This window comes from Selenomonas sp. oral taxon 149 str. 67H29BP (genome assembly GCF_000146365.1).
Lineage (GTDB): Bacteria > Bacillota > Negativicutes > Selenomonadales > Selenomonadaceae > Centipeda > Centipeda felix.
The window spans coordinates 2,322,429-2,379,935 of sequence record NZ_GL397087.1; the positions used below are offsets into that span (position 1 = coordinate 2,322,429).

Here is a 57,507-nt window from a genome sequence, read left to right on the forward strand (position 1 = left end):
ATGCCATTGCGATAGCAAAGACGCCTGTGCTCGATGGCCTGATGAAGGAGTTCCGTCATACGGAAATCCAGGCATCTGGTGAGTACGTCGGTCTGCCGGACGGTCAGATGGGCAACTCTGAGGTCGGCCACACGAATATCGGCGCAGGGCGCATCGTCTATCAGCAGCTTACGCGCATCACGCGTGACATCAAGAACGGTGACTTTTTCAAGAACAAGGCGCTGCTCACCATCGTGCGCGGGGTCAAGGAGCACGGTGGTGCGCTGCATGTCATGGGGCTGGTCTCCCCGGGCGGCGTGCACAGCCACGATGATCATCTTTTCGCCGTGCTCGAACTCGCTAAGCGCGAGGGACTGACCGAGGTCTGGATTCATGCCTTCCTCGACGGGCGCGACGTGCCGCCCAAGAGCGCACAGGAGTATCTCGAGGCGGTCGAGAAAAAGGCGGCAGAGATCGGCGTCGGCAAGATCGCTACGGTCAGCGGGCGTTACTACGCTATGGATCGCGACAAGCGCTGGGAGCGTGAACAGCTCGCCTATGAGGCGATTGCCCGCGCCAAGGCAAAGACGGTGGCGAAAACCGCTGTGGCAGGACTGCTCGCATCGTACGCGGATACGAGCGAGAAGCCCGAGGGCGTGACGGATGAGTTCGTCGTGCCGTTCGTGGTCGAGGGCTATCACGGCATGAAGAACGGCGACGGCGCGATTTTCTACAATTTCCGTCCCGACCGTGCACGTCAGCTGACGCATGCCTTTGTCGATGCAAAGTTCGACAGCTTTGCGCGCGACGAATCGCTGAAAATTCCCTTTGCGACGTTCTCGGAGTACGAGGCGGGGATGAACGCACTCGTGGCGTTCCCGCCCGAGGAGATCGACAACACCTTTGGCCAGTATGTGCAGGATCTCGGTTATACCCAGCTGCGCATCGCGGAGACGGAGAAGTACGCGCACGTTACATTCTTCTTCAACGGCGGCGTCGAGCAGCCGTACAAGGGCGAGGACCGCATTCTCGTGCATTCCCCGAAGGTGGCGACCTATGATCTGCAGCCTGAGATGAGCGCGATCGAGGTCACGGACAAGGTCGTCGAGGCGATCAAGTCCCGCAAGTATGACTTCATCATCCTCAACTATGCCAACTGCGACATGGTCGGACATACGGGGGTTGTCCCGGCAGTTGTCAAGGCAGTCGAGACGGTGGATACCTGCGTTGGGCGTTTCGTTGATGCCATCCGCGAGGTCGGCGGTGAGGTCTGTATTACTGCGGATCATGGAAATGCAGACAAGATGTGGGACTACGACAACAATCAGCCGTTTACGAAGCACACGACGAACCCCGTACCGTTCATCGTCGTTTCTGACCGCGTGAAGGACATCCACAAGGGCGCGCTCTGTGATATTGCACCGACTCTCCTCACACTCGCAGGTCTTGCGATTCCGAAGGAGATGACGGGCAAACCGCTCATAACGCTGAAGTAAGATCGTTTTGTTTGAAAGGACGGGTGCGTATGCACCTGTCTTTTTCGTTTGAAAGAGAGCGGGCGGAATGGTATACTAAATCTATTCATTTCATGATCGGAGGTCTTTATGCTGCGATTTTTGGTGCTTCTGCGTGCTATGCGGCGCAATATTGCCCTGCTGCTCTACGCGATGCTGCAGCGCGATACGCCGCGCGCCGTGAAGGTTCTCTTTCCGCTTTCACTGCTTTATCTCATCAGCCCGATTGATATTATCCCGGATACGATTCCTCTATTCGGTGCGGTGGATGATATGGTGATTCTCCCTGCGGCGACGTCGCTGCTGATCCGCATGCTGCCCGCGCATACGCGCATGGAGGGTGAACGCCGTGTGGAGCGCTACGGCACGTGGCTGCTTGTAGGGGCCTCTGTGCTCATGCTCCTGTGGATTGTCATCTTTGTTTGGGCACTCGTGAAGGTGCTTTCGTGAGGCTCTATATTGCGGAGAAGCCGAGCGTCGGCCGCGCGCTTGCCGCATGTCTTCCTGCGCCGCACCGCAAAGGCTCCGGATGGATTGAGACGGGCGGCGGCGTGGTGACGTGGCTCTTTGGTCACGTGCTGCGTCAGGCTGAGCCCGAGGAGTATAACCCCGCGCTGAAACGCTGGCGCACGGAGGATCTGCCGATCCTGCCGAAGGAGTGGCATCTCGTTGTCAATGAGAGCGCGGCGCAGCAGTTCGCGGTGGTGAAAGGGCTGATCGCGCGTGCCGATGAGATCGTGCATGCCGGCGACCCTGATCGAGAGGGCCAGCTCTTGGTGGATGAGGTGCTGGACTTCCTCGGCAATACAAAGCCCGTGCGCCGTATTCTCATCAATGCACTTGACGATAAGAGCATTCACGATGCGCTGAATGATCTGCACGACAACGAGGATTTCCTTCCGCTGAAGCTCTCGGCACTCGCACGGGCGCGTGCGGACTGGCTCATCGGGATGAATCTCTCACGCGCCTATACGCTCGCGGCGCGGCGGGCGGGGCATGCGCGGCTCGTCCTGCCCATCGGGAGGGTCAAGACGCCAACGCTGGCACTCGTGGTGCGGCGGGAGCGCGAGATCGAGCACTTTACGCCCGCGACCTACTATCTTGTCGATGCACTGTTCCGCACAGAGGCAGGGGAGCCCTTTCGTGCGCGGTGGAAACCGTCGGAGGAGCGCACGCCGCTCGATCCTGAGGGGCGCCTCGTGGATCGGGCAGCAGCAGATGCTGCTGCGGCGTCATTCGGCGAGCCGCCCGCAGACGGCGTGGTGACAAAGTATGAGCGCAAGAAAAAGGAGGAGCCGCCGCCGCTGCCCTTTTCGCTCTCGGCACTGCAGGTGCTCGCAGGCAAACGCTACGGCTATGAACCGCAGCAGGTGCTCGATACGGCACAGAAGCTGTACGAGGAAAAACTGACCAGCTATCCGCGCTCGGATGCAGAGTATCTGCCCGTGAGTCAGCACAAGGATGCGGCAAAGATTCTCGGCAATCTCGCCGCCCTCTCGGATACGCCGCTTGCGGGGTGGGCACAGGCGGCAGATCCTGCAAAGAAGTCGCGTGCGTGGAACGACGCAAAGATTTCGGCACATCATGCGATCATCCCGACAACCGTGCCCGTGCACCTCGCGCGGCTCACGGCGGTGGAGCGCAATATCTACGAGCTGATCGCGCGTGCCTACATTGCGCAGTTCTGTCCGAACTATGTCTACGATCAGACGAAGGCAGAAGTGACGCATCACGGTGAGACGTTCACGGCGCGCGGACGTACGGAACGCACGGCGGGATGGCGCACGATGTACCGTGCGGGGAAGAATGAGTCCGAGGATGCGGAGAAGGAGGACGAGGAGAGTACGGTACTCCCGCCGATGAAAAAGGGCGACGCGGCGGCGTTCGTCTCGGCAGAGACGAAGGAGCGGCAGACAAAGCCGCCCGCACGGTTTACGCCCGCGACGCTCCTCCAGGGGATGAAGGAGATTCACAAGTACGTCAAGGACGAGGCGGCGAAAAAGATGCTGCGCGATGTGTCCGGCATTGGGACGGAGGCGACGCGTGCGAGCATCATCGAGGATCTCATCCGCCGTAAATTCCTCCATGCTGCGGGAAAGAAGAAGGTGCTGACGCCGACGGCGGAGGCATATCTCCTTATCGATGCACTGCCCGATACGATGACGTATCCCGATGCGACGGCGATCTGGGAGGATCAGCTGCACGCGATGGCGGACGGCGTGGGGATGCCCGAGGAATTCCTCGCGGGGCAGGCGGCATTCGCACGTGATCTCTGCGAAGCGGCACGGACGGCGCAGATCACGGGAGGCGAGGGGATACCATGTCCTGCCTGCGGGCGCGGCGTCATGCTGAAACGCAAGGGAAAGCACGGCGATTTCTGGGGCTGCTCGGCGTTCCCGCAGTGCCGCATGACGGCGGATGATGCGGGCGGCAAGCCGAACTTTGCGGGACGGCGTGTGCCGCGCGGTTCTGCGGACGGGATGGGGGCACATCCCCCTGCCGCCGCGATGACGGCGCGCCGCAGCTACACACCGACGGCAGATGAGCAGGCGGAGATGGATGCGCTGTTTTTTGACCAGTAAGGTGAGCCTCCTGTATCGTCCATGGCGCCCCACCACCGCAAAGATCCCCCTCCAAGGCATTGGGGAACGAGGACTGCCGTGCGAATGCGCGGCGCGATGGAGGCGTTTGAAGGATACGTCTGCTGAAGCTTAGGAGGATACGATGGACTTTACATCACTTGGCGTGCCCGAGCCGCTCGCGGCGGCACTGGCTGCGCGCGGCATCACGGAGCCGACGGAGATCCAGCGGGAGATGATTCCTGCCGCGTGCACAGGCGAGAACCTGATCGGCGAGGCTCCGACGGGGACGGGCAAGACGCTCGCCTACCTCCTGCCCGCACTCATGCGCATTGACCCCGCCGTGCGCGCGGCACAGGTACTCGTTCTCGCACCGACGCATGAGCTTGCGATGCAGATCGCGGGCGCCGCGCGGGATCTTATTCAGGCGGCAGGGCTCTCTGTCGGCGTGCAGGCCCTCATCGGCGGGGCGAATGTACAGCGGCAGATCGACGCGCTGAAGAAAAAGCCGGCGCTCATCGTCGGCTCTGCGCCGCGCATCGTGGAGCTGCACCGCCTCCGCAAACTGAAACTGCAGGAGGTGCGCCTCTGTGTGCTCGATGAGTTCGACCGCCTCCTCGACAAGCAGCACAGTGCGGAGGTGCGTGCCGTCCTGCACCTCCTGCCCCGTGAGCGGCAGATGCTCCTCCTCTCGGCGACAGCGGCTGCGGCGGCTGTGCATGCGGCAGAGGAACTCTGCGCACTGCGCATCATCCGTGCGGCAGTGCAGGAGACGACGTGTGAAAACTACTATCATATTGTGCCGTTTCGTGATAAAATAAAGGCTGTGCAGAAATTGACGCGCCGCCTGCCGATTCGGCGGGGCCTGGTCTTTGTCGGGCGCAGCTTTGACGCAGAAAAAGCGGCAGAGAAGCTGCAGTACGAAGGCATTCGTGTTGCCGCCCTGCTCGGCGGCGAGCGGCGCGATCAGCGGCGCGCCGCTCTCAATGCAATCCGCACGGGGCGTGTACAGCTTCTCATCTCCACCGATCTTGCTGCGCGCGGCCTGGATATCGAGGATGTGGACTATATCGTTCAGGTCGATTTGCCCGAGGACGTGCGCACCTATCGTCACCGTGCAGGACGGACGGCACGCGCGGGCAAGGAGGGCACAGTCATCTCGCTTGTCGATGCGAAGGAAGTGGAGCGGCTGAAAGCCCTCGCTGTCCGCATGAAACTTGATTTGAAAAAGATCAATTGATGTTCCTTCCCAAAGGAGGCCTTGATTCGTGGACATATTGCCCACACTACTCGATTTACTGCTCGTTGTCTTTCTGATTTTCATGAATGGGTTCTTCGTCGCGGCAGAGTTCTGCTGTGTCAAAATCCGTCCGTCACGTCTGGAGACCCTGATCGCCGAGGGTGTCAGCCGTGCAAAGTACGCGAAGCAGCTGACCGATCATCTCGATTCCTCGCTGTCTGTGACACAGCTTGGCATCACGCTTGCTTCACTTGGCCTCGGCTGGGTGGGCGAGCCGGCGATTGCCGTACTGATTCTGCCCGCGACGCAGCACATGGGGCTGCCGGATGAGGTCGGGCACACGGTCGCGCTCGCGATCGCCTTTACCCTCATCACCTCGCTCCACATCGTGCTCGGCGAGCTGACACCGAAGTCGATGGCGATTGCCAACGTGGAGCGCATCCTCCTCGCGATTTCCTTTCCCATGGTACTTTTTGGCCGCGTGATGCGCCCCTTTGTCTGGGTGCTCAACACGGTGGCCAATCATATCAGCCGCAAGCTCGGCTACGAGGCCAAAGGCGAAAACGAGGATGCCCATACGGAGGAGGAGATTCGCCTCCTGATGAAGGAGAGTTATCGTCAGGGGCTCATCAACAGCACGGAGGCGGACTTTGTTGACAAGGTGTTCTCCTTTACGGAACTGAATGCACGTGAAATCATGGTGCCGCGCACGGATATGATCTGTCTCTATCTGGATGACTCGCCCGCGGAGCGCATCAAGACCATCATCGAGGAGCAGCAGACGCGCTATCCGGTCTGCTATGAGGATAAAGATCATATCATCGGCTTTATCCACGTGAAAGATCTCCTGCCGCCGCTCATGCGCGGGGAGCGGCTGAATCTGCGCCGCTACATCCGCAAGGCACTCATCGTACCCGAGAGCATGGACGGCAGTATCCTCCTGCGCACGATGCAGGAGCAGGGCTCGCAGCTGGCTATCGTCGTCGATGAGTACGGCGGAACGGCGGGCATGGTGACCGTCGAGGACATCATCGAGCAGATCGTCGGCGACATCCGCGACGAGTTCGACGTCGAGCGCGAAAGCGTCGAGTGGCGCGGGCTCGATATCTGCTCCATCGACGCAAAGCTGCTGCTCGAGGAGGTCGACGATCTCCTCGGCGTCTGCATCGTGGATGAGGATGTGGACAGTATCGGCGGCTGGCTCTATGACCAGCTCGGCGAGGCACCGCGCGTCGGGCAGATGGCGGCGCATGCGGGCGCACTCCTCTATGTGGAGGAGGTAGACGGCATCCGCATCACGCGCGTACTCGTTCGCCTTTCCCATACGATGCTTGTGGTGCAGGAGCTGCCGGCCGCACATGGAGGAAAATGACAGTGGCGTTTGACCGTGCACAGTATGATGCGATTGTCAATGCCTTTACGATTGACGCAGAGGAACTGCGTGAAGTGGCGGCAGATTTTCGGCAGGATATGCGGCTCGGGCTCATGGGCTCCCCTGACTCCTCCCTGCGGATGCTGCCGTCCTATCTTGGACTGCCGACAGGAGAGGAGCGCGGCGACTATCTCGCACTGGACTTCGGCGGGACCAATGTGCGCGTTGTGCTCTACCGTCTCCTGGGAAATGGGAAGTACGATGTCCTTTCCCAGACGGCAAAACCCCTGAAGGTGGACGGCATCTATGACTTCATCGGTCCAGAGGCGACGGGGAAGGAGATGTTCGATTTCATCGCGGCACTCGTTGATGAGACGGTCGGCGGCGATCACGAGACGCCGTATTTGCTTGGGCATACCTTCTCCTTTCCGTCGCGGCAGACGAACATCAACGATGCACGCCTCGTCATCTGGACAAGGGGGTTCGCGGCGCGCGGCGTGGAGGGCGAGGCGGTCAACGATCTTCTGTGGGAGGCACTCGTGCGGCAGGGGCTGACGAACGTCACGCCGATCGCCGTCGTCAACGATGCTGTCGCTGTTCTGCTCGCCGCTGCCTACGTAAAGTGTGATACCGCCATCGGCGCAGTCTATGCGGCGGGGTATAACACGTGCTATTTGGAACCATATACAGGGACGGCACAGCCGCCGATGATCCTCAATATGGAGTCGGGAGGCTTCCGCAAGCTTGTGCCGAACCGCTTTGACGCAGCACTTGATGCGGCATCGGAAAAGCCCGGCGAGCAGCGCCTTGAGAAGATGGCTGCCGGACGCTGCATGGGCGTGCTTTTTGCCATGGCTCTCGCGGAGCTCTTGGGCGAGGAGGGATGCACGTATGGCTTTACCAGCATCGACCTCAGTCGGATGCTGGCAGATACGGGCGGGGAGACTGCCGCTGCCCTTGTTCGTACGCGGACGGGAGTGGAGCTCTCCGTGCAGGATGCCGTATGCGTGCGTGACCTTGCACATGCCGTCGTTGCCCGTTCTGTGCGGCTCATCGCAGCGACATTCGTCGGAACGCTGTGGCAGATCACGGGAAGCGGAGAAATGCGTCCGCAGCACATTGCCGTGGATGGCTCGATATATGAGAAGATGCCGCTCGTGCAGCAGAACATGATGCGCGCCTTCTCCGAGCTTCTCGGTGAGGACGCAGCAAAGGCAGACACCTTCCTCTCGTGCGGCGGCTCGGGACTCGGTGCGGCACTCGCAGCGGCAATGGCGGCACGCGGATAGGAAAGCCTTTCACTATTTTTGTGTAGCAGAAGTAAAAATTTCTTCTTGCGTATTTTTTCGAGATGTGATAAGATTGAGATAATTAAAGAAGGAGAAAGCCTTCATACAACAAAATAGCGGACTACTGAAGTATGTAGATGAATTCGGTATTATGAGATATGACGAGAGTCTGTCTCCTAATACCGTTTTTTATTTGTAGGATAGCGCTTTATGATATGAAAGGAGGGGACGAGATGAAGGTTACGCTTACGGTGGAGAATGCTTCCGGTCTTCACGCACGCCCAGCAGCGATGATTGCAGAAGAGGCGGGACAGTTTCAAGCAGATGTGAAACTTCATGCGAATGGAAGAACGGCGGCTGCTACGGATGTCTTGCAGATCATGGGGCTTGGCATTACCTGTGGAACTGAGGTCACGGTAGAGGCATCTGGTGAAGAAGAGACAGCAGCGGTTTACACATTGGCCGGAATGCTGGCAGCAAAGAAGATTTATCGGTGAGGGCCGATCAGTTAAGCAAGATATTCTGATTGTGAGGTGACCATCATGGAATTTTTGAATGAAATCTTAGCATTGGGACCAACGGTCATGATGCCCGTGATTTTCTTTATCTTGGGTATTTGTTTCCGATTGTCCGTGGGCAGAGCTTTTGAAGCGGGAATGCTGGTCGGCGTTGGATTTACCGGGATTAACCTGATTGTATCCATGCTTCTAAATAGTCTGGGGCCTGCATCGGAGGATATGGTTGAGCGCTTTGGTGCGAGCCTGACGGTTATTGATGCCGGTTGGGCAACAAGCGCCGCAATCGGATGGTCGTCCCCCCTCATCCCACTGGTTGTGCCGGGGGCAATCATTTTGAATATTGTGCTGTTGGCGTTAAAGCGAACGCAGATCTTGAATATCGATATATTCAATTACTGGCTAATCCTCCTGCCGGGCTCGATGGTTTACTATGAGACGGGGAGTCTGATGCTCGGCACAGCCGCGGCACTTATCCTGTATTTGATCGCGTTTATCATTGGAGATAAAACAGCGCCGGCGATTCAGAAGATGTACAACATCAAAGGGGTCGCGTTTGTTCATGCCACATGCGGTGTCTATGTCCCGATCGGTATAGCGGTTAATGCCATTATTGAACGGATTCCGGGACTCAACAGGATCAACCTCAGTCCAGAGGGAGTCATACAGAAACTTGGCGTCCTTGGAAAACCGATTACACTCGCAACCATTCTTGGTGCAGGAATGGGCATCCTTGCCGGTTGGGGCGTTGGTCAATGTGCCTTCCTGGCGGTTCAAGTGGCTGCCGTTATGATCCTGCTGCCGAAGATGGTGGAGATCACCGTCGAGGGAGTTATGATTGTTCGCGATCAGGCAGAGACGGTACTCAAGAGAATTTTTCCGGGACGGGAGTTCAATATCGGCATGGATACCGCTCTTCTGATCGGAGAGCCGTGCATTATTGCGACAGGCCTCCTTCTTATTCCTGCCACGCTTTTCATCTCGATCATTTTGCCGGGGAACCGCATGCTTCCGTTTGTCGACCTCGCGTCGATCGTGTTTGTCATTTCTATGGTTGCGCCATTCTGTAAGCGCAATATGTTCCGTATCTTTATTACAGGGCTTTTTATCGTGACCATTGCACTTTATGCGGGCAGTAATCTGTCGGGCATTTACGGCGTAGCAGCCGATCAGGCGAATGTGCGCCTGCCGAGCAATGTAACCTCGACGGAACTGGGGAATTTGGTGTCGGCATATAATACACCTGTTGGCTGGGCGCTGGTTAAAGTGGGTGAACTGATCGGAAAGTAAAAGGGGTGGATGTAGATGAAACTCATTGGAATTGGTGATCTCCTGATACCGTCACGGTATATAGAAGAAGGGTTTTCCCGCTATCGTGCCAAGGGGGTCGATGTTGAGGTCGTTGACTGGCCGCTGAAAGACTATGAGGAGCTGCAGAGCATCAATCTGCAGGTCGAGACACAGGGAAGCGAAGTCTATGCGGTGCCGGACGCGCTCATCGCGAAACTGCGTGATGCGGAGATCCTTATTACACAGTTTTGTCCGATCACAAAGAAGGTGATCGACGCCTGTACAAAACTGCGGTTCATCGGTGTTCTGCGCGGCGGCTACGAAAATGTGAATGTGCCCTATGCGGTGCAGAAAGGTATCACAGTCTATCATACGCCGGGACGCAATGCGACAGCTGTTGCTGACTTTACTGTTGGGATGATTCTGGGCGAGTGCCGCAATATTGCCCGTGCCCATGCGAACCTTAAGGAGGGACGCTGGGTTCGCGACTATGCGAATGCTGCATCGGTACCCGATCTGGAGGATAAGACGGTCGGCATTATCGGACTGGGGCAGGTCGGACAGAAGGTTGCCAAGCGCCTGCGTGGCTTTGATGTACGGCTGATCGGCTACGATCCCTATGTGGATGTATTGCCGGATGATGTCACGCGTGTTTCTTTTGACGACCTGCTCGTACAGGCGGACTTCGTGACGATTCATGGACGCCTAACAGAGGAGACGAAGGGGCTGATGAATGCGCGTGCATTCTCCTTGATGAAACCAACGGCGTATTTTATCAACACGGCGCGTGCCGGGCTTGTTGATGAAGCTGCTCTGTACGCGGCACTGAAGGAAAAGCGCATTCAAGGGGCGGCACTTGATGTTTTTGAGCATGAACCGCTTACTGGAGATGATCCGTTGGTCGGTCTCGATAATGTTACCATCACGCCGCATTTGGCAGGTGGGACAGTCGATGCATTCCTGCATTCTCCTGTCTTGCTCTCCCGTGAGATGGAGGGGAGTCTTTCCGGTGATCTGACATCGCGCTGTATTGTACGGCAGAAATGAGGTGCACAATGGAGTTCGGTTTACAGGGAAAAAATGCACTCGTGATCGGTGGTACAAAGGGCCTTGGCCGAGCGGTATGTGAGCTCTTTGCACAGGAGGGAGCGAATGTTATTGCCGTCAGCCGACATGGAGATGAATGCACTGCACTTGCCGCGGATCTGCAGAACAGGTACGGCATACGTTCTGCGGGAATCGCATGTGATCTGAGCAGCAGCCACCGCAATGATGTCGTGCGCAGAGCACTTTCCGCATTCGGTACGCTGGACATTCTCGTCAATGCTGCCGGAATATGGCCGCAGTCCTATGTCCTTGATATGGAGGAAGAGGATTTTCGGCATACCTTGGAGGTCAATCTGATCAGTCCGTTTGTCTTATGTCGTGATTTTGCACGCTGTTTGGTCGATCAAAAAAAGCCGGGAAAGATTGTGAATGTCGTGTCGCAGGCTGCATTTTCCGGATCTACGACGGGACACGCACATTATGCGGCTTCCAAAGGCGGATTGGTGTCCTTTACGATTTCACTTGCACGGGAACTTGCATCACATCGTATCAACGTCAATGCAGTTGCGCCCGGCCTTATGGAGACTCCTATGGTTCATGAGGCGCTGAAGACGCGCAGGGATTATTACTGTCAGCGGATTCCCTTAGGCAGAGTCGCCGAGCCGGAGGAAGTCGCATACAGTATTCTCTTTCTGTGTTCGAACAAAGCAGACTATCTGACAGGAATTACACTCGATGCCACAGGCGGTATGCTGATGCGGTAAATGATTGAAAGGAGGGACTGTCATGGCAAAGTTTTTGATTGGCATTGATGCTGGAAACACGTCGAGTAAGGCGGTTGTTTTTGATGAAGGGGGGAAGATGGTCGCATCATCTTCCACGAAGAGCTCTGAGCGTATGCATCTTGCACCGCGCGGCAGGGGCTTTGAAGAATTTGATGTCGATGAGCTCTGGAGCATGGTTTCCCAATGCATCAAGCGTGCGATCGGGAAGGCTGGGGTTTCTGCAGAGGATATTGCCGGGGTTGGTGTGACGTCGTTCGGCAATGGTGTCGTGTTTCTCGATGAGAGCGGCTGGTCCATTGCCCCTGGATGTTTTTCACAGGATTACCGCGCCAATGACATCATTTCTTTGTATCAGAAGGAAGGCACATACGATAAGATCAACCGTATGGTACATGGAACACTGTTCGCGGGCGAGCCGGGGCCGATTCTGCGCTGGTACAAAGAGCATGAACGTCCTGTCTATGACAGAATCGGCAGCGTGTTGATGTTCAAAGACTACTTGATGTATCGGCTGTCCGGTCGGTTTGCTACAGATCTCAATGTCTTCGGCGGCTCCTTCATGGTTGACATGGACACGATGGAGTACTCGCGAGAGCTGATGGATCTCTATGGTATTCCCGAGATGTTTGACAAGCTGCCGGCGCTCTATTCAAGTCCGGAACAGATCGTCGGTACAGTGACGCAGGAAGCAGCAGAGATGACCGGACTCAAAGAGGGCACTCCGATCGCTGCGGGTATGATGGATATTCTGGCAAGTCTTGTCGGAGCCGGAGCAACGGGCGATGGGGTGATCACATCAATTGCCGGATCATGGTGCATCAATGAGACGCATTCGGATCGTGTGATACCAAATGCATCGAGCAATATGCCCTACATTCACAAGAATGAGTATCTCAACTGTTCCTATACGGGAGCCTCCGCGACCAACTACGAATGGTTTCATCATGTCCTCGGAGATAAGGCGCGGCTGGCGGCTGTCTATGAACAACGCGACTATTATGATGTGCTGAACGAGTGGATTCTGAAGGCAGATCCGAATATGGACACACCGTATTTTCAACCGTTTGTTGCATCACCCAGTATCCATGTGAACGCACGCGCGGGCTTCAGCAACCTCAATATGCATACAAGCTACGGAGAACTGTGTTATGCTGTTGTCGAGGGAATCGCGTTTATTCATAAACATCACATCGATTTCCTGATCTCTGCCGGGTTGCCGGCAAAGCTCATTCGCCTGACCGGCGGCATGGCAAAGAGTTCTGTGTGGACGCAGATCTTTGCCGATACTATGGGACTTCCCGTAGAGGTCGTCGAATGTGACGAAACAGGAGCGCATGGTGTTGCCATTGTTGCCGGTATTGGAGCAGGCATATACAAGAACTATGAAGAGGCGTTTGCGCGTTCGGTCAAGCTGAAGCCTCGCGTTCTCCCCAATGCGGAAAAGGCCGCATTCTATCAAAAAAGATATGCGGAATGGCAGCGCCTGAATCAACATTTGCTGCGGTACTGGGAGGGCGGACAGGATGGATAGAACCTTCACGGTCATTCCGTCGGTACGGGATATACGGCATCTGGACCGAGCACTGAAATCATCCCAGGGCGAGATTTTGCTGAGTACGGTATCGCATATCGGAAATCTTGCCGAACTCACGACGCAATGCCACAAAAATGGACAGGAGGTCATTGTCAATCATGAGTTGATCGGAGGGCTCGGAACGGATGCGATTGCCTTTGAAATGCTGAAAAAAGCCTATAAGGTAGACACGGTCATTGGTTCAAACGCATATCACATCAGCAGGGCGAGGTCTGCCGGGTTAAAGACCATTTGGAAAGTCGCTCTTTTGGATTCCCTGTCGTTGGAAATGGCATTCCGCTCCATTGAAGTAACGAAGCCCGATGCCATTGAACTGAGGCCTGCGGTTTGTGCCTATGACTTCCTTGGTCAATTTCACAAGGTGTTTTCCGGCAGAATTTTTGCGAGTGGTTTTATCGATCGGAGTGAGTTTGCTGAGCGGCTCTGTCAGCGCGGGTTTGATGGGGTCATGACGAGCACGCAGTCCATGTGGGGTTGGTGTTCGACCGACTGAGTCGGTGCATGAGGAGGGGTATCTATGGCTTTAGTAAATATGAACAAGATGCTGACGGATGCGCGCGCAGGAAAGTATGCTGTCGGCGCGTTTGATGTCAGCAATCTCGATATGGCTATGGCAGTGACTGAGGCTGCAGAGGAAAAAAAGTCGCCGGTCATTCTGATGGGGTTGGCTGTCGATCTTGTCGGTGATCGACTTTCCTATTGGCTCGGATATTTGCGTAGAATTGCAGAAGCTGCATCTGTTCCCGTGGCTGTTCATCTGGATCATGCAGTGGATATTCCGTTCATCAAGCGGTGCATTGATGGAGGCTTTTCTTCGGTGATGTTTGATGGCTCTATGCTTCCTCTGGAAGAGAATCTGCGAAAGACAAGCGAGGTTGTTGCGTATGCACATCGGTTTGATGTCAGTGTAGAAGCGGAGCTCGGACATGTGGGGGACGGCATTGTCGGAAACAGCGAAATTGGGGCCGTGAAGAAGGATACCTTTGATAACCCTGATGATTTCCTTACACAGCCGAGTGAACTGGCGGAGTTCGTTGCACGTTCCCAGGTTGACTGCATCGCTGTTGCTGTGGGAACAGCGCATGGACTTTATGTACACAAGCCGCACATCCACTTTGACCGACTGCGGGAACTGAACGAGATCTCACCCGTTCCGATGGTCATGCATGGGGGCTCGGGAACGCCGGATGAGCTGATTCGTAAGTCTGTTGCCAACGGTATATGTAAGCTGAATATCTTCTCTGAGATGCTGACGGCATTTAACGGCACACTCAAGGAGGAGCTGCAGCATGCAGAGCATTTGGCCATATGGCCGCATCAGCTGTATCAGAAGCCGCTTGCTGCCCTGCAGGAGGTCGTGCGTCAGAAGATCGACCTGGTCGGCTCGGCAGGAAAGGCGTAAGGTCCTCATCTTTGAGGGTGTCCCTTCCCATCATACGGGAAGAGGATGGTAAAGCTGTTGGAGGGAATCATTCATGGGAAAAACAAAGATTCTTTGTGTTGCAGATGGCGGTATCACTGTGAAGATGATGGAAGAACTGAGTGCATTGGAGAAGTTTGGCGCTGAAATTACCATTGTCGAAGATAAGGATATGTATGCGATGGGACCGATTACGGATCGTATGACGCTCATTGAACATAAGGGGATCGATGCTGCTCCCACATGTGAGGCTCTGTTGGAAAACTGTGCGGATAAGGATATTCTTGTCGTGCATGTCGCGTCCATCAACAAAGAGGTTATCGAGAAGGCAAAGCATCTTAAGGTGGCAGCTGTTCTACGCGGCGGTTACGAGAATGCAGATGTTCCTCTCTTAACGGAGAAGGGCGTAAAGCTCATCAATGCGCCGTGGCGGAGTGCAAATGCGGTTGCCGATTTCACGGTCGGCATGATGATTGCAGAGAACAAGAATATTGCGCGCAGTCATCATTTGATTATGGAAGGGAAATGGTGCAAGAAATACGACAACCAGAGCTATATCCACGATATGCGTAAGATGACAATCGGTATTATCGGTTATGGCTACATTGGTCAGCGTGTGAGAATGCGGCTGCAGGGCTTTGAGTCCAGAGTTATCGTTCATGATCCGTATGCTGATCCGAAAAAGTTTGCCGATCAGAATGTCGAATTTGTATCGCTGGATGAGCTACTGAAGCAGTCGGATATTGTGACGCTCCATCTGCGTCTGTCGGAGAAAACGGAGCACTTCATCGGCAAGGAAGAGCTTGCCAAAATGAAACCGACAGCGTATCTGGTCAATACAGCACGTGCTGGACTGGTCGATACGAAGGCTCTGGCAGAGGCTTTGCGCGATCATGTCATCGGCGGTGCTGCGATCGATGTCTATGATGTGGAGCCGCTGCCTATGGATCATCCGTATTTGAAGCTTTCCAACATCACATTGACTAGCCATCTTGCCGGAACTTCCTGTGATACGATGATGACCTCCGTGGAAATCGGAATGGAGGATTTAAAGCGGTATCTGACCGGGGAAACAATGCTCAACGTTCGTAACTAAGAACATTTTCATACTGCCGATTGCTGCACGCGTATCGGCAGTATTTTTATATGCGGAAAATCTAGTGGAAAAACAGGGATACGAATACATTTCACTTGCCACTTTCACCCGCTCTGTGCTATCATAACAAAATGTAGCTTACGGAAGCACTGATAAATGCAGCCACGCCATCTTGATGCACTTTTTTCGCCCGCACTTCGGCGGAGAATCTACGCCAATCTGACGGACTGTATTTGATCAGTGATTCCTTACGTATATGCGTTTAGGAAGGGGCTTTTTCTTGCTCACGCTTTTAATGGTACTGGATGCAATCGTTGCGATCATCCTCATCGCGTCTGTGCTCGGGCAGGAGGCAAAGTCTGCCGGCATGGGCGGCTTGGACGGCGGCGAGGATACGGTGTTCTCGGGCAAGGCACGCGGCATGGACGCGCTGCTCGCACGCGTGACCGTCGTGTTCGCGATACTGTTCGGGGTGATTACGATCATTATCGCGCGGTTGTCGAGCTGACCGTATCCGTGCAGGAGCCCTGCTGCCGCTCTGCGGGGCAGGGCTTTATTTTGGGATGCATGGAATCATTTTGTGAAAGGGGGATACGTCATGCATTTACTGGGCGCAGAGCCTTTTTTTCTGCCGGGCGGACGGCATGGTGTCCTCCTCATTCACGGATTCACTGGGCTTCCCGCTGAGCTGCGTCTCATGGGGGAATTCCTTCATGCGCGCGGGTTTACGGTGCTCGCCATACGCCTCGCGGGACACGGAACGACGGCGGAGGATCTCAGCCGTACGGAGCATGAGGACTGGATGGACTCTGTGCGCGACGGCTATGCGATTCTGCGCGGCGCATGTGACGATATCGCCGTCGTGGGACACTCGATGGGGGCGATCTTTGCCCTGCTGCTCTCGGTCGAGGCGAAGGTCACCTGTGTTGTGAGCCTTGGTGCGCCCTTGATCATTGCGCGCGAGCAGGGGATCGAGCATCTGCCGACGCGTGCGGCGAGCATCGGACGCTATGTGCCGAAGGCGCGCCGCAAACTGGAGAACGTTCCGCAGGGGGCGAACAACACCTATCGGCGCATGCCGCTCGTCTCCGTCCATGAGATGATGGATGTGATCGCCGCTGTCCGCAGTGAGCTGGGCAAGGTGCGCGCACCGCTCCTGATCGTCCACGGAGCGCGTGACCATACGGCGGACCCGAAGAGTGCGGCGGAGCTGCGCGCACATGTGGCAAGCGCGGACTGCGAGACCGTGATTCTCCCTGACGCAGGGCATCTGCTCCCGCTCGACGAGGGGGTCAGGGAGCGCGTATTTGAGCGCACGGCAGATTTTTTGGAGAAGGCTGTGCAGGGAAGAAGATCGTAGAAACGAAAAAAGAGGAAAATATGGAACAGGAACAACTGGATACGCTCAAGGAGAGGGTCTACGCCTTTATGCGGGAGGACGCCTATCGCCCGCTGCCTGAGGCGGAGCTGCGTACGGGGCTGGGGCTCCCGGAGAGCGAAGGGAAGGAGCTCTCCGATGCTCTTGCCGCGCTTGAGGCCGAGGGTGCGGTCATCCGCAACCGCAGCGGCCTTTACGGGCTGCCGAGCCGCATGAATCTCGTGGTGGGGCGGCTCTCCATGTCGCCGAAGGGGTTCGGCTTCATCATCCCCGATGTGCGTGAGACGGAGGAGGAGACGGATGTCTTTGTCCCCGGCAGTGCGATGGGGACGGCGATGCACGGTGACCGCGTGGTCGCACGCGTCACGCCGTCCGAGCAGCCGGGACGCGCGCGTGAGGGGGAGATCATCCGCATCCTCGAGCGCGTCAATACGCATATTGTCGGCACGTTCGAGCGCAGCAAGGCGTTCGGCTTTGTCACACCCGACAGCACGAAGATCGGGCGCGATGTCTTTGTGCTGAAAAAGGACTTTGGCGGGGCAAAGACGGGCAGCAAGGTCGTCGTCGAGATCACGAAGTGGCCGGAGCAGCGCAGGAGCGCTGAGGGACGCGTCGTCGAGGTGCTCGGCAAGACGGGTGACCCCGGCGTGGACGTGCTTGCTGTCATGCGCGCCTACGATCTCGATGAGAAGTTCCCGCCCGATGTTGCAGAGGCGGCGGCGCACTGCCCGAAGGATCCGCTTCCCGAGGAGTATGCAGGGCGGCGGGATCGACGTGATTTCCCCATCGTCACGATTGACGGCGAGGATACGAAGGACATCGACGACGGTGTCTACGCCTATGAGAAGGACGGCGGGTTCTTCCTCGGCGTCTACATTGCCGATGTCAGCCACTATGTCCGTGCGGGCGAGCCGCTCGATCGTGAGGCAGCGCGGCGCGGGACGAGCGTCTATCTCGTCGACCGCGTGATTCCGATGCTCCCGAAGGAGCTGTCGAACGGGATCTGCAGCCTGAACGAGGGCGTAGATCGTCTCTCGATGGCGTGCGAGATGGAGATCGGCATGGACGGCGAGGTCAAGAACTATGAGATCGTGCCGTGCGTGATCCATGTTGCGCGTCGCCTAACCTATACGCTCGTCAACCGCGTCCTTGCCGGTGATGAGCCGTTCGTCTCGGACAACGGCGACATCCGCCCGATGCTTGAGACGCTTCGCCGTTTGCGCGAGGTGCTGCGTGCCAAGCGTCATCGGCGCGGCTCGATTGACTTTGAGCTGCCCGAGGTCAAGGTAAAGCTCGATGCCGATGGACATCCTGTCGCGCTCGAAAAGCGTACAGGCTCGATTGGCGAGTCCATCATCGAGGAGTGCATGCTCGCGGCAAATGAGACCGTGGCGCGTCACATGGAGCTGAAGGAAGAGCCGTTCGTCTACCGCGTGCATGAGACGCCCACCTCTGAGAAGATCGAGCGTCTGCAGAGCCTCCTCGCCGCGCTCGGCCTGCGCCTCCATGTCGATGAGGACGGCAAGGTGCGCCCCTCCGACATCCAGCAGGTGCTCGACCGCGTTAAGGGACAGCCCGAGGAGCGCATCATCGGGGCGGTCGCCCTGCGTTCGATGCAGCAGGCGCGCTATTCGACGGCGAGCCTTGGGCACTTTGGCCTTGCGGCGCGCTACTATACGCATTTTACCTCGCCGATCCGACGCTATCCCGACCTCCTCGTGCATCGTCTCCTCCGCGAGACGTTTGCCACGGGACATATCGCGGCGGAGAAACGCGAGCGTCTGCGTGCGCTCCTCCCCGAGGCGGCGGAGCACTCCTCAGCGCGTGAGCGCATTGCCATCGAGGCGGAGCGCGAGACGACCGATATGAAAAAGATCGAGTACATGGCGCAGTTCGTGGGCGAGACCTACGAGGGTGTCATCAGCGGCGTGACGGCGTTCGGCATCTTCGTCGAGCTCGAGAATGGCGTCGAGGGGCTGGTCCACGTTTCGACCATGGTCAACGATTACTATACCTACGTCGAGGATCAGTATGCGATGGTGGGCGAGCGCACGGGCACGCGCTACCGCCTCGGCGATACGGTGACCATCATCATCACGCGCGCCGACGTACAGGCGCGGACGCTCGACTTCGTCCTGAAGGACAACGGCGTCTACGACCCGAACGCGGCCGCTCCTGTGAAACGCGGCGCTGCCCCGCGCCCCGCGAAGAAGGATGCGGGGGCAGAGCAGACGCGCAGCCCGCGCCGCAGAAAGGGCGAGCGCCGCGACGTTCCCGCCGCTGCAGCCGGCGAAAGCCATGGCGAACGGCGCAGGAAAACGCGCGGCGCACATGGTGCGAGCGGCAGCCACGCCCAGAAGGGCGACCGCGCCGCCCATGCGGCGGCGGAGAGCGTGCCGCGCAAGGCACGGACGGACGGCAAGCCGGCCTCGTGGCGCAGTGAGCGCGGCGGAAAGCCAAACGCAGACCGCCCGCCACGCGGCGGGCGCAGTCGCAGTGAGAACAGTCGCAGCGAGAGCCGTCGTGACGATGAGCGCAGTGGACGCGACTATCACCGCGTCAAGGTGACGGGGCTCAACAGTGCGGTCTGGCCCGATCCGCCGGGCTACCGCAGCCGGAGTGAGGAGCCGGAGCGGACGGAGAAGCCGCGCCGTGCGCCGCGCCCCGCACGCCGCATGAACCGCAAGACGGAGGGCGGCACGCGAGGCACCGAATGAGGAACATCAATGGGAAAGAAAAACGATGGCGTACGGATCGCCTGTGAGAACCGCAAGGCGCGGCACGACTACTTCATCCACGAGACCTATGAGGCGGGAATGGAGCTGGTCGGTACGGAGGTCAAGTCCCTGCGCGCCGGCAAGGCAAATCTGCGCGACAGCTACGCCTACATCAAGAACGGGGAAGTATTCCTCGACCACATGCACATCAGCCCCTACGATCAGGGCAATCAGTTCAACCATGACCCGCTGCGCGTGCGCCGTCTGCTCATGCACAAGGCGGAGATTCTGAAGCTCTTTGGCAAGACGCGGGAAAAGGGCATGACGCTCATCCCGCTGAAGGTCTATTTCAAGCACGGACGTGCAAAGCTCGAGCTGGCACTCGCGAGCGGCAAGCATAACTACGACAAGCGTCAGTCGTTGAAGGAAAAGGCGGCAAAACGCGAGGTGGAACAGGCACTAAAATCGCGTCAGCGCGGATAGCAGTATTTTTGGACGGAGGATTTATGCAGGAAAAGGAAGCATCGCCCGCCCTTCGGCGCGGGCTCAAGAACAGGCATCTCCAGATGATCGCCCTCGGCGGCGCAATCGGTACGGGGCTTTTCTACGGCTCTGTCTCGACGATCGCGCTCGCGGGGCCGGCGGTCATGCTCGCATATCTGCTCGGCGGCGTCATGATTTTCTTCATCATGCGGATGCTCGGCGAGATGGCGGTGGATGAACCGGTCTCGGGCTCCTTCAGTCACTATGCGGGAAAGTACTGGGGCGACTTTCCGGGCTTCCTCTCCGGCTGGAACTACTGGTTCAATTACATCATCGTTTCCATGGCGGAGCTGGCGGCGGTCGGCATCTATATGAATTTTTGGCTGCCCGATCTGCCACAGTGGCTCTCTGCGCTCGTCTGTCTCACGGTCATCACCATCCTCAATCTCACGAATGTGCGTGCCTATGGCGAGATGGAGTTCTGGATGGCACTCGTCAAGATCACGGCGATTGTGCTTATGATCGGGCTCGGCGGCTGGCTGCTCGTGACGGGCGCACCGTTCCCCGAGAACATCAGCAACCTCTGGGCGCATGGGGGCTTCCTGCCGAATGGCTGGTGGGGCTTCCTCCTCGCGACGGCGGTCGTCATGTTCTCGTTCGGCGGCATCGAGCTCATCGGCATCACGGCAGGCGAGGCGGAGGATCCCGACCGCACCATCCCGCAGGCGATCAATCAGGTCATCTGGCGTATCCTCATCTTCTACGTCGGTACCATGGCGATCCTCATGGCACTCTGGCCGTGGAACGAGGTCGGCGCGGATGCGAGCCCCTTTGTCCAGATTTTCCGCAACGTCGGCATCCCTGCGGCGGCGCATATCCTGAATTTCGTCGTGCTCACGGCGGCGGTCTCGGTCTACAACTCCGCGATCTACAGCAACAGCCGTATGCTCTACGGACTCGCACAGCGCGGCGATGCACCGCAGGCACTCTGCCAGCTCTCGCACCGCGGGGTGCCCGTGCGCGGCATCCTCATTTCCTCGGGGATGACGCTCATTGTCGTCTTCCTCAACTACTTCTTCCCGGGGGACGCATTTCTCTACCTGATCGCGATTGCGACCTGTGCGGCGGTCATTAGCTGGGCGACCATCGTCGTCACGCATCTGAAATTCCGCAGACAGTGCGCGCGTGAGGGCAAGCCAATCAAATTTCGCACGCCGTTCTATCCATGGATCAACTACCTCTGCCTCATTTTCCTCGCAGGGGTTGTCATCATGATGGCACAGATCCCCGGGATGCAGATTGCCGTGCCGATCCTGCCCGTATGGCTGATCGTGCTCTGGCTCGGCTATCGGTCGAAGCGAAAGAGTGAAAAAGCATAATCGCCTTCCCCGCTATGACGGGGAAGGTGGACCGCGAGCGGTCAACGTCAACCAATCACACGTCGCTAACGCTCGTGTTCTTGGGACGTTTTCGCATACGACCTGTTTCCCAATCAGCTGCGCCCTATGGGCTTGCTTCTTGGACAGGCCAGCAAGCGGTGGAAGGGGCACACAAAAGGCGCTGCACGAAGTCTTTGGCTTCGTGCAGCGCCCTTTTCATATGGTGCAGTGATTGTGTCGCAGCATCTCTATGTTTTTTGGTGCACATCCATTGTCCGTATCTTTGCGCATTGGTCAGGCGTGAGGGCGATCTTGCCGCGGTCGAGGGAGAGTATCCCCGCTGCACGGAGGCGTTCAACGCTGCGGTTGACCGTCTTCAGGCTCGTACCGATGGCATCGGCGATGTCTTGCCGCCGCATGGGGAGACGCACGGCGGCATCGGTCGCAGGCAGCTGCTTTTGCAGGTAGGCGAGGAGACGCGACTGCACCGTTAGGTATTTGATCTGACCGTATTCGTCCGAGATGGGCCAGGATTTTCGTGCGATCATGCAGGCAACGGAAAACGCTGCTGCCGCGTCGTGCTGGAGCCATGCGCCAAACGCGTCGATACTGATGGCGAGCAGATCGCATACCGTCTCTGCCTCACACGTTGCGGCATAGTACGGCGTACCCGCGAGAGCCTCGTACTCACCGAGGAATGTGGGCGGGTCGGCGATGGCGAACACATAGCGGTCACCGCTTGCGAACTCGTTGATGATGCGCACGCGTCCTGCGAGGAGAATGTAGACCGTGTCGGCATGCGTTCCCTTGCAGCGGATGATCTCGTCGGGCTGGAATGTGAGCGGACGTGCCGTGCGCAGGAGGTGCGGCGGCACTTCGGGAAATGACGGCAAAAGCATGGTGATGCTCCTCTTTGTATGGAAATCGCTGGATGTATCATTTCTCCTCTATTTTAACGAAAAAATTTCGTACTGAAAAGTCACATGTCCTTTTTTTTCGCTTGTTTTATTTGATATACTCGAATTAAAGAGGGGGGATGAGATATGAGTTCGGACAACGTGCAGAGCAGGCGCGTGGAAGTAATGGCAGGACTGACATCGTTCTTTGCCATCTCGTACATCATCATCGTCAACCCGCTGATTCTTGCAGACGGCGAAATCCCGGCGGAGCTGAGCGTGTTCGCAACGATATTCGCCTCGGCGGTCGGATGTCTGCTGATGGCACTCTGGGCGGATGCACCGATCATCTTGACCCCCGGTATGGGGATCAATGCGTTCTTCACATATACCGTCGTGACGAACATGGGGTTCCGTTGGCAGGAGGCACTTGCCATCTCGCTCGTCTCGGCACTCATCTTCTTCGCGCTGGCAGTAACGCGCGCGGGCAGGGTTCTGGCAGATGCTGTGCCGAAATCGCTGAAATACGCAGTGACGGCGGGCATCGGGTTATTCCTCGTGGAGATTGGCCTAGAGAAGGCAGAGCTGATCCGTGCCGGCGAGAACTCGATCCTCGCGCTCGGCGATCTGCGGAATCCTTCTGCGTTGCTCGCGCTCCTCGGCCTCGTGCTGAGTTTGCTGTTTTACCAGCGGCGGGTGAAGGGCGGATTTTTCATCGCCATCCTCATCGTGACAATCATTGCCAATGCGCTCGGTCTGGTTCAAGCCAATACGATTGAGATCGATATGACGCGGCTCGGTGAGTACGGTGCGCTGCTCTTTGCGGAGGACTTCTCCTCCGTGCTGACGATTTCGTTCTGGCTTGCGGTATTCTCGATGACAATGATCCTCGTCTTTGAGTCCATCGGCCTGCTCGAAGGACTGCTGCCCGATACGGCAAAGTTCCGCAATGCGTTCCGCGCCTCGTCCCTGACGGCAGTGCTGTCCTCGGTGCTCGGAACGAGCCCGACCGTCGCTGCCGCAGAGAGTGCGGCGGGCATTGTCGAAGGAGGGCGAAGCGGGCTGACGGCACTCATCGGCGGCGCATTGTTCCTGCTCACACTCGTCTTTATTCCGCTGCTCGCCTACGTTCCACAGGCGGCTGTCGCGCCCGTCATCATCATCACGGGTGCACTGATGATGCAGCATCTCGAAAACATCCAGTTTCAGGATTTCTCCGAGTGGTTCCCTGCGTTCCTTATCATTGTGCTCATCCCTCTGACGAACAGCATCTCAACGGGGCTCGCGTTTGGCTTTGCCGCACACCCCATGATGAAAGTGTTCACGGGACGCCGCCATGAGCTCGGAACGCTCTCCTACGTCCTCGGCGTACTGTTTCTCCTGCAGCTCGTCTTTGAGGCAGCACAGTGACATAGACCGCTATGGCGGTTTACGATAAAAATTTTCTATCATGACGAAAGAGAGGTACACATTATGCCAACCCCACACATTGCCGCAGCGAAGGGCGAAATCGCCGAGCGCATTCTCCTGCCGGGCGACCCGCTCCGCGCCAAGTACATTGCCGAGAACTTCCTCGAGGGCGCGAAGGAGTACACGAACATCCGCAATATCCTCGGCTACACCGGCACGTACAAGGGGCATCCCATCTCCGTGCAGGGGACAGGCATGGGGATGCCCTCGATCTCTATCTACGTCAACGAGCTCATCCGTGAGTATGGCTGCAAGACGCTGATTCGTATCGGCAGCTGCGGCGCGTGCCACAAGGATATCCACATCCGCGACGTCCTCATTGCGCAGGCGACGACGACCGACTCCTCCATGCCGCGCAACATCTTCGGCGCTTCGGTCAACTTTGCACCGGTGGCGGATTTTGACCTGCTGCGTCACGCCTATCAGGCAGCGGCGGACAAGGGCATCTCCGTGCGCGTCGGCAACGTGATGTCGCAGGATCGTTTCTACGATGACGAAATGGACATCCAGAAGCTCGCGCGCTACGGCGTCCTCGGCCTCGAGATGGAGGCTGCGGCACTCTACCTCATCGCGGCGAAGTTCGGCGTGCGTGCGCTCGCGCTCTTTACCGTCAGCGACCACCTCGTCAGCGACGAGCCGCCCTCCACGGCGGAGGAACGTCAGACCTCGTTCAGCGAGATGATCGAGATTGCACTGGAGGCGTCCATCGCCTAACGGAGGGAGGAGACAGCAATGGCTGGTATCAAACGCGTATTCATCATTGTGCTCGACAGTTTCGGCATCGGGAATGAGCCGGACGCAGCGGATTTTGGCGACGGGAAATGCAATACGCTCGCGTCGCTGACAACCTCACCGGAGCTGCACGCGCCGAATCTCACGAAACTGGGGCTCTTCAACATCGACGGTGTCGGCTGCGGTACGCCGGCAGACAGCCCCATCGGCGCTTTTGCCCGCCTGCGGGAGCTCTCGCGCGGCAAGGATACGACGATCGGACACTGGGAGATCGCGGGCATCGTCTCCGAGCAGCCCATGCCGACGTATCCGAATGGATTCCCGCCCGAGATCCTCGCGCGTCTCTCGGCGGCATGTGATGGAAAGAAGATCCTCTGCAACAAGCCCTATTCCGGCACACAGGTGATCCATGACTATGGGCGCGAGCAGGAGGAGACAGGCGGTCTCATCGTCTACACGTCGGCAGACAGCGTCCTGCAGATCGCGGCGAACGAGGCCGATGTGCCCGTCGAGCGCCTCTACGACTACTGCCGTGCGGCGCGCGAGATCATGCAGGGCAAGCACGGCGTCGGGCGTATCATAGCACGCCCGTATGTCGGCAGTTATCCGAACTACAAGCGCACCGCGCATCGTCATGACTTCTCCCTCGATCCGACGGGCGATACGATGATGGATGCGCTCGTGCGGAAGGGCTATGATGTCATCGGAGTCGGCAAGATCAGTGACATCTTTGCAGGGCGCGGCATCACGCGCAGCACGGGCGTCAACGAGAGCAACGCCGACGGTATGGAAAAGACGCTCCGCATCCAACAGGAGAACTTCACGGGGCTGTGCTTTGTCAACCTCGTCGATTTCGACATGGCGTATGGACATCGGCGCGACATCCCGGGCTATGCGCGGGCGACGACAGAGTTCGACGTGCAGCTCGGCACGTTCATGGAGAATATGCGCGAGGACGATGTGCTGATGATCACAGCGGATCACGGCTGCGACCCCGGCGCACCCGGAACTGACCACACGCGCGAATATGTGCCGCTTCTCGTCTACGGTGCGCGGATCCGCCCGAACACGAACCTCGGGACGTATCCGACGTTCGCCATGATCGGCGCGACGGTGGCGGATATGTTCGATGCACCGCTGACGACAAAGGGCGAGAGCCTGCTGCCGCGCATTCTTGCCCGCTGAGGAGGATGTACCCATGCGCATGTATGACCTGATTACGAAGAAGAAGCACGGCGGCGAACTGATTGCCGAGGAACTGCGCTGTATGGTCGAGGGCTATGTCGCGGGGGAGATTCCGGACTACCAGATGTCCGCCATGCTGATGGCGATCTGGTTCAGCGGCATGACGGCGGAGGAGACGACCGCACTGACGATTGCCATGGCAGACTCGGGCGACCGTGTCGATCTTTCGGCGATTGCCGGCAAGAAGGTGGACAAGCACTCGACTGGCGGCGTCGGCGACAAGACGACGCTCATCTGCGCTCCGATTGTCGCCGCCTGCGGGGGACGCGTCGCAAAGATGAGCGGGCGCGGTCTCGGTCATACGGGCGGCACTGTGGACAAGCTGGAGGCAATCCCCGGCTATGAGACGGCGATCTCGCGGGAGAAATTCTTCTCCATCGTGAACGAGTGCGGCGTCTCGGTCATCGGACAGTCGGGCAATCTCGCGCCAGCGGATAAGAAGCTCTACGCATTGCGCGACGTGACGGCGACGGTTGACTCCATCCCGCTGATTGCGTCCTCGATTATGAGTAAGAAACTCGCCGCAGGCTCGGACTGTATTCTGCTCGATGTTAAGACGGGCTCGGGCGCGTTTATGAAGACGCTCGACGATGCCATCGCGCTCGCGCAGACGATGGTCGCCATCGGCGAGGGCGCAGGTCGGCGCACGGTTGCGCTGATCACGGATATGGATACGCCCCTCGGTCACGGCATCGGCAACAGCATCGAGGTCGCAGAGTCGACGGACGTGCTGCGCGGCAAGGGACCACGTGATCTGACGGAGGTGTCGCTCCAGCTCGCGGAGAACATGCTTTACCTCGTCGGCAAGGGGACAATCGAGGAATGTCGCCGCATGGCGGAGCAGTCGATTGCGGACGGATCGGCATTCGAGACGTTCTGTACGATGGTACGGCGGCAGGGCGGCGACGATGCCGTGCTGCGCGACGCATCGAAGTTCCCGCAGGCGGCTGTGCAGGTGGAGATTCGCGCGGGGGCGGACGGCTACATCACCGCCATGGATGCGGAGAAAATCGGTGAGACGAGCGTTGTGCTCGGCGCAGGACGTGAGACGAAGGACAGTCCGATCGATTTCGCCGCCGGGCTTATCCTGCATAAGAAGTACGGCGATGCAGTGACGTCGGACGATGTCATCGCAACGCTCTATACCGAGAGCGCGCAGCGCGGCGAAAGCGCGGCGCAGCTCTTCCGTGCGGCGATTACCATTGGAAAAGAGGTGCCGCCCAACCGTCCGCTTGTCTATGCCCGCGTGGAAAAAGACAAGGTCGTACGGTACTAGCCAAAAACTCTTTCGGGGGGAGGATTTCGTATGTTTTTCTTCGTCAACCTGCTCGGCCTTGTGGTGTTCCTCGGAATCGGCGTACTCGCCTCGCGAAACCGCAAGGAGATCCAGTGGCGCTCGGTTGCCTAGCTTCTCACGCTGAACCTCGTGCTCGCGTGGTTCCTGACATTGTTCCAGATTGGCCGCGATATGATTACGGCCGCCGTGAGCGGGTTCACAGAGCTGATCCACATCTCGTACGTCGGTATCGCGTTCGTGTTCCCTGACTGGGTCAACGTACCGCAGATGAACTTTTTTGCGGCAGGGCTCCTGCCGATCCTCTTCGTCGTGCCGCTCTTTGACATCCTCACGTATTTCGGCATTTTGCCGTTCATCATCCGCTGGGTTGGCAAGCTGCTCACGTTCCTCACGCGTGCACCGAAGTTCGAGTCGTTCTTCGCCATCGAGATGATGTTCCTCGGCAACACGGAGGCACTCGCCGTGTCGAAGCTCCAGCTCATGCGGATGAGCAAGGAGCGCGTGCTGACCATCGGTCTCATGTCGATGAGCTGCGTGACGGCGGCACTCATCGCCGTCTATGTCAAGATGATGCCGGCGGAGTACGTCGTCACGGCGATCCCGCTGAACGTGATCAATGCGCTGCTCGTCTCCTCGATTCTCCATCCCGTGAAGGTTGCGCCGGAGGAGGACACGATTGCTGCGCTGAGTGAGGGCGGGGAGCGCGAGCCGTTCTTCTCCTACCTCGCGGAGTCGATTCTCGGTGCAGGGCGTCTCGTCCTTATCATCTGTGCGAACATCATCGCCATCGTGGCACTGCTCAAGTGCGTCAATGTCCTGCTCGGTCTGCTGCATGCGTCGCTCTCGCTCGAGCTCATCCTCGGCGTCGTGCTGTTCCCGTTTGCGTGGCTGCTCGGCCTTGCGCCGGCAGAGGCATTCCAGATTGCCCAGTACATGGGCACAAAGCTCATCACGAACGAATTTGTCGTCATGCTGCAGATTCAGGAGGTGGTTCCGACGTGGCCGGCGCACATGCAGGCTGTGATGACCGTATTCATCACGTCATTCGCCAATCTCGGGACGGTTGGCATCATCCTCGGCTGCTTCAAGGGGCTGGTTGACCCTGAGTGCAATATGATCGTTGCGCGCAACGTCGTTTACATGATGCTGTCCGGACTGCTGGTTTCGCTGCTATCTGCCGCAATCTGTGGATTGTTTGTCTGGTAGGTACGATCCTCTGGGGGCTGCTGTACGAAATCAATGTACAGCATCATCTTTTTATCATTGTTTTCCTTAGGGAAACAATGATAAAATCAGCTGTGCGAATCGGACGGGCTTCATTTTATCCGCGATTGCTAACGACGAACCTCCTATGAATACAATCTATTTATTAGACAAAGATGATATTTTGTGATAGAATATCTCTAAAGTCCCACCTGATTAGCGACACAATAATTACAAACGATTCAGATATAACAACCAGCAAGTATTTTTTCAGAAAGGAGAAAGACGGATGATCTGCAAGGAATGCGGCGCGAAGATCGAGAATCTGACGCGCATCTGTCCGCATTGCGGGGGGCGTGCTCTTGTCGATGATGAGCTTGAGACATGGAGTTTTCTCGCCGATACGGCAGCCCGAAAACGCCATGAGATGCCGGCAACGATCGCGCCGAACGAACCAACTGCGCCGCCGGCAGATACGGCGGAACAGCTGGCAGAACTCGAACGTCTGCGGGACTATTTTGTGAAGTACAGTAATCTCTATCAGGTTGTCGACGACCTGCGCAGCATTGAGTGCGGGGGGTCGCACCCATCCTTTCCGTTCTGGCTGCTCGTCGGCGGACTTGCCGCTGCACTTGTCTATTTCCCTCTCTCTCCTTTTTTGCCGCATTTCGTCTGGACATATTACTTTGTCCTGTGGGCGGCGGTCAGCGCGATTGGCTACCTGCGTGCAGGCCGGCGATACGAGCATCGTGCGGCGGAGTATGCCATGTTGCGCCGACAGGCGGAGAATGATCTGCACGTCATGTATAATCACTGCGAGGGCTGTTTCCTCCCACTCGAGTGGACTCCGCCGCCGCGGATCAACCGCATGATTGCGGCACTGCGCACGGGCGAGGTGCGCTCCGTTCAGGACTATATCGGTATGGATGCACCGATGAGGGCTGCCCGTTCGGCGTGAGGCAGGGCTTATCGGTGAGAGATATGAGCAGATGCGAAAGATTTTCTGACGCAGCTGTAAAAATGTGCTAAGATAACAACGGTCGTATTTTCTATGCTATAGGAAGAAGCGTTATCATGGCAGAAATTCGTATCAAACGCGTTTATGAGGCACCGACAGAGGACGATGGGTTCCGCGTTCTTGTGGATCGTCTCTGGCCCCGCGGCATCTCGAAGGAGCATGCCGCCCTTGCGGACTGGTGGAAGGATATCGCACCGAGCCCCGAACTGCGCAAGTGGTTTGGACACAAGGCAGAAAACTTTGCGGAGTTTACCGAAAAGTATCGGATGGAACTCTCGACAGGCAGTGCCGCACCTGCGCACATGAAAACGGCCGCTGAGCACCTTGCAAAGGGGGAGAACGTCACACTTCTCTACGGAGCGAAGGATCCGAAGCTCAATCAGGCAGTTGTTCTGCGCGACTGGATGAACGGAATGATGGATAAGTGATGCATTGTCACTTTTGATATAGTGATGTCACTTATGTGACGATGTTTGATCAATCATCGGGAAAAGACTGTGATTATTTCAAATCACGGTCTTTTTTTCTTGCGATAAAGAATAAAACACGCTATATTCTATCTATAACAGCAACATATGAGCTGGTTCGTCACATATGTGAAAACTGATAGGAAAGGGGGATGATGATGCAGGCCGTTGATAAACGGATCCTTATCAAGGCGGCAAATCTATACTATACAGAAAGCTTGAAGCAGAGCGAGATTGCACAGCGGCTTGGCGTTGACCGCACGACGGTTAGCAAGTACCTGCGGCGTGCGCTTGTGTCGGGGATCGTTCGCATCACCGTTGAGATGGACAGCAACGAGGAACTCGAGAGTGCCTTGGAGCGCCGCTTCGGCCTGCGTGAGGCGTGCGTCGTCGCACACAGCATTGACCTCGAGCAGGTCAAGAAGCGCATGGGACAGGCGGGGCTCAGCCTGCTGCGCCGAATTGCGGCCGATGGACAGACCATCGGTCTGGCGTGGGGGACGAGCATCCGCGAGCTGACGCGCTGCGCGGCCGAGGAGCAAATTCGTGCGGTGCGTGCGGATTTTGTTCCGCTTGATGGAGGGCCTGAGAGCCTCGACAGCGAACTTCATGTGAATACGCTCTGCTATGAACTCGCAAACGCCTTTGGCGGGCGCAGTCATTATATCTATGCCCCTGCTATTGCGCGCACGGGCGAGATCGCAGAGGCGATTCGGCAGGATATCAATTTCGAGCAGATTTCAAAACTTTGGGAAAAACTCGATATTGGGATTGTCGGCATCGGCGCCCCCGTCAAATCCTCCAACTTGGTTTGGATGGGGAGCTTTGGTCGAGAGGGGATCGAGAGCCTCTTGCGCAGCGGTGCTGTGGGGGAGATCTGCTCCGTGTTTTACGATGCGGACGGCCGCCCCGTGACGAACGAGTTCCATGACCGCATCATCGCGGTGCAGCTTGAGCGCCTCCACAGCCTGCCGTACTGCATCGGCATGGCGGCATCGCGTGAGAAGGTGCCTGCCATTCTCGGCGCACTGCGTGGCCGCTATATCAATGTTCTCATCACGGATGAGGAGACAGCAAAGATTTTACTCAATGAATAATTCGGAGGTGAGAACAATGTTTTGGCTGATCGTTATTGCGGTGAGTATGTGGGTTCTTCAGCTTGTACTGAGCATCCTCCAGTTTCGCCGTTTTGCCGCACATGTGCGTGAACTGCGCCATGAGGGGCGCGTCGCCATCGGTAAGGCAAAGGGGCGTTTTGCCGCAGGGGCGATTGTGCTCTTTGTGATCGATGGGGACTGCAATATCCTGCGTGGGGAGATCATGAAGGGGGTCACCGTCTTCGCGGGGTTCCGACCATTTGACGACTTCAACGGGGTGAATCTCCTCGATCTCGATGAGGAGCATGTCGCCCGCTATGATCGCCAAACGCGCCGCGCCGTGCTTGGCGCGCGTGAGGAATATATGATCTATCAGGAGCAGGGCACGGCATTCGCCGGTTCAGCATAAGACTAATTTTTTCCATGTGAAAGGAGACAAACGCATGGACACACTCATTCTTTTCGCACAGGGATTCATCGGGATGTTCAACAAGGGCGGTGAGACACTCATCAGCTGGGTGACGGGCATTATCCCGACGCTGCTTTGCCTGCTCGTCGCGATGAACGCAATCGTTCTCTTCGTCGGAAATGAGCGCGTGGAGCGATTTGCACATTTCTGTGCAGGCAATCCATTTTCCCGCTATGTCATTCTTCCGTTTATCGGGGTGTTCTTCCTCTGCAACCCGATGGCACTCTCGCTGGGAAAATTCCTCCCGGAATTTTACAAGCCCTCGTATTATGCAGCATCGTCTTCGGCATGCCATACGATGAACGGTATGTTCCCGCATGTCAATCCCGGTGAGATGTTCGTGTTCCTCGGCGTTGCCAACGGCATTACGACGCTCGGACTGCCCTATACGGATCTTGCCGTCCGCTATCTGCTCGTCGGTCTCGTGGTCAACTTCCTGCGCGGCTGGCTGACGGACTTCACGACGGCGTATGTGCAGCGTCAGCAGGGCGTTGAGCTCAGCAAAGAGCCCGCTGTGATGAAGTAAGGAAGAAGGGAGCAATACCATGGCAGAGTATAAAAGTGTTGTCGTCTCAGCAGGTTCGGGCGGCTTTGGCGGCCCGCTCACGCTGACGCCGGACGAGAAGAGAAATAAAATCGTCAATATCACGGGCGGGGTCATCTCGGATGTTGCCCTTCGTCTCGGCGAAATGACGGGCGCAGAGGTTGTGGATGGCTTCAAGACCAGTGTTCCGGAGGAGGAAATCCTCGCCGTGGTCATTGACTGCGGCGGCACGCTGCGCTGCGGCATCTACCCGCAGAAGCGCATCTTTACGGTGAACGTTAAGCAGACGGGACCCTCTGGTCCGCTTGCCCAGTACATCAAGGAGGATATCTACGTCTCGGCGGTCAAGCCGAACAATATCGCATTCAGCGACGGCTCGGCAGCGCCTGCTGCGCCGGCTGCATCCGATGCAGCTGCGGCGGCACCAGCTCCGAAGTACGATACGACGAAGAAAATCACGGAGCAGTCCGGCGGCCTTATGGCAAAGATCGGGCAGATGATGGGCGGCATCGTCGCTACGTTCTATCAGGCGGGACGCGAGTCCGTCAATACCATGATTACGACGATCCTTCCATTCATGGCTTTTGTCTCCATGCTGATTGGCGTTATCCTCGGTTCGGGATTTGGCGACTTCGTGGCGCATTTTATCTCGCCGCTTGCATCCTCTCCGATTGGATTGGTTATCTTAGCTCTTATCTGCTCGTTTCCGCTTCTTTCTCCGTTTCTTGGGCCGGGGGCAGTCATCGCACAGGTGGTCGGTGTGCTGATTGGTGTGGAGATCGGGCTTGGGCATATCCCGCCGAATCTTGCTCTCCCTGCTGTGTTTGCGATCAACGTGCAGTGCGCCTGCGACTTTATTCCTGTCGGCCTCGGTCTTGCCGAGGCAGATGCCAAGACGGTGGAGATCGGTGTGCCCGCTGTCCTTTACTCTCGCTTCATGACAGGCCCGCTCGCCGTTATCATTGCGTGGATCGCCAGTGCGGGGCTGTATGAGAACTGAGATATTTTGCTTTCTTTCGTAAGGGAAAAGGAGAATACGATATGAGCTGGTTGAATCTCGAGGGAAAGACGGCGATTGTTACGGGCGGCGCGTCGGGGATCGGCAAGGCGGTCGCCGAGGAGTTTTTGGCGCAGGGTGCGAATGTTGTCGTCTGCGATATGAACCCGCAGGCACCTGCCTTTGATGAAAAGAATGGAAAGGTGCTTTACGTCGTTACTGATGTGACGAAGCGTGCCAGTGTTGCAGCGATGGTTGCTGCGGCGAAGGAGAAGTTTGGACATATCGATATCCTCGTCAACAATGCAGGCATCAATATTCCGCGTCTCCTGGTTGATCCGAAGGATCCGCATGGTAAGTATGAACTGGACGATGCTGTCTTTGATAAGGTAACGGCAGTTAACTTCAAGGGCGTCTATCTCTGTGCACAGGAAGTCGGGCGAGAGCTTGTCGCACAGGGACACGGCGTTATCATCAACATGAGCTCGGAGAGCGGCATCGAGGGCTCCGAGGGGCAGAGCATCTATGCGGCAACGAAGAATGCGGTCAATTCCTTTACGCGTTCGTGGGCGAAGGAGTTCGGCAAGCTGGGCGTGCGCGTTGTTGCCGTTGCGCCCGGTATCCTTGAGGCGACGGGGCTGCGTACTCTGGCCTATGAGGAGGCTCTCGCCTACACGCGCGGCATCACCGTCGATGACCTGCGCAAGGGATATGCGAGTACCAAGACCACACCGCTCGGACGCAGTGGAAAGCTTAGTGAGGTCGCCGATCTCGTCGCCTTCCTCGCCTCGGAGCGTGCGTCCTATATCCACGGCGTTACGTACAACGTCGCCGGCGGGAAGACGCGGGGCTGACACAAAAAAGTAAGATATGACAAAACGCCGCCAACGGGCTCTATGCTCCGTTGGCGGCGTTTTCGTATACGATACAGTTTGTAGTTTGTTCACTGCTCTGCCGATGTGACGCGTGAGGAGAGCACGACCATGAATATGGCGAGGGCTGCGATGCCCACGGCGAGTCCAATATAGCCGTTTTCGGTCAGTCCGTCGGTGATGTAGCCGATGAGGGAGCAGGAAGCGACGACAGCAACGTAGGGCAGCTGGGTCGATACGTGGTCGAGATGGTGACACTGTGCCCCTGCCGAGGCGAGGATGGTGGTGTCGGAGATGGGTGAGGCGTGGTCGCCGCAGACCGCGCCCGAGAGGATAGCGGCGACAGAGACGACGAGAATGTCGGGCGCCGTCTGTCCGAGGACGGCGATGGCGATTGGGATGAGGATGCCGAATGTGCCCCAGCTCGTGCCCGTCGCGAAGGCAAGCCCTGCTGCAACGAGGAAGAAGAGCGGCGGCAGGAACATGACAACGCCCGCATTGGCGGTGACAATCGTGCCGACGAAGCCGCCGAGGTTGAGGTACTCCTTGCTGCAGATCCCCGAGAGCGTCCATGCAAGGCAGAGGATGAAGATGGCAGGGGTCATTGCCTTGAATCCCCAGCCGAAGCTGTCGCAGAACACGTTGAACGAGACGACGCGGCGCGGCAGGTAGAGCAGCCCCGTAAAGACGAAGGCGATGAACGACCCAAGCACGAGAGATTTTGACGAGTCGCAGTCGGCGAACGACTGTGCAATGCTCTTGCCTTCGTGAATGCCGCCCGTATACAGCATCCCGTAAATGCAGGCGGCGATGAGGACAAGCAGGGGGAGCACGAGATCGATCATTTTGCCGCGTCCTTCGCTCGCTGCACTTGCCGATGCCTCCGCCGTGTCCTGATACTCCTTCGGAATCTCGAACTCCACATTGGACTTCTCGACACTTCTGCGCATCGCTCCGAAGTCACGCCCCGTCCATATAATGTAGAGCATGAAGAAAATTGTCAGCCATGCGTATAGGTTGAATGGGATCGTCTGCAAAAAGAGCATAAAGCCGTCGATGGGCGAGTCCTCCGGCAGGGAGGAGCCGACTGCCGCAGCCCAGCTTGAGACGGGAGCGATGATGCAGATCGGCGCTGCCGTAGCATCGATGATGTAGGCGAGTTTTGTCCGCGCAATCTGAAACTTGTCCGTAACGGGGCGCATGACCGTGCCGACGGTGAGGCAGTTGAAATAGTCATCGATGAAGATGACGATGCCGAGGAGCACCGTGACGAGCGACGCGCTTCGCTTGCCGTGAATCGCCCGTGTCGCCCATTCGCCGTAAGCATTCATTGCGCCGGAGCGTGTGATGGCGGCAACGAGAATGCCGAGGATGACGAGAAAGACAAGAATGTTGACGTTGCCGCCCACCTTGTCTGCCATGACCTGAAACATCGTGAGCGTCGCCTGCAGAAAATTCCCTCCTGCAAAGAGCATTGCCCCCGAGAAGATACCGATGATGAGCGACATATAGACTTCTTTTGTCCAGAGTGCGAGGACGATGGTGATGATTGGCGGCAGAATCGACCATGCGGTTGCTGTCATGAGTTAGATACACTCCCTAAGATAGTATTTAAGAAAGTACGGATAAATTCAGCACCGCCGTCTCAACGCATCTTTTTGCCCGTATTTTGTCAGCAAATCCCGCATAGCTTTGGCTATGCGTCTGGTTTGCCGCCACAACCGGATGAAACAATCTGCACCAATCTGACAGACTTTATTTTATCAGCGACTCCCTTACGAAATTGCTTACCATTATAGCAAAAAATCAGGATTTGGCAAAAGGTTCGGATGAAAAATTACGGCGTTAAATTATTGTGCCAGGAGCACATGCATAAAAAATATATTTTGCCAAGGCAGGAAAAATATATTTATGCGGCGAATTAGTCGTCTTAGAGAGAATTTAGAAGACCATGACGAAAGCTACTGTTAATGGCAGTGGATACTGTTGCTTTTGCGTGCGGTTATGGCAGGGGATGGTTGTTCTGCATTGAAACGGCCGAGCGCAGGGAAAGGGGAGAATATTTTGCAGGAACAAGGGCAAAAGAAGGGAAGGGGTATCGGCTTTCAGCTGAACGCGATCACGCTCGTCGGGATTGTCGTGATGGTGACGATCCTCGTTTCGTTCGTCGGCTACCGCGCGTACGATGAACTCCTCACCGTGGGGACGCAGGCGAAGTACAACGAGCTGGGGGACAAGATCCGTCCGGTCGTCAGCCGCTATGCCTCGGTCAAACAGTCGGGGGAGGGGCTGCGTCAGCGCATCTACACGATGATGCAGGCACCGCCGGAGGCACGCAGCCGTGAGGCACTAAACCAAATGCTTGCAGATCTGATCCAGTCCAACAGTAACCTTGCGGGTGTTGGTGTGGTCTTTGAGCCGAATGCCTTTGACGGCAATGATGCCGCACATACGAGCGACCCGCTCTCGGACAGCACAGGACGCATGATTTCCTACGTGAGCCGTGAGGGCAGCAGCGTAGAGCTCGAGCCGAGCACGGGCTATGAGACGGCTGATTGGTATACGGAGCCAAAGCGTACGTCCAAACTCACGCTGACAAATCCATACTATGATGAGGTCGGCGGCAAGAAGACTCTTGTGGTGTCGCTCGCCATCCCTCTGATTGTAGATGGGCATTTTGTCGGTGCAATCTCACTTGACTTTGACATGGAGCAGATCCAGAAGGATTTCGAGAAGGCGAGTACGCCGGACAACATCTACCTCATGATCGATAATGCGGGACGCCTCGTGGCGCATGGAACGAGTCCCGACTCCGTTATGAAGGATGCATTCCAGCTGATGGGATCGACGGAGCAGGATAAGAAGGAGATCTTCACAGACGGTCCATACAGCTTGATGAATGTGTCGCCGACGACAGGCAAGGAGTCGGTCTACGTCTTCTACGCGCTCCACTACGACGGCATTGATACGCCGTGGGCGATCTTCTCCGTTACAGATAAGGATAAATTTGTCGGTACGGCACGCGAGATGGTGATTTTCTCCATTGTGCTTGCCGTGATCTGTACCGTAGCGCTCGTCGTCGCCCTCGCAATGTTCATCCAGCGGCGCTTGATCGTTCCCATTGGGGATGTGACGGGGATTTTGACACGTTTTTCCGATCTCGATCTGGATCACGAGAAGGGAAAGCATGCCGCGATCTATCTGGATCGTGCCGATGAGATCGGCGCGATGATTCGCTCACTCGGGCGCATGGCGAACAGCCTGCGCGAGATCATCGGCAAGATCAACGGTGTCTCCCAGTCTGTTGCGGCGACGAGTGAGGAGCTGACGGCGACGGCGCAGAACACGGCGCACTCGGCGGAGACGGTGCGCAAGGGCATCCACGACATCGCTGAGAGTGCACGCGTGCAGGTTGCGGACACGCAGGATGCGGTCGATCATACAGACGAGATTCTCCACCTGCTCGATGACAACCGCAAGGTCATGACGGAGATGAACGAGGCGACGGCGAATATCCAAAAGCGCCAGACCGAGGGCGCGGAGATCCTCGCCGACCTCATGAAGAAGTCCGCCGAGACCGCTGATGCCACACAGGAGGTCTCGCGTGTGGTCGAGGAGACGAATGAGCGTGCGGAGCGCATCGAAGAGGCGAGCGCGATGATTCAGTCCATCTCCGAGCAGACGAACCTCCTCGCGCTCAACGCTGCCATCGAGGCGGCGCGTGCGGGCGAGGCGGGACGCGGATTCGCGGTCGTCGCCGAGGAGATCCGCAAGCTCGCGGAGCAGTCGCGCGGCTTTACGGATGAGATCAACGGTATCATCGGCGAGCTCAAGACGAAGTCGCAGCAGGCGGTCGATACGATGGAGGTCTCGAAGAAGCTGGTCGAGGAGAGCAACGTCAACCTCGAGCGTACGCAGCGTCGCTTCGACATGATTGCCGAGGCGGTCGAAGGCGCGAACAGCGTTGTCACGAAGCTGAACGAATCCTCCGAGAAGCTGACGGAGAAGAACAAGGCAATCGCTGCCGTCAGCAATAAGCTGATGGATATGGCAAAGGAGAACGATGCGACGACGGATGAGGCGGAAGCCGCCGTCGACACGCAGACGCAGGCACTCGCGGATATCGCCGAGGCGAGCGAGAGCCTTGCCCAGATCGCGACCGATCTGCAGAATGAGGTTGAGCGCTTCCGCCTCTGATCGTCGGTTACCTAATATATTGACATTGAAAATCCCTGCCGCAGGAATGCGGCAGGGATTTTGCATACGTAGGGGCTTATCGCAGCAGGAAGAACAGCGCGGGATAGACGAGGAAGAAGAAGGCAATGCTTGTCGTGAGAAATCCAGAGATGGTAAAGTCCACGTTGAGATGATAGAGTTTTGCCGCTGTGACAGAGTTGATCGCACCCGGCGTGACGGAGAAGACGAGGATTGCCCCGAGGAGGACGGGATCGTGGACGAAGGGATAGCTGATCGCGAACATAAAGGCGGGCATGACGAGAAAGCGCAGGATGAAGAGGTCGAGGGTGTAGGGCGCGTAGCGACGTGTGCGATGCAGGTTGATGAGCGCACCGACGGGCAGCATACCGAACCATGCACCGAAGTGAATCAGTCCCTCGAATGCCGTGCCCACAGCGGGCGGACGCGCAATGCCTGCCGCGTTGAGAAGGAGCCCCGCCGCCATGCCGAGGATGCTGAGTTGATTCCACGAGAGGAGGATATCGCGCACGCGTAGGCTGACCTTGCCCGTGTCGCCGTGATTTTCATGCTGGAGACAGTAGAACTGCGCCATCGGAAAGACGGCGAGGACGAGTAGGATCGTCTGAAAGATGCCCATGATCTGCGCGTAGCCGAAACCCTGCTCGCCGTAGATGATGTAGGCACAGACTCCGCCGAGGGTGGTGATGTTCGACATCATGGCGTTGCAGAGAAAGGCACCGCGGTCAAGCGGGTTGTGGTATTTGCGGATGAAGAATGCCCAGCCGATGAACCCCGGAAAGAGAACGATGAGGATGCCATAGAAGGGGATGAGGGCAAGGTCCCACGAGATCGGCAGTGTCCAGCAGCTCATGAGGGCAAGGACGGTGTAGATGATGATGACGTTCAGGCGCAGGATACGGCTGATGAGTGCGTCGGAGATCATGCCGCGCCGATAGAGGAGATAGCCGACGATGAGCGGTGCGAGGAGGTCGGTGAAGAGATAGATGATGCGGAAATCAGAACTGTCCATGGGAAAACCTCTTTCTATCGCAATGATTGTTGTGTGCCTTCGTGTGATGTTCCGCGCAAACCATGATTCACATCATCGGAACAGGAAAAAGGTGATGGGGAAGATGACGCAGAGGTAAAGTACGGTGGTGACAAGGAAGACGGCAATCGTATAGTCGACATTGAGGTGATAGAGCCGCGCCGTGAGCGTCGCGTTGATTGCCGCCGGGACGCTTGCAAAGATGACGAGGGAGTTCTGCACAATCGGATCGCTGATCAAAAGACGCGCCGCCGCGAAGGTGACGAGCGGAACGATGAGGAAGCGCAGGAAGATCATGTCGAGCGTCAGGTAGACGAAGTGGCGCGCGCGGTGGATGTTGATGAGAGAGCCGACAGGCAGCATGGCGAACCATGCGGAGATGTGGATGATGTAGGAAAATGCATCGGAGAGGACAGCCGGGCGTACAATGCCGCCCGCGTTCAGCAGAATCCCTGCCGCCATGCCGAGGATGCTGAGCTGATTCCATGAGACGAGCAGCCCGAGAAAGCCCCGCGCCTCAAGCCGTGCGGCGCGTCCGCGTGACTTGTGCAGGAGATAGTAATACTGTGCGATGGGGAAGGCGAGCAGCACGAGCACCAGATTCTGGCACGCGCCGCCGATCTGTGCATAGGCAAAGCCGCGCTCTCCGTAGATGATATAAGCGCAGATGCCGCCGAGCGTGCCGATGTTCGAGAGCAGCGCGGAGATGAGATGTGTACCGCGGTCGATGGAGCTGTGGAACCGCCGTCCGAGGAAACGCCAACTGATAAATCCCGGAAAGAGGATGATAAACGCAAAGAAAAAGGGCAGGACGAGCACGTCCTTGGTCAGCGGCAGTGCCCAGAAGCTGAAGAGGGACAGCAGCGTAAAGAAGACGACGACGTTGATGCGGATGAGCCGATTGACCGCAGTGTCCGTGAGCAGCCGCCGCTGATAGAGCAGATAGCCGACGATGAGCGGCAGGATCAGATCGGTGAGGAGATAGACAAGACGTGCACTGATTTCATCCATGATTTCCCAGACTTTCCAAACAAATATGTGCGTTCATCCTAGCACAAGTTATGGGCATTGTAAATACCAGCCGGTCCTTTGCACATAATAGAGAAAAGAGGGAAAAGTTTGTAAGATTTTCCTGTGGGAGAGAGGAAAAAAAGCAAAGAGCGGCGAATAATTATCTTATATTGTTTAGTGTTTTGTTATGACCCTGCGTCTCGTAAGAGCGGATGGGTTTGTATGGGACACCGCAGCGGTGCTCCCATGGAGGAGGGGACGTTACATGGCAGTGACAGACAAGGGTTTTGGCGCATACGATGTACGCGGTATCTATCCCGATGAGGTGAACGAGGAGCTTGCCTATCGTGTCGGACGCAGTTTCCCCACGCTGTTCGGCGCAAAGAAGGTCGCCATCGGACATGACATTCGTCTCTCCGGTCCTGCGATCCGCGACGCGCTCGCGAAGGGGCTCACGGAGGCGGGCTGCAACGTTGTTGACATCGGCCAGTGCGGCACAGAGATGATCTACTTCACGACGGCGCATCTGGGCCTCGACGGCGGCATTATGATTACGGCGAGCCATAACCCGAAGCAGTACAACGGAATGAAGTTCGTCCGCGCGGAGTCGCGCCCCATCTCCAGCGATACGGGACTCAAGGACATCGCGGCGATGGCGGTCGGCGGCACCTATCCCGACCCCGCACCTTCGGCGGGACATATCGAGAAGAAGGATATATTGGATGAATATGTGAAGCATATTCTCTCCTATGTCGACGTGAGCAAACTGAAGCCCTATAAGATCGTCGTCAACACGGGCAATGGAGCGGCGGGCCCCATCATCAATGCCATGGAGAAGTTCCTGCCGTTCGAGCTGGTCAAAGTCTACAATGAGCCGGACGGCAACTTTCCAAACGGTGTGCCGAACCCTATTCTGCAGGAGAACCGTGAGGCGACGGCAAAGGTCGTGCGCGAGACAGGCGCAGACTTTGGTGTGGCGTGGGACGGCGACTTTGACCGCTGTTTCCTCTTTGATGAAAAGGGCGGCTTCATCGAGGGATACTACATGGTCGGCTTCCTCGCTGAGGCATTTTTGAAAAAGAATAAGGGTGCGAGCATCATCTATGATCCGCGTCTGACATGGAATACGCTTGAAATCGCGGAGCAGCTGGGCGGCAAGGCAGTCATGTGCAAGAGCGGTCACGCATTCATCAAGGATAAGATGCGCGAGGTCAACGCGATCTACGGCGGCGAGATGAGTGCACACCACTACTTCCGTGAGTTCTCCTACTGCGACAGCGGACAGATTCCGTGGCTGCTCGTTGCAGAGCTGATGAGTGCGGCGGGCGGCAAGACGCTGTCGGCGCTCATGCAGGCACGCATGGATCGCTATCCGACCTCGGGGGAGATCAACAGCAAGGTTGCCGATGCCAAGGCGGTCATGGATCGCATCGAGGCAAAGTACGGTGCGGGCGGCACGGTGACGAAGGTGGATGGCCTTTCGATCGAGTTCCCGCAGTGGCGGTTCAACCTGCGCATGTCAAACACAGAGCCTGTGATCCGTCTCAATGTTGAGACGCGCCAGGACAAAGCCCTGCTGAAGGAGAAGACGGATGAACTGCTCGCGGAGATCCGCGCGTAAAGAAAGGGGATTTTTGGGATGAGTCTTGTACTGAAGTCGGGGTTTACGTTTGACTATGACAACCTCTACGGCGAGGGGAAAGTGACGGATGCCGATCTTGCCTTCTATGCAGAAGATCTGAAGAAGGCACATGCCGCAATGAAGGTCATGCGCGAGACGGGCTTTATCCGCGCACATCTCTCGAAGGATGGGGAGCCGGAGAAGGTGCTGTTCTCGCAGACGCCATACATCAAGGAAGGCAATATCAACTCTCCTGCGTCCCTTGCACGGCTGAAAGAGCTTGGAAAGCACGCACAGGAGAATACGGATGTCGTGATTTCCCTTGGCATCGGCGGCTCGTACCTCGGGAACAAGGTGCTGTTTGATGTGCACTGCGGCGAGCTCTGGAACTCGCTCTCGAACGAGCAGCGGGACAACTATCCGCGCATTTACTTCAGCGGCAACAACATCGACCCGCGCCGCACAGGCGACATTATCAACCACATGAAGGATGTTGCGCAGATCAAGAAAACGCATGGCGGACAGCCGCTGCGCATCATGATCCTCGTCATCTCGAAGTCGGGCGGCACGCTCGATACGATGTCGAACTTCATGGTGATGTATGATGCCTTCACGAAGGCGGACAACATCGAGGTCGAGGTGGTCGCGGTCACCGATCCGAATGAGGAGAAGCCAACTCTGCTGAAGAAGCTCGCCATTGAGAAGGGGTGGAAGCAGTTCGCCGTGCCGGATGGCGTAGGCGGACGATTCACTGTCTTTACCGAGGTCGGGCTGACGCTTGCTGCGTGCATTGGCTTTGATATCGAGAGTTTCCTTGCGGGTGCACGCGATATGGATCAGGCGTGTCAGAACGACGACCTCTGGCAGAATCCCGCGATGCTCAATGCGGCACTGAAGTTTGCCGCATCCGAAAAGCACGGCCGCGATATCGAGGTCATGATGCCGTACGGCGACTATCTGAAGTCCGTCTCCGAGTGGTACATTCAGCTGCTTGCCGAATCGCTCGGCAAGCAGTTCAACAAGGAGGGCAAGGAAGTCTGCTACGGTCGTACCCCTGTCGTTGCGGTCGGTACGACGGATATGCACGCGCAGACGCAGCAGCATCAGCAGGGCAAGCTCAATAAAGTCGTGCAGTTTATCCGCATCGACAAGTGGGCGGATGATCTTGTCATTCCGAACGTATTCCCTGAGGTCAGGAAGCTCGCCGATATTGCGGGTGTGACAATGGGGGAGGCCCTCGAGGTTGCACGTCAGTCAAATGCAGATGCACTCGCCTCAAACAAGCGTTACAGCGCAGTGTTTGGACTGCCGGAACTGACGCCATATCATCTCGGTGAGCTGCTCTATATGCTCGCGATGTCCATTGCCTACGAGGGGGAACTGGCGGATGTCGATGCATTTGATCAGCCGGGTGTCGAGGCGTATAAGCGCATCATGGGACCGAAGCTGCAGGAGCTGAAGAAAAAGGGCTAAGCGGCGATGAAAAAATGCTTAGACATGTGGTATGGGAACCGCACGTCTGAGCGTGTGGATGGTTTTTTTGGGGGGGACTGCAGCAGCAGTCCCTCTTTGCTTATCGGAGGTATGCGTGCTCGAACGCTGGAAAGATTATCTCAGTGCGCGGTATCGGCGTCAGCAGGCGGCGGTCGGCGCGGGACTGCTCCTGCTCCTTTCCCTCGGAGCCATGCTCCATGAGGAACCTCCGCCACTTCCTGTGCCGCCCACGGTCAGCCGTTCTGATGTGTCCGTGACAGAGGTGCAGGGGCTTTCTGCTGCGGCAGAGGGCAGAGCTCTGCACAACCCGTTTACCATGGCGCATGCAGCGGAGGGGGAGACGGGTACTATGCCAATCGCGCCAACGCCGCACGAGGAAAAGCCGCCAGCGCAGCCCGCTCTTGCCGCTCCGCCGATGCCGCCGCAGGCGCAGCCCAAGGCAGAGACGCCGCTCGTACTGCGCGGTATTGTGACGGGGGCAGACGGACGGAGGATCGCCATCCTCGCTAGAGGGAAGGACAGCGCGGCGCTTGCTGCGGGCGATACATGGCACGGCTATACCCTTGACGCACTAACCGAGCGAACGGCGACACTGCGCACGGTGCATGGCGTCATTACGCTTACGAGGGAGTAAATAGGATGAAGCGATGGATCATCAGGGCCATGTTCTTTGGACTGCTGCTTTTTGCTGCACCGGTCTCTGCTGCATCCGTGACCGTTGATGTAACGGGCGGCGATGTGCGGTCTGTCCTCCTCGCGGCGGCACGTATGGGGAATCTGCCGCTCATCGTCGATGACAGCGTGACGGGGACGGTAACGGCACATCTCACGGGCGAGGCGGAGGAGGTACTGCACCTCATCGCCGCCGCTCGCGGGATCCACCTTGAGCAGCACGGGGATGTGTGGCTGGCCGTCGGCACAGAGGTGCGCGATGCACAGCGGCGCGTTCATACCTATGTCGTCCGCTATGCTGATCCTGAGGAACTCGCCCATGCAGCAAATTTATCCCTCACGGGTGAAGGAAAACGCGCGATCGTGTCGAAAAATAATAAAGATACGAGCGAAAATGAGGACTCGGATTCCGATACGCCGCAGCGCGTTCTTGTGGATACAGCGACGAATACGCTTCTCTTTTACGGTACGGAGTCGGAGGCTCGTGCCGTACGCGAGATCGTTTTTGCCCTCGACACGGCGCCGCGTCAGGTGTCGCTTGAGGCGCGTGTTGTTGCCGTCTCCAAGCGGGCAGCAAAGGAGCTTGGCATCGACTGGTCATGGTCATCGCTGCCGCAGTACCCGGACGTCTCACGTGATGCGTCAGGCAGCTGGCACGTCAACGGACGCAATGCGGGGATGGACGGCACGAGTGCCCCCGGGATCATACGCTTTGGACGCGGACCCGAGGGCATGCCGTATGAGTTCTACTACACGGCGGCGATCCGCGCACTCGTCTCGGAGGGCAAGGCAAAGATGCTTGCCCGTCCGAACGTGACGACCGTGCAGGGGCGTGAGGCACTGATCAATATCGGTGCGGAGGTGCCCGTGCCGGTCGTGACGACATCGAATAATGTCACGACGACCGGCATCGAGTACCGCGAGGCGGGAATCATCCTACGCTATACGCCGCGTGTCACGGCAGATGGCAACATCGTCGCGCGCGTGCACACGGAGGTCAGTACGCCCGTTTTCGTTGACGATCTGAAGGCGTACCGTTTCCAAAAGCGGAGCGCGGACACCACGGTTCGCCTGAAAAACGGCGAGACGATGGTGATCGGCGGGCTCATTGACAGCGATGAGTCGCGTACGCTCGCGAAGATTCCGTTTCTCGGCGACCTGCCGCTCTTAGGAGCATTCTTCCGTACGGTACGGACGAGCAGAAATGAGACGGAACTGATGATTTTTCTCACAGCACATGTGTTGGACGAGTGATGAAATACGACGGAAAGAGGAGATCAAGGGTGGCAATCAGAATACTCTTAGCAGACGACCACGCGCTCTTGCGGCAGGGGATCAAGCGCGTACTGAATTTTGAAGACGATCTCGAGGTCGTCGGCGAAGCAGAGGACGGGCAGGAAGCACTGGCGCGCACGCTTATGCTCAAACCCGACATCCTCCTGCTTGACATTAATATGCCGGGGCTGACGGGGCTGGACGTAACGAAGCAGCTGAAGCAGGCGCGCTCGCGCGTGAAGATCATCGCACTCACGATCCACGACAGCGATAACTATGTGCTCGAAATGCTGAAGAACGGGGCACTCGGCTACCTGCTCAAGGACGTCGAACCGAATGTGCTCATCAAGGCAATCCACATGGTCAACGAGGGCAATCCCTTCGTCTATCCGAAGCTTGCCGAGCGCCTCTTTGGCACGCCCGCGATCTCGGGCGACGTTGGGCGCATGGCAAAGGAAATCTGGGACGAGAGCCGTGGAGAACGCCTCACCCCGCGTGAAATGGACGTGCTCGGCTGCATTGCAAAAGGCCTATCGAATCAGGACATCGGCAAGGCGCTGGGGCTCTCCGAAAAGACGGTCAAGAACCATCTCACGAGCGTCTTTCACAAGCTGAAGGTGAATGATCGCACGCAGGCACTCGTCTATGTACTGAAGAACAAAATCGTTTCGTTGGAGTAAAGGAAGGCACGCACTCATAGGAGTAGCGTGCCTTTTTCTGTTCGATGGAGAGAAAGGAAATATGTATATCAGACTCAGTGCACGGAGAACCAAGGCATATTATCAGGAAATCATGGAACAGGCGATGGCAGAAACAGATCAGCTGCGGAAGATGTCTCCTGACGTTGCCTTGTATGAGGTGATTTACGCGCAGCTGATGGATCTGAAAACACAGGTGATTGACCGCAGTATCGTGATTCCAAGATCTGTCCTCTACAAACGATATTCCTTGGGCACAATCGCGGTAAAAAATTTCGACGAGGAACATGATCCATACGCGCAGAAACTCTGCGATTGCTATGGCGGAGCTCTTGACTATCATAGGATGCCATGATAAATGAGAAAAACTATCATTGATATTAACCTAATCATCTGATATACTTTTCATAAAGAGGTGATGCTATGTCAGATGTTTTTGAGGGACTCATGATCCCCTTTCTTGGGACGGCACTCGGTGCCGGCTGTGTCTTCTTCCTGAAGGGTACACTCAACCGCAGCGTGCAGCGTGGGCTGACGGGCTTTGCTGCGGGCGTCATGGTGGCGGCATCGGTCTGGAGCCTCCTCATCCCTGCGATGGAGGGCTCTGCCGATCTCGGGCAGTTCGCTTTTGTTCCTGCCGTCGTTGGTTTCTGGGCAGGGACGCTCTTTCTCCTCGTACTCGATCACATTATCCCGCATCTGCATATGAATGCGCAGCAGGCGGAAGGACCGCACAGCCGCCTTTCGCGGACGACGATGCTTGTCCTCGCCGTGACCCTGCACAACATCCCCGAGGGAATGGCGGTCGGCGCAATCTACGCGGGCTGGCTGAGCGGCAGCGAGGGTATTACGCTTGGTGCCGCGCTCGCGCTCTCGCTCGGCATTGCCATCCAGAACTTTCCCGAGGGCGCGATCATCTCGATGCCGCTGCGTGCAGCGGGGATGGGAAAGTGGCGTGCCTTTGCGGGCGGCGTCCTCTCGGGGGCGGTCGAGCCGATCGGCGGCGTGCTGACAGTACTTGCAACGGCACTCATCGTGCCCGTTCTGCCCTATGCGCTTTCCTTTGCGGCGGGCGCGATGATCTACGTCGTGGTGGAGGAACTGATTCCGGAGATGAGCGAGGGAGAGCACTCGAACATCGGCGTGCTCTCGTTTGCGGTGGGCTTTACGCTCATGATGATGCTCGATGTCGCGCTCGGATAAATACGCATAGAAAAAGAGCCGACAGGGTGGTCGGCTCTTTTTCCTGGAAAGGGATGCTCGCAGGTTGGGAATACCTGCGGCTTGAGAAATGGGATGTAAGGATTTTGCCTTACAATAGGAACGCAGGGAAACGTTCCCATAGAGGGATGATCAACGGGGGGGAAAGATGTCGGGGAGGACGTTTCGTATTCCCCGTTGATACTTCGTATTTTATCATATTTTGTTTGAAAATTTTGTAACCCAAGTCACACAATAGAAAAAAATATACACTAATAATGTCGAATACGGGTTGTTTATTCTTGTATCAAGGTTCTTCTGAGTGATTTCGTGCTTTCCTAAAAAGTTTTAAGGAAGTTCCGGCATGAGGTGTTGCCACATTGATTTTTGGCAAGAAAGAACGTATAATAGCACAGAGAAGGATGCGCCTGGGAATTGGCGTATTCGGAAGGGGCGCCCTTTCGTTATGGTGATGAGGAGGAATTTTCATGCGTGATTATTTAAGAATCGCTCAGGTCATCGGTCGTGAGATCATCGATTCACGTGGCAATCCGACAGTAGAGGCGGAGGTCGTTCTCGAGGACGGCACGATTGGCCGTGGTGCTTCTCCCTCGGGTGCATCCACGGGCGAGTTCGAGGCACTGGAGCTGCGTGACGGTGACAAGTCGAAGTTCGGCGGCAAGGGCGTCTCAAAGGCGGTTAACAACGTCAACAAGAAGATCGCTCCTGCACTCCTCGGCCTTGAGGCGAGCGACATCTATGCCGTCGACCAGGCGATGTTCGATGTGGACGGCACGAAAGACAAGTCGAAACTCGGTGCAAACGCGATTCTTGCTGTTTCGATTGCAGCATCAGATGCGGCGGCAAAGTCCGAGGATATTCCGCTCTACCGCTTCTTTGGCGGTCTGCAGGCGAACGTCCTGCCAGTTCCGATGATGAACATTCTGAACGGCGGTGCACATGCGACGAACTCCGTCGATACGCAGGAGTTCATGATTATGCCGGCAGGCGCACCGACGTTCCGCGAGGCACTGCGCTGGTCGACTGAGGTGTTCCATGCGCTGCAGGCACTCCTCAAGAAGGAAGGCAAGACGACGGCAGTCGGCGACGAGGGCGGCTTTGCGCCGGATCTCGATTCCGATGAGGACACGATCGAGCACATCCTGAAGGCGATTGAGAACGCCGGCTACAAGCCCGGACAGGATTTCGTCCTCGCGATGGATGCAGCTTCCTCCGAGTGGAAGGACAAGGAGAAGGGAAAGGGCTTCTATCATCAGCCAAAGTCCGGCAAGAAGTTCACATCCGATGATCTCATCAAGCATTGGGAGTCGCTCATCGCCCAGTTCCCGATCTACTCGATTGAGGACGGTCTCGACGAGGAGGACTGGGACGGCTGGAAGGCGATGACAAAGGCACTCGGGCACAAGGTCCAGCTCGTCGGTGACGATCTCTTCGTCACGAATACGGAGCGCCTGAAGAAGGGCATTGAGCTCGGTGCGGCGAACTCCATCCTCATCAAGCTGAACCAGATCGGCTCGGTCTCCGAGACGCTTGAGGCGATCAAGATGGCGCATAAGGCAGGCTATACGGCGGTTACGTCGCATCGTTCGGGCGAGACCGAGGACACGACGATCGCCGATCTCGCTGTTGCACTCAACACGGCACAGATCAAGACGGGTGCACCGTCCCGTTCCGAGCGCGTTGCGAAGTACAACCAGCTTCTGCGCATCGAGGAACAGCTCGGCGCAAGTGCGGTCTATCCGGGCAAGCGCGCGTTCAACTTCACGAAGTAAGAAGATCCTTTGCGGATACAAAAATCCCCACCCTAGGGTGGGGATTTTTGTATGCGGCTTGCTGTCCCTAGAGTATCTGCACGATGTCCACGGCACTCTTGCGCTCCTTGTGGCGTGGGGAGGGGACACCCTTTTCCGTCGGATAGCCGACGGGAAAGAGCGCGATGAGGTTGTAGCCCTTCATGACGGGGAACAGCTCCTTGAGTTTCGGCGTATTGAACTTGCCAACCCATGTTGCGCGCAGACCTTCGTTGTGGATGGCGAGCATGATATGCGTCGCGACGATGGCGGCGTCCACATCAGCAAAGTTCAGATCATCGTCGGGGCGCACCCACGCCTCGTCCGCCTTGCTGCCAATGACGAGAAAGACGCCGGCGCCAAAGGTGTAGCTCGTCGTCTCAGCGAGCTTTGCACGTGCGTCGGGGCTTTCGATGGCCCAGACCTTAAATGGCTGTTTGTTGACTGCCGTAGGAGAGAGACGTGCCGCCTCAAAAATGCGGTTCATGGATTCGTGCGGAATTTCCCTGTCGGAAAGGGCACGGCAGGAAAAGCGTTCGCGGATGAGTTCGTTAAATTCCATGGTGATCCTCCTTTTCTTCGATGATTTCATTATATCATAGTTATGTCACAAATATGCCTTTCAGCAGAAAATAAGAATGTCATGGTATAGTGCCAATCAAAGGGAGTGATCGGATGCGAAAGAGAATTCTTGCAGCATGCTCCGCCTTGATGATCGGAGGCGGACTACTGCTCTCGCCGATGCGTGCGGAGGCGATTGACGCGTGGGGGATTGCGGCGCAGGCACTCGGCGTGCTCGGCGCGTACCACTCGGCACTCGGTGCGGTGCTCGCGCTCGGCAACGATGTTCACGCGCAGCATGAGAGCGAGCGACAGGATATAGAGGAAAACGGACGCGCACGAAATGCACGCGATATTGCGCTTGTCGATCATGTGATGCAGCGGCTCGTGCAGGACGGAGACTATGTGCTCCGCGTGAACTCCCTTCCCTTTGTCTGGGCGGTGAACGACAGCCCCATCTTCAATGCGGCGTGCTATCCGACGGACTATGTGAGCATCAACCGCGGGCTGATCCGCGGGCTGAACGGCAGCGAGGATGAGCTCGCTGCGGTGCTCGGGCATGAGATGACGCACGGCATCCGCCAGCACAGCGCACACAACTACGCGAAGGCGGCAGCACAGTACTACGGGCTGAGTTTTCTCAACATGGATGCGGGGTTGATGGACTGGAACAAGCTCAACGCACTGGCGGGCTACTCTATTGCTAAAAATATTACACTTCCCACAGAGTACGAGGCCGACGAGGGCGGCTTCCACATCATGACGAGTGCGGGATTCAACCCCGGCGGCGGAGCGGCGGCGATGGCACGCATGGGCTACTATCTGACGTATGTGACCCAGGATCTGCGTGAGTACCAGAACCCAAAGGACAAGGACCTCCCGCAGGACGATTTCTCCGATCATCCTGCGACAGAGCGGCGTGAGGCAAAGCTCGCGGAGATGCTTACGGCATACAGTGCGGGGCACGTGACGGTGACGGATCGGCGGACGGTCTGCATCGACGGCACGCCGCTCCTCACGGCGACGCAGACGGATGAGGACTACGACAACAGTCCCGAGAACGCCTATCTCGCTGCAGGCGCATTGGCCCGTGCCTTCCACGACTATGATACGGCAGCGGACTGGGGGCTCGCTCTGACGCGCGGCGGCGGCGTATCGATGCGCGGCGACGCCCGGATCAATGCGGCACTCTTGCCCCTGGTGGAGAAGGCCAAGGCGGGGGCACAGCTTATCTCTCTCGTTGGGGATGCGTACGTCGGGGAGTCGGCGAGCGGCGCTCGGGAGAGGCTGCGCAGCACGGAGCAGGCGCGTGCCGCCGAACGTGAGGCGGAGCATGCGGCGGTTGAGAGCGCCGATGCGAAGGCGATGGATAAAATACGCGAGAACAGCGACGCCTACAGTGACTATGGCGACGGAACGCGTGCCCTCATTCTGATGGCGCGTGTCTTTGGTGCGGCGCACGACGACAAGCCTGCCCTCAGCTATGTCATTCGTGCACGTGCCTATGCTGTGCTGGGCGACGCTGACCGCGCCCACGCCGACGCCGACCGCGGTGTCGCCGATGCTCCGACGGACGTCCTCACGTGGGTCAACCGCGCGGATGTACGGCGCATGCTCGGTGAGCGTGACGGCGCACTTGCCGACGCATTGAAGGCGATCGAAGTGGATGCAAAGAGCCCCTATGGGTATCTGATCGCCGCAGAGATCTACGATGAGATGGGCAACGGTGATGCGGCAGAGGACTACTACAAAAAACTCTATGCGGTCGAACCGAAGGCGGTCGCCCGCATCCCCGACAGCTATTTGGAAAAAATCGATGCGCGTGCCTACAAGGAACGCAAAAAGGCAGAGAAGAAGGCGAGGGAAGCAGAGGAGGAGCAGAAAAAGGAGAGTGGGATGTAACAAGCGGCTGCTGTACGTATGATTTCTTCGTACAGCAGCCGCTTTGAGATATCCTTATTCCTTTATTCCTTTTTCCCCATGCGCCGCCAGATGGTGTAGCAGAGTGCGGCGACGATGATGACGACAACATCCACGATGCGGTAGGTGAACGCATAGCCGTACGTGACGGCGACGATGCCGAGCCCTGCGGCGGCAAGCCCGACGCTGATGTCGAGGGACCAGAAGTAGGTCGCCGTAGCGACTCCGGCACGCGATGCGGGGACACTGCGCACGGCGAGCGTCTGCAGCGCAGGCGTGACCGCGCCGAACCCTGCGCCGAGGAGCAGGGCGGCGCCGATCAGTCCCGTGAGCCCCGTGATGCTGCCGAGGAGCGCCATGCCCACGGCAAAGAGAAGTACTCCGGGGTAGACCGTATAGTCCGGCCCCATGCGGTCAAAGATGCGTCCAACGAAGGGGCGTGTCACGAGAATCGCTCCCGCATAGCAGGCGTAGAAGAGGCTCGTCTCTGCCGACAGCCCGAGATTGCGCGTATAGAGCGGGATAAAGGTGAGCACGCTGCCGTAGGCGAAGAAGAGAATCCCCGCGATAAGGGCGGGCGCGAGCGCGCGTCGCTCGATAAACGTCTGGACGGAGAGGCGGCGTCGTGCACCCTGCGGCAGAATGACGGCATCGGGCAGACGCATCGTGCTCATCACGATGGAGAGCGCGGCGAGTATGCTGAGTGCAGTGAAGAGCGCCGTGCTAGAAAAATGCTCCATGATGAGCAGGCCAACCATGGGGCCGACGACCATCGCGAGGTTGGTGGAGAGAGCAAAGTAGCCGATGCCCTCACCCTTGCGCGATGGAGGGAGAATCAGCGCCGCGAGTGCCGCCGCTGTCGTTGTCGCCACGGCAAAGATGACGCCGTGGAGGAGGCGCAGGCCGTAGAGCATGGAGATCGCCGAGGCGACGAGGAAGAGTGCCATAACGATGAAGAACAGGACACTGATGACGATCATGAGCCGCCGCTTGTTGACGGCGTCGATGAGAATGCCCGCACAGGGACGCGCAGCGACCGTACCGATCTGGAAGAAGGTCATGGCGAGGCCTGCCTCGACGTCACCGCCTCCGTACTCCTGCATCATGACAATGGGGAGTGCTGCGATCATTGCGTATTGGGTCAGATAGATGAGGAAGCTGACGAGGCTCATGCCGAGAAATTCGTGCGTCCAGAGTGTTTCCCTTACTGCCGGTTCGTTCATGCCATCATCCTCTTTATCCGTGAGATACTATATCTATTGTAATCCTACAGTGCAATACCATATCTGTCCAGAAACGCAGCTTGCTTTTTTCTATTTCTATGGTAGAATGGCGTGAGTTTTGGACGGTGCAGCGAAATGGGGAGCATCATGGGGGATACGAGGAAAAAAGAAATTGGGATGTGCGAGGTTCACGCGGCACGTGCCTTCTTCTTCATCGGAGGCTTTGGCACAGCGACGTGGGCGCCGCTCGTCCCGCTCCTGCGCGAGCGGCTGATGGTGGGGGACGATGTGCTCGGGATGCTGCTGCTCTGCATCGGGGTCGGCTCTCTCCTGACGATGCCGCTCTCGGGTGCACTCGCCATGCGGCTCGGGTGTCGCTGCGTCGTCATGACGGCCTCGATCCTCTTTGCGGCAATTCTTCTGCTCGTCTCATGCGTGGACGCACTTTCGCTCGCCGTGCCGATCGTACTTATCTTCGGTGCGGTGATGGGCTGCATCGACGTCGTGGTCAACATCGTCGCCGTACTGGTGGAAAAGGGCATTGGGCGGCGCATCATGAGCGGAATGCACGCCTTCTGGAGCCTCGGCGGCTTCGCCGGTGCGGGACTTTACGGCGTATGGGTCGGGCTGCTCGGTCTCACGCCATTTCAGTCGACGGCGATTGCGGCGGGGCTCATCCTCCTCTTGACGGTAGTGTTCGGACGTCATCTGATTCCGTACGGTGGGGGCGGCGGCGCACTGCTCGCACTGCCGCGCGGCATCATCGTCTTTGTCGGCATGACGGCGTTCATCGCCTTCCTCAGCGAAGGAGCGGTCATGGATTGGGGCGGCGTCTACCTGACCACCGTGCGCGGCATGGATCTCGCGCTTGCGGGCACGGGCTATTCCGTCTTCTCTGCCGCGATGCTCACGATGCGTTTTCTCGGCGACCGCGTCGTCCAGCGCATCGGCGCGCTTTTCGTTGCCGTCGGTGGTGCACTGCTCGCGTTCGGCGGAATTCTGCTCGTCATGTTTGCACCCGTAGATGCGCTGCTCTACGTCGGCTTCTTTGCCATTGGCATCGGGAGCGCGAACATCGTGCCCGTCTTCTTCTCTCTAATGGGGCGGCAGAACGTCATGCCGGTCAGTGCGGCGGTCTCCGCCGTCAGCACCATGGGATATCTCGGCATCCTCGCTGGACCTGCCGCCATCGGATTCGTCTCCTCACTCACGACGCTGCAGACGGCATTTGCCATGCTCGCCGCGCTCAGTATTCTGCAGGCAGCGATCGGGTTCTATGTGTTCAAACGAATTCCGTGATTTTCTAGGGAGTCGCTGATAAAATGAGGTCTGCCAGATTGGTGTCAAATTTATCCGTGCTTCCCTAGGGCGAGCGCAATCAGCATCATGGTCACCTCGTAGGATTTGCGCAGCGACGGGATGGGGAGAAACTCACAGTTGGAGTGGAAATTGAGCCCCCCCGTAAAGTAATTCGGGGTAAGGATCCCTTTTGTTGAGATAAATGAGCCGTCGGTTCCGCCGCGCATGGCGATCGTGTGCGGCGTGATCCCCAGGCGGTTCATTGCCGTGTAGATATGGTCGATTGCCTGTTTATTTTCATCCGTGACCGCATCTGCGATATTGCCGTAGGTGTCCTCCATCGTGTACTCGACGCGGCAGCGCGGCTCCATACGGCGCAGTTTTTCAACGTTCTCGGCAATCAGGGCTTTGCGTCTCTTATAGCGTGCCTTGTCGTGGTCGCGGATGTTGAGCTCGACCGTTGCGGTCGTCGGATTGGAGCGGATCGTCTGACACCAGATATATCCCTCTGTGCCCTCGGTGCATTCCGGTGTCTCCTTGCGGTCAAAGAGATTGACAAAGTCCACGGCGAGCAGTGTCGGGTTCACCAGAACCCCCTTTGCACTCATCGGATGTGCACTGACGCCGTGGATGGTGATCTCTGCGGAGCCTGCATTGAATGTCTCGTAGACGACTTCTCCGAGAGCACAGCAGTCGATGGTGTATGCGTAATCGGCCGGGAACTTTGAAAAGTCCATGTTCTTTGAGCCCCAGAGCCCGCATTCCTCATCGGGGACAAAGGCGACGCAGATGTCGCCGTGAGGAATCGCAGGATCGTTGACGAGCGTTGCGAGTGCCGTCATGATATTCGCAAGAGCGGCTTTGTTGTCTGCGCCGAGGACACTGGTGCCGTCGGTGACGATCAGTTCCTGTCCGACGTAGGGCGAGAGTTCCGGGTGCTGCGCTGCCCGCATAACGATATTCTTCTCTGCGTTCAGTGTGATGTCGCCGCCGGTGTAATGGAGGCGACGTGGCTTTACGACGGGGCTGAGCGACACATCGACGGTGTCGATATGTGCACAGAAGCCGATTGTTGGGGGCAGCGGCGTGCTAGAGGGGAGATTTGCCGGAAGCTGCGCAGTCAAAACACATTTGTCGCTTAGGTATATATCCTTCAAACCGAGGGATTTCAGCTCACCTTGAAGGAGACGTGCCATATCCCACTGTGTCTCTGTGCTGGGGACTTTTGAGCCGCCGTTCGGGTGGCTCTGTGACGGAACATTCACGTAGCGGAGAAAGCGTTCCACCAAGGCTTCTTCGAGTTCTTTCGTATTCATTGTAATTCCTCCTGGATGATCAGAACATGACGCGTGGATAGACATAGTCCGCCTGGAAACCGAGTGGAATGTTCAGCCACCAGAAGACATAGAGCATAATCGTCAATGAGATGAGAAGCGTGATCGTGTACGGCAGCATCAGAGAGCTGAGTGTTCCGACCCCCGTATTTTTGTAGTATTTCTGACAGTAGACAATGATTAGCGGGTAGAAAGCGAACATCGGCGTACAGACATTGACCGCCGAATCGCTGACGCGAAACGCCGCCTGTGTAAGCTCCGGTGCGATGCCAACGGCCATCAGCATCGGCACGAAGATCGGTGCAAGAATTGCCCACTTTGCAGAGGCTGATGTGATGATGAGATTGAGCATGCCGACGAAAAGAATGATACCGAAGATTGTCACCTGCGGTGGCAGTGCCAGAGACTTGAGGAACTCTGCACCCGAGATTGCAATCAGCGCGCCGATGTTGGAGGCGCCGAAGACATACATGAATTGTGCCGCAAAGAAATAGAATACAATGAGCTGAATCAGCGTCTTGGTGATCTCTTCCATCGACTTGGTAAAGTCCTTGGAGCTGCGGAATTTTCCGCTGATGATCCCATAGACGACACCGGTTGCGGCGGCGAGCAGGAAGATAATTGCCACAATGGACTGCATGACGGGAGCCTTGAAGCTGGCAATGTTGCCGTTCGGGTCACGCAGGATGGAGTCCTCCGGCAGAAGAGCGAGCACCAGACCAATGATCAGGAGGGTGAGGACGGCACTTGCGATGGAGAAGGCACGGTTTTCCTTCGGCGTGACGGAGAGATCCTGTGCGGATACATCGATATCCTTATCGACCGGGCACGCTTTGCGGCACCACGGATCGACGATGCGCTCGGTTACCCACCAGCAGGCACCGATGACGATGAATGTCGAGCCAAAGGCGTAGAAATAGTTGCACAGAACATTGACCTCATAGGTCGGATCGATGATCTGTGCGGCCATCTGGGTGAATCCCTGAATGACAGGATCGATTGCCGAGGGCGTATAGTTGGCCGCGAATGCACCGGCAATGCCGGCAAAGGAGGCTCCGATTCCCGCCAATGGGTGCTTTCCCGTCGCATAAAACATATACGCGGCGATCGGGATGATAATCATGTACCCGGAGTCCGGTGCCAGATGGCTCAGCATACCAACGAGGATGACGATCGGCGTGATGAGGGCCTTCGGCGTGACGGAGAGGATTTTTTTCAGGCCCGTGTTGATGTAGCCCGAGCCGTCGGCAATGCCGATGCCGAGCGTGGCTACGATAACCATGCCGAGCGGCGGGAAGCCCGTGTAGTTCGTCACCATCTTTGTGAGCAGCGTCACGAGAGCGGCCGGGCTCATCATATTGGTGACCTCGATCGGTGCACCGGTCGACGGATGCACGTAGTCAAAGTGCATCTGCGAGAGGATTGCGGATAGGACACAGGTGATCACAAAGGCGCAGATGAAAAGCATGGTAATGTCGGGAATCCGATTGCCCATCTTCTCGATCCATCCAAGAATTCCTCCAACACTTTGCTGCTTTGGTGGTGCACTATCGTGTATTTCGGTTGCCATTCAAATACCTCCTAATATAATTCTGCCGTTTTTCTGTTTTTAGGAAAAGTGTTATTAGACAGAAAAAACTAATAAATATACTATTTCGACGTATATAGGTGAAATCCTCTTGTTAATCATGTGGTAATTATAAATAGGACGCGAATAAAATGACAACGATGTAGTTCCGTGCTTTCTTACATAAGCAACAAAAAAACGCCATTTCGTATGGAATGGCGTTTTTTCTATCCTTACTGTGCCAGCGTGTTGACCTTCTTGGCGAGGCGTGACTTCTTGCGTGCTGCAGCGTTCTTGTGGTAGACGTTGTTTGCAGCAGCCTGGTCGATGGACTTGTATGCTGCGACGAGGAGGGTTTTCGCCTCATCTGCGTTGCCGGCAGCAACAGCATCGTTGACGCTGCGGATGGCACGGCGGACGCGCGTCTTTTCCGCAACATTGCGTGCATGGCGCTTGGCGTCAGATTTTACACTCAGAATGGATGCCTTAATGTTTGGCAAATCGTTCACCTCCTCAATGAAAAATGTACTGCGTCATTCTATCACACGGACAAATAAAATGCAATATTTTTTTCGGGACGCCTAGGAGGCGG

The 57,507-nt window shown here is 57.2% G+C and carries 51 protein-coding genes and 1 pseudogene (1 of these 52 cut by a window edge); 43 read left to right on the plus strand and 9 right to left on the minus strand.

The window, feature by feature from the left end:
* From gpmI to HMPREF9166_RS11055, 19 genes are all read left to right on the plus strand, one after another.
* Window positions 1–1,475, plus strand: the 3' portion of a protein-coding gene (gpmI, locus tag HMPREF9166_RS10965) for a 2,3-bisphosphoglycerate-independent phosphoglycerate mutase (protein WP_009754084.1). The gene continues 82 nt to the left of window position 1, outside the view; 1,475 of the gene's 1,557 nt are visible here — the last part of the coding sequence; the start codon falls outside the window, past its left edge; the stop codon is at window positions 1,473–1,475.
* Between the two features lie 108 nt (window positions 1,476–1,583).
* Entirely contained in the window at window positions 1,584–1,943 is a 360-nt protein-coding gene (locus HMPREF9166_RS10970) for a YkvA family protein (protein WP_006691044.1), read from the plus strand.
* The gene (locus HMPREF9166_RS10975) at window positions 1,940–4,075 is read left to right on the plus strand and encodes a DNA topoisomerase III (RefSeq protein WP_009754085.1); all 2,136 of its coding nucleotides are present in this window, start codon (window positions 1,940–1,942) and stop codon (window positions 4,073–4,075) included. Before HMPREF9166_RS10970 ends, HMPREF9166_RS10975 begins: the two co-directional genes overlap by 4 nt.
* A 142-nt stretch (window positions 4,076–4,217) precedes the next feature.
* Entirely contained in the window at window positions 4,218–5,312 is a 1,095-nt protein-coding gene (locus tag HMPREF9166_RS10980; protein WP_009754086.1) for a DEAD/DEAH box helicase, read from the plus strand.
* A 28-nt stretch (window positions 5,313–5,340) separates the two neighbouring features.
* Window positions 5,341–6,684: a hemolysin family protein gene (locus HMPREF9166_RS10985; RefSeq protein ID WP_009754087.1), complete on the plus strand. Its 1,344-nt coding sequence runs from the start codon at window positions 5,341–5,343 to the stop codon at window positions 6,682–6,684.
* A 2-nt stretch (window positions 6,685–6,686) separates the two neighbouring features.
* The gene (locus HMPREF9166_RS10990) at window positions 6,687–7,973 is read left to right on the plus strand and encodes a hexokinase (protein ID WP_175279243.1); all 1,287 of its coding nucleotides are present in this window, start codon (window positions 6,687–6,689) and stop codon (window positions 7,971–7,973) included.
* Window positions 7,974–8,206: 233 nt separating this feature from the next.
* Entirely contained in the window at window positions 8,207–8,470 is a 264-nt protein-coding gene (locus tag HMPREF9166_RS10995) for an HPr family phosphocarrier protein (protein ID WP_039981417.1), read from the plus strand.
* 45 nt (window positions 8,471–8,515) lie between these two features.
* Entirely contained in the window at window positions 8,516–9,778 is a 1,263-nt protein-coding gene (locus tag HMPREF9166_RS11000; RefSeq protein WP_006691038.1) for a PTS galactitol transporter subunit IIC, read from the plus strand.
* A gap of 15 nt (window positions 9,779–9,793) precedes the next feature.
* Complete coding sequence (locus HMPREF9166_RS11005; RefSeq protein ID WP_009754089.1) at window positions 9,794–10,825, plus strand: 2-hydroxyacid dehydrogenase; 1,032 nt, start codon at window positions 9,794–9,796, stop codon at window positions 10,823–10,825.
* Window positions 10,826–10,833: 8 nt separating this feature from the next.
* Window positions 10,834–11,589 (plus strand): SDR family NAD(P)-dependent oxidoreductase, encoded by a 756-nt coding sequence (locus tag HMPREF9166_RS11010; RefSeq protein WP_009754090.1) that lies wholly within the window; start codon window positions 10,834–10,836, stop codon window positions 11,587–11,589.
* A gap of 22 nt (window positions 11,590–11,611) precedes the next feature.
* Window positions 11,612–13,141 (plus strand): FGGY-family carbohydrate kinase, encoded by a 1,530-nt coding sequence (locus HMPREF9166_RS11015; RefSeq protein ID WP_006691035.1) that lies wholly within the window; start codon window positions 11,612–11,614, stop codon window positions 13,139–13,141.
* Entirely contained in the window at window positions 13,134–13,697 is a 564-nt protein-coding gene (locus HMPREF9166_RS11020) for a glycerol-3-phosphate responsive antiterminator (RefSeq protein ID WP_009754091.1), read from the plus strand. Before HMPREF9166_RS11015 ends, HMPREF9166_RS11020 begins: the two co-directional genes overlap by 8 nt.
* Window positions 13,698–13,721: 24 nt before the next feature.
* The gene (locus HMPREF9166_RS11025) at window positions 13,722–14,606 is read left to right on the plus strand and encodes a class II fructose-bisphosphate aldolase (RefSeq protein ID WP_009754092.1); all 885 of its coding nucleotides are present in this window, start codon (window positions 13,722–13,724) and stop codon (window positions 14,604–14,606) included.
* Window positions 14,607–14,679: 73 nt separating this feature from the next.
* On the plus strand, window positions 14,680–15,720 hold the full coding sequence (locus HMPREF9166_RS11030) for a 2-hydroxyacid dehydrogenase (RefSeq protein WP_009754093.1): 1,041 nt from the start codon (window positions 14,680–14,682) through the stop codon (window positions 15,718–15,720).
* A 295-nt stretch (window positions 15,721–16,015) separates the two neighbouring features.
* Window positions 16,016–16,228: a preprotein translocase subunit SecG gene (gene secG / locus HMPREF9166_RS11035; RefSeq protein ID WP_039981420.1), complete on the plus strand. Its 213-nt coding sequence runs from the start codon at window positions 16,016–16,018 to the stop codon at window positions 16,226–16,228.
* Window positions 16,229–16,318: 90 nt separating this feature from the next.
* Complete coding sequence (locus HMPREF9166_RS11040; protein WP_009754095.1) at window positions 16,319–17,080, plus strand: carboxylesterase; 762 nt, start codon at window positions 16,319–16,321, stop codon at window positions 17,078–17,080.
* A 20-nt stretch (window positions 17,081–17,100) separates the two neighbouring features.
* A complete protein-coding gene (rnr, locus tag HMPREF9166_RS11045) occupies window positions 17,101–19,815 on the plus strand; it encodes a ribonuclease R (RefSeq protein WP_009754096.1) in 2,715 nt (904 codons plus the stop codon).
* 9 nt (window positions 19,816–19,824) lie between these two features.
* A complete protein-coding gene (gene smpB / locus HMPREF9166_RS11050) occupies window positions 19,825–20,298 on the plus strand; it encodes an SsrA-binding protein SmpB (protein WP_009754097.1) in 474 nt (157 codons plus the stop codon).
* Window positions 20,299–20,321: 23 nt separating this feature from the next.
* Window positions 20,322–21,677, plus strand: a complete 1,356-nt coding sequence (locus HMPREF9166_RS11055) for an amino acid permease (RefSeq protein WP_009754098.1) — start codon at window positions 20,322–20,324, stop codon at window positions 21,675–21,677.
* 248 nt (window positions 21,678–21,925) lie between these two features.
* On the opposite strand, the gene HMPREF9166_RS11060 is transcribed toward HMPREF9166_RS11055, so the two are convergent.
* The gene (locus HMPREF9166_RS11060) at window positions 21,926–22,576 is read right to left on the minus strand and encodes a Crp/Fnr family transcriptional regulator (protein WP_009754099.1); all 651 of its coding nucleotides are present in this window, start codon (window positions 22,574–22,576) and stop codon (window positions 21,926–21,928) included.
* 144 nt (window positions 22,577–22,720) lie between these two features.
* On the opposite strand from HMPREF9166_RS11060, the gene HMPREF9166_RS11065 reads away from it, so the two are divergent.
* The 13 genes and pseudogenes from HMPREF9166_RS11065 to HMPREF9166_RS11120 all read left to right on the plus strand — a co-directional run bounded on the left by HMPREF9166_RS11065 (window position 22,721) and on the right by HMPREF9166_RS11120 (window position 33,966).
* Complete coding sequence (locus HMPREF9166_RS11065; RefSeq protein WP_009754100.1) at window positions 22,721–23,983, plus strand: NCS2 family permease; 1,263 nt, start codon at window positions 22,721–22,723, stop codon at window positions 23,981–23,983.
* Window positions 23,984–24,046: 63 nt separating this feature from the next.
* A complete protein-coding gene (gene deoD, locus HMPREF9166_RS11070) occupies window positions 24,047–24,757 on the plus strand; it encodes a purine-nucleoside phosphorylase (protein WP_009754101.1) in 711 nt (236 codons plus the stop codon).
* Window positions 24,758–24,775: 18 nt separating this feature from the next.
* On the plus strand, window positions 24,776–25,960 hold the full coding sequence (locus HMPREF9166_RS11075) for a phosphopentomutase (RefSeq protein WP_009754102.1): 1,185 nt from the start codon (window positions 24,776–24,778) through the stop codon (window positions 25,958–25,960).
* A 13-nt stretch (window positions 25,961–25,973) separates the two neighbouring features.
* Window positions 25,974–27,296, plus strand: a complete 1,323-nt coding sequence (locus tag HMPREF9166_RS11080; RefSeq protein WP_039981423.1) for a pyrimidine-nucleoside phosphorylase — start codon at window positions 25,974–25,976, stop codon at window positions 27,294–27,296.
* Between the two features lie 30 nt (window positions 27,297–27,326).
* Window positions 27,327–27,554, plus strand: a pseudogene (locus HMPREF9166_RS13200) (Na+ dependent nucleoside transporter N-terminal domain-containing protein); the annotation flags it as partial.
* A gap of 333 nt (window positions 27,555–27,887) precedes the next feature.
* Window positions 27,888–28,523 carry a nucleoside transporter C-terminal domain-containing protein gene (locus HMPREF9166_RS13205; RefSeq protein WP_254655046.1) on the plus strand — a complete coding sequence of 212 codons (636 nt, stop codon included), beginning with the start codon at window positions 27,888–27,890 and terminating at the stop codon, window positions 28,521–28,523.
* Between the two features lie 286 nt (window positions 28,524–28,809).
* Window positions 28,810–29,478 carry a hypothetical protein gene (locus HMPREF9166_RS11090; RefSeq protein ID WP_009754105.1) on the plus strand — a complete coding sequence of 223 codons (669 nt, stop codon included), beginning with the start codon at window positions 28,810–28,812 and terminating at the stop codon, window positions 29,476–29,478.
* 116 nt (window positions 29,479–29,594) lie between these two features.
* Complete coding sequence (locus tag HMPREF9166_RS11095) at window positions 29,595–29,966, plus strand: DUF488 domain-containing protein (protein ID WP_009754106.1); 372 nt, start codon at window positions 29,595–29,597, stop codon at window positions 29,964–29,966.
* A 197-nt stretch (window positions 29,967–30,163) separates the two neighbouring features.
* Window positions 30,164–31,102, plus strand: coding sequence for a sugar-binding transcriptional regulator (locus tag HMPREF9166_RS11100; RefSeq protein WP_039981749.1), 939 nt, complete (start codon window positions 30,164–30,166; stop codon window positions 31,100–31,102).
* A gap of 16 nt (window positions 31,103–31,118) precedes the next feature.
* Window positions 31,119–31,511, plus strand: a complete 393-nt coding sequence (locus tag HMPREF9166_RS11105) for a transcriptional regulator GutM (protein WP_006691023.1) — start codon at window positions 31,119–31,121, stop codon at window positions 31,509–31,511.
* Between the two features lie 34 nt (window positions 31,512–31,545).
* Complete coding sequence (locus tag HMPREF9166_RS11110; protein WP_009754110.1) at window positions 31,546–32,097, plus strand: PTS glucitol/sorbitol transporter subunit IIC; 552 nt, start codon at window positions 31,546–31,548, stop codon at window positions 32,095–32,097.
* Window positions 32,098–32,116: 19 nt separating this feature from the next.
* Window positions 32,117–33,115, plus strand: coding sequence for a PTS glucitol/sorbitol transporter subunit IIB (locus HMPREF9166_RS11115; protein WP_006691021.1), 999 nt, complete (start codon window positions 32,117–32,119; stop codon window positions 33,113–33,115).
* 41 nt (window positions 33,116–33,156) lie between these two features.
* Complete coding sequence (locus HMPREF9166_RS11120) at window positions 33,157–33,966, plus strand: SDR family oxidoreductase (RefSeq protein ID WP_009754111.1); 810 nt, start codon at window positions 33,157–33,159, stop codon at window positions 33,964–33,966.
* Window positions 33,967–34,055: 89 nt separating this feature from the next.
* Here the strand turns inward: HMPREF9166_RS11120 and HMPREF9166_RS11125 are convergent, their stop codons facing one another.
* Window positions 34,056–35,567: a Na+/H+ antiporter NhaC family protein gene (locus HMPREF9166_RS11125; RefSeq protein WP_009754112.1), complete on the minus strand. Its 1,512-nt coding sequence runs from the start codon at window positions 35,565–35,567 to the stop codon at window positions 34,056–34,058.
* 421 nt (window positions 35,568–35,988) lie between these two features.
* Between HMPREF9166_RS11125 and HMPREF9166_RS11130 the strand changes: the two genes are divergently transcribed.
* Complete coding sequence (locus HMPREF9166_RS11130; protein WP_009754113.1) at window positions 35,989–38,181, plus strand: methyl-accepting chemotaxis protein; 2,193 nt, start codon at window positions 35,989–35,991, stop codon at window positions 38,179–38,181.
* A gap of 76 nt (window positions 38,182–38,257) precedes the next feature.
* Here HMPREF9166_RS11130 and HMPREF9166_RS11135 read toward each other — a convergent pair whose 3' ends face one another.
* Window positions 38,258–39,211: an AEC family transporter gene (locus HMPREF9166_RS11135; RefSeq protein ID WP_009754114.1), complete on the minus strand. Its 954-nt coding sequence runs from the start codon at window positions 39,209–39,211 to the stop codon at window positions 38,258–38,260.
* A 72-nt stretch (window positions 39,212–39,283) separates the two neighbouring features.
* Window positions 39,284–40,240, minus strand: coding sequence for an AEC family transporter (locus HMPREF9166_RS11140; protein WP_009754115.1), 957 nt, complete (start codon window positions 40,238–40,240; stop codon window positions 39,284–39,286).
* 265 nt (window positions 40,241–40,505) lie between these two features.
* On the opposite strand from HMPREF9166_RS11140, the gene HMPREF9166_RS11145 reads away from it, so the two are divergent.
* From HMPREF9166_RS11145 to eno, 8 genes are all read left to right on the plus strand, one after another.
* The gene (locus HMPREF9166_RS11145; protein ID WP_039981428.1) at window positions 40,506–41,861 is read left to right on the plus strand and encodes a phosphomannomutase/phosphoglucomutase; all 1,356 of its coding nucleotides are present in this window, start codon (window positions 40,506–40,508) and stop codon (window positions 41,859–41,861) included.
* A gap of 18 nt (window positions 41,862–41,879) precedes the next feature.
* On the plus strand, window positions 41,880–43,334 hold the full coding sequence (locus HMPREF9166_RS11150; protein ID WP_009754117.1) for a glucose-6-phosphate isomerase: 1,455 nt from the start codon (window positions 41,880–41,882) through the stop codon (window positions 43,332–43,334).
* Window positions 43,335–43,449: 115 nt separating this feature from the next.
* A complete protein-coding gene (locus tag HMPREF9166_RS11155; protein WP_039981430.1) occupies window positions 43,450–43,989 on the plus strand; it encodes a hypothetical protein in 540 nt (179 codons plus the stop codon).
* Between the two features lie 5 nt (window positions 43,990–43,994).
* Window positions 43,995–45,281, plus strand: coding sequence for a secretin N-terminal domain-containing protein (locus HMPREF9166_RS11160; protein WP_009754119.1), 1,287 nt, complete (start codon window positions 43,995–43,997; stop codon window positions 45,279–45,281).
* A 29-nt stretch (window positions 45,282–45,310) separates the two neighbouring features.
* Complete coding sequence (locus tag HMPREF9166_RS11165; protein ID WP_039981432.1) at window positions 45,311–45,982, plus strand: response regulator transcription factor; 672 nt, start codon at window positions 45,311–45,313, stop codon at window positions 45,980–45,982.
* 61 nt (window positions 45,983–46,043) lie between these two features.
* Window positions 46,044–46,355 (plus strand): immunity protein Tsi6 family protein, encoded by a 312-nt coding sequence (locus HMPREF9166_RS11170; RefSeq protein WP_009754121.1) that lies wholly within the window; start codon window positions 46,044–46,046, stop codon window positions 46,353–46,355.
* 68 nt (window positions 46,356–46,423) lie between these two features.
* On the plus strand, window positions 46,424–47,203 hold the full coding sequence (locus HMPREF9166_RS11175; RefSeq protein ID WP_009754122.1) for a ZIP family metal transporter: 780 nt from the start codon (window positions 46,424–46,426) through the stop codon (window positions 47,201–47,203).
* Between the two features lie 485 nt (window positions 47,204–47,688).
* A complete protein-coding gene (gene eno, locus HMPREF9166_RS11180) occupies window positions 47,689–48,993 on the plus strand; it encodes a phosphopyruvate hydratase (protein ID WP_009754124.1) in 1,305 nt (434 codons plus the stop codon).
* 67 nt (window positions 48,994–49,060) lie between these two features.
* On the opposite strand, the gene HMPREF9166_RS11185 is transcribed toward eno, so the two are convergent.
* A complete protein-coding gene (locus HMPREF9166_RS11185; RefSeq protein ID WP_039981434.1) occupies window positions 49,061–49,573 on the minus strand; it encodes a nitroreductase family protein in 513 nt (170 codons plus the stop codon).
* 113 nt (window positions 49,574–49,686) lie between these two features.
* On the opposite strand from HMPREF9166_RS11185, the gene HMPREF9166_RS11190 reads away from it, so the two are divergent.
* Window positions 49,687–51,474 (plus strand): M48 family metallopeptidase, encoded by a 1,788-nt coding sequence (locus tag HMPREF9166_RS11190; protein ID WP_039981436.1) that lies wholly within the window; start codon window positions 49,687–49,689, stop codon window positions 51,472–51,474.
* Window positions 51,475–51,536: 62 nt separating this feature from the next.
* Here HMPREF9166_RS11190 and HMPREF9166_RS11195 read toward each other — a convergent pair whose 3' ends face one another.
* A complete protein-coding gene (locus tag HMPREF9166_RS11195) occupies window positions 51,537–52,715 on the minus strand; it encodes an MFS transporter (protein WP_009754127.1) in 1,179 nt (392 codons plus the stop codon).
* Between the two features lie 135 nt (window positions 52,716–52,850).
* On the opposite strand from HMPREF9166_RS11195, the gene HMPREF9166_RS11200 reads away from it, so the two are divergent.
* Window positions 52,851–54,014, plus strand: a complete 1,164-nt coding sequence (locus HMPREF9166_RS11200) for an MFS transporter (RefSeq protein WP_009754128.1) — start codon at window positions 52,851–52,853, stop codon at window positions 54,012–54,014.
* 50 nt (window positions 54,015–54,064) lie between these two features.
* Here HMPREF9166_RS11200 and pepT read toward each other — a convergent pair whose 3' ends face one another.
* From pepT to rpsT, 3 genes are all read right to left on the minus strand, one after another.
* Complete coding sequence (gene pepT, locus HMPREF9166_RS11205; RefSeq protein ID WP_009754129.1) at window positions 54,065–55,330, minus strand: peptidase T; 1,266 nt, start codon at window positions 55,328–55,330, stop codon at window positions 54,065–54,067.
* A 19-nt stretch (window positions 55,331–55,349) separates the two neighbouring features.
* The gene (locus tag HMPREF9166_RS11210) at window positions 55,350–56,918 is read right to left on the minus strand and encodes an AbgT family transporter (protein WP_009754130.1); all 1,569 of its coding nucleotides are present in this window, start codon (window positions 56,916–56,918) and stop codon (window positions 55,350–55,352) included.
* A gap of 230 nt (window positions 56,919–57,148) precedes the next feature.
* Window positions 57,149–57,415 carry a 30S ribosomal protein S20 gene (gene rpsT / locus HMPREF9166_RS11215; protein WP_009754131.1) on the minus strand — a complete coding sequence of 89 codons (267 nt, stop codon included), beginning with the start codon at window positions 57,413–57,415 and terminating at the stop codon, window positions 57,149–57,151.
* Window positions 57,416–57,507 lie beyond the last annotated feature (92 nt).

Coding starts and splice junctions, on each gene's coding strand:
- HMPREF9166_RS10995 (WP_039981417.1), top strand. CDS start 8,207: ATGAAGGTTACGCTTACGGTGGAGAATGCTTCCGGTCTTCACGCACGC.
- HMPREF9166_RS11080 (WP_039981423.1), top strand. CDS start 25,974: ATGCGCATGTATGACCTGATTACGAAGAAGAAGCACGGCGGCGAACTG.
- HMPREF9166_RS10970 (WP_006691044.1), top strand. CDS start 1,584: ATGCTGCGATTTTTGGTGCTTCTGCGTGCTATGCGGCGCAATATTGCC.
- HMPREF9166_RS11090 (WP_009754105.1), top strand. CDS start 28,810: ATGATCTGCAAGGAATGCGGCGCGAAGATCGAGAATCTGACGCGCATC.
- HMPREF9166_RS11040 (WP_009754095.1), top strand. CDS start 16,319: ATGCATTTACTGGGCGCAGAGCCTTTTTTTCTGCCGGGCGGACGGCAT.
- HMPREF9166_RS11020 (WP_009754091.1), top strand. CDS start 13,134: ATGGATAGAACCTTCACGGTCATTCCGTCGGTACGGGATATACGGCAT.
- HMPREF9166_RS11135 (WP_009754114.1), bottom strand. CDS start 39,211: ATGGACAGTTCTGATTTCCGCATCATCTATCTCTTCACCGACCTCCTC.
- HMPREF9166_RS11200 (WP_009754128.1), top strand. CDS start 52,851: ATGGGGAGCATCATGGGGGATACGAGGAAAAAAGAAATTGGGATGTGC.
- HMPREF9166_RS11010 (WP_009754090.1), top strand. CDS start 10,834: ATGGAGTTCGGTTTACAGGGAAAAAATGCACTCGTGATCGGTGGTACA.
- deoD (WP_009754101.1), top strand. CDS start 24,047: ATGCCAACCCCACACATTGCCGCAGCGAAGGGCGAAATCGCCGAGCGC.
- HMPREF9166_RS11195 (WP_009754127.1), bottom strand. CDS start 52,715: ATGAACGAACCGGCAGTAAGGGAAACACTCTGGACGCACGAATTTCTC.
- HMPREF9166_RS11160 (WP_009754119.1), top strand. CDS start 43,995: ATGAAGCGATGGATCATCAGGGCCATGTTCTTTGGACTGCTGCTTTTT.
- HMPREF9166_RS11130 (WP_009754113.1), top strand. CDS start 35,989: ATGGCAGGGGATGGTTGTTCTGCATTGAAACGGCCGAGCGCAGGGAAA.
- HMPREF9166_RS11145 (WP_039981428.1), top strand. CDS start 40,506: ATGGCAGTGACAGACAAGGGTTTTGGCGCATACGATGTACGCGGTATC.
- HMPREF9166_RS11185 (WP_039981434.1), bottom strand. CDS start 49,573: ATGGAATTTAACGAACTCATCCGCGAACGCTTTTCCTGCCGTGCCCTT.
- HMPREF9166_RS11125 (WP_009754112.1), bottom strand. CDS start 35,567: ATGACAGCAACCGCATGGTCGATTCTGCCGCCAATCATCACCATCGTC.
- HMPREF9166_RS11005 (WP_009754089.1), top strand. CDS start 9,794: ATGAAACTCATTGGAATTGGTGATCTCCTGATACCGTCACGGTATATA.
- HMPREF9166_RS11140 (WP_009754115.1), bottom strand. CDS start 40,240: ATGGATGAAATCAGTGCACGTCTTGTCTATCTCCTCACCGATCTGATC.
- HMPREF9166_RS13205 (WP_254655046.1), top strand. CDS start 27,888: ATGCCGGCGGAGTACGTCGTCACGGCGATCCCGCTGAACGTGATCAAT.
- HMPREF9166_RS11150 (WP_009754117.1), top strand. CDS start 41,880: ATGAGTCTTGTACTGAAGTCGGGGTTTACGTTTGACTATGACAACCTC.
- eno (WP_009754124.1), top strand. CDS start 47,689: ATGCGTGATTATTTAAGAATCGCTCAGGTCATCGGTCGTGAGATCATC.
- HMPREF9166_RS11170 (WP_009754121.1), top strand. CDS start 46,044: ATGTATATCAGACTCAGTGCACGGAGAACCAAGGCATATTATCAGGAA.
- HMPREF9166_RS11100 (WP_039981749.1), top strand. CDS start 30,164: ATGCAGGCCGTTGATAAACGGATCCTTATCAAGGCGGCAAATCTATAC.
- HMPREF9166_RS11110 (WP_009754110.1), top strand. CDS start 31,546: ATGGACACACTCATTCTTTTCGCACAGGGATTCATCGGGATGTTCAAC.
- HMPREF9166_RS10980 (WP_009754086.1), top strand. CDS start 4,218: ATGGACTTTACATCACTTGGCGTGCCCGAGCCGCTCGCGGCGGCACTG.
- HMPREF9166_RS11000 (WP_006691038.1), top strand. CDS start 8,516: ATGGAATTTTTGAATGAAATCTTAGCATTGGGACCAACGGTCATGATG.
- HMPREF9166_RS11095 (WP_009754106.1), top strand. CDS start 29,595: ATGGCAGAAATTCGTATCAAACGCGTTTATGAGGCACCGACAGAGGAC.
- HMPREF9166_RS11030 (WP_009754093.1), top strand. CDS start 14,680: ATGGGAAAAACAAAGATTCTTTGTGTTGCAGATGGCGGTATCACTGTG.
- HMPREF9166_RS11115 (WP_006691021.1), top strand. CDS start 32,117: ATGGCAGAGTATAAAAGTGTTGTCGTCTCAGCAGGTTCGGGCGGCTTT.
- pepT (WP_009754129.1), bottom strand. CDS start 55,330: ATGAATACGAAAGAACTCGAAGAAGCCTTGGTGGAACGCTTTCTCCGC.
- secG (WP_039981420.1), top strand. CDS start 16,016: ATGGTACTGGATGCAATCGTTGCGATCATCCTCATCGCGTCTGTGCTC.
- HMPREF9166_RS11025 (WP_009754092.1), top strand. CDS start 13,722: ATGGCTTTAGTAAATATGAACAAGATGCTGACGGATGCGCGCGCAGGA.
- HMPREF9166_RS11060 (WP_009754099.1), bottom strand. CDS start 22,576: ATGCTTTTGCCGTCATTTCCCGAAGTGCCGCCGCACCTCCTGCGCACG.
- HMPREF9166_RS11120 (WP_009754111.1), top strand. CDS start 33,157: ATGAGCTGGTTGAATCTCGAGGGAAAGACGGCGATTGTTACGGGCGGC.
- HMPREF9166_RS11015 (WP_006691035.1), top strand. CDS start 11,612: ATGGCAAAGTTTTTGATTGGCATTGATGCTGGAAACACGTCGAGTAAG.
- HMPREF9166_RS11105 (WP_006691023.1), top strand. CDS start 31,119: ATGTTTTGGCTGATCGTTATTGCGGTGAGTATGTGGGTTCTTCAGCTT.
- HMPREF9166_RS11175 (WP_009754122.1), top strand. CDS start 46,424: ATGTCAGATGTTTTTGAGGGACTCATGATCCCCTTTCTTGGGACGGCA.
- HMPREF9166_RS11075 (WP_009754102.1), top strand. CDS start 24,776: ATGGCTGGTATCAAACGCGTATTCATCATTGTGCTCGACAGTTTCGGC.
- rnr (WP_009754096.1), top strand. CDS start 17,101: ATGGAACAGGAACAACTGGATACGCTCAAGGAGAGGGTCTACGCCTTT.
- HMPREF9166_RS11210 (WP_009754130.1), bottom strand. CDS start 56,918: ATGGCAACCGAAATACACGATAGTGCACCACCAAAGCAGCAAAGTGTT.
- smpB (WP_009754097.1), top strand. CDS start 19,825: ATGGGAAAGAAAAACGATGGCGTACGGATCGCCTGTGAGAACCGCAAG.
- HMPREF9166_RS11055 (WP_009754098.1), top strand. CDS start 20,322: ATGCAGGAAAAGGAAGCATCGCCCGCCCTTCGGCGCGGGCTCAAGAAC.
- HMPREF9166_RS11065 (WP_009754100.1), top strand. CDS start 22,721: ATGAGTTCGGACAACGTGCAGAGCAGGCGCGTGGAAGTAATGGCAGGA.
- HMPREF9166_RS11190 (WP_039981436.1), top strand. CDS start 49,687: ATGCGAAAGAGAATTCTTGCAGCATGCTCCGCCTTGATGATCGGAGGC.